This is a genomic window from Salinispora fenicalii (assembly GCF_000514815.1).
Taxonomy (GTDB): domain Bacteria; phylum Actinomycetota; class Actinomycetes; order Mycobacteriales; family Micromonosporaceae; genus Micromonospora; species Micromonospora fenicalii.
Map to the genome: position 1 here is coordinate 57,672 of NZ_AZWQ01000016.1, position 57,671 is coordinate 115,342.

Consider the following 57,671-nt stretch of genomic DNA (forward strand, 5'->3'; position numbering starts at 1 on the left):
CCGTCGCCGAGGCAGGTCCGCACCGCACTAGCGACCAGACGCGCCGGCACCGAACCACCCCCTGACGATGGCGGCGGCGGTGCCGCCGTCCGGGCTGCGCGCGGTCAACAGCGTCAGCGTCGGGGCGGCCTCGGCCGGGGCGGCGGCAAGGAAGGTGGCCAGGGCCAGGCCGCCGGTGGCGGCATCGCAGCGGCCAAAGAGGCGGCTGACCCGCAGCCGGGTCGGCTGGTGGCCGAGAGCCGCACAGGCCGGGACGTACTCGTCGGTGTCGTCCGGCTCCGTCTCCCCGGTCAACACGGCGGTGATCTCGATCGGGTCGACCCCGGCCCGCCGTACCGCGCGCCGGACACAGCCGGTCAGGGCCCGGTCCGCCGCCGCGCCGCCGCCCGGCCCGTACGCAGTGGTGAGGGCGAGGATCTCGGCCTCCGGGTACGGGCCGGTCCAGTCTGGACGAACAGTCCGGGCCAGCAGGAACACCGTGGCTGCCTCCCCGGTCGGCACTTGCTGCCCCGGGCGCCCGGTCAACGAGGTCACCCAGGCCCGGTGTGGGCTGAACTCCTCGACCGCTCCCACCAGCATCGCGTCGACGTATCCGCAGGTGATGGCGTTGCTGCCGTAGCGCAGGGCGTCGAGGAAGGCCAGCGGGCCGGTGGCCACCGTGGCGTTCACCCCCCGCAACCCGTACCGGATGGCGGCCTGGCCCGCGGCACAGTTCATCACCGTGTTCGGGAACAGCACCGGGTTGACCTGGTACGGCTTTTCCTGGACCAGGGTGTCCCGGGTGTAACCGCTGGTGGACCGGAAGCTGCCCAGCGAGGTTCCGAGCACCACCCCCAGCCGGGCCCGGTTGGTGTCGTTCACGTCGGCCTGCGCGTCCCGCAGGGCGTCGCCGCAGGCCACCACCGCCAGCGCGGTGGCCCGGTCGTAGAAGCTGGTGCCCTTGCGCCCGAGATGGGCGCGGACGTCGAAGTCGACCCGGGCGTGCCCGGTCAGGGTGGGCAGCGGCTCGTCGACCAGCGTGGTCACCTCCACCGGGGTAGCCGGTGCCGGCTCCGCCAGCACCGTGCGGCCGTCGGTCGTGGGCACCGCGACCTGCGCACCGGCCAGCCGGTCGGCCAGCGCGGCACGCCCCACACCGGCCGGGCCGACCGCGCTCCACCCGGTGACCACGACGCCCGTCATTCCACGGCTCCGATCAGGACGATGGCGTTGTTACCGCCGAAGGCGAACCCGTTGTTCTGCACCACCCGGACGGCGGCTGTCCGGGCGGTGTTCGGCACCGGATCCAGCCGGTCCAACGCCGGGTCGGGATTCGACCAATTGATCGTGGGCGGCAGGAACCCGTGTGCGATGGCGAGGGTCCCGGCGATCGCACCGAACCCGCTGGCCGCCCCCATGGTGTGGCCAATCATCGACTTGATCGAGCTGACCGGAGGCACCCGGTCACCGAACACGTCGAGGATGGCGTGCGCCTCCACCGAGTCGTTGGCCGGCGTCCCGGTGCCGTGGGCACTGATGTAGTCCACATCCTCGGGTTTGATCGAGGCGTTGCGGTGCGCCATCCGCATGCACTCGGCGATGCTGGTCCGGTCCGGCGCGACCGGGTGGTTGGCGTCACAGTTGAGCCCGTACCCAAGCACCTCGGCATAGATCCGTGCGCCCCGGTCCCGGGCCTGGTCGAGGTTCTCCAGCATCAGGATCGCTCCACCCTCGCCGGTGAGGATGCCGGAGCGGTCCCGATCGAACGGTGAGCAGGCGTCCGCGGTGAGCGCGCCCAGTCGGTAGAAGCCGGCATGCGCCCAGCGGCACACCGAGTCGGCACCGCCGGCGAACATCACGTCGGCCTCGCCGGTGGCCAGCATGTCGTAGGCGTAACCGATCGCGTAGTTGCTCGCCGAGCAGGCGGTGGCCAGGGTAAGGGACTCCCCGGTCAGTTCCAGTTCGGTGTTCACCGCGTGGGCGAGCCGGCCGGCTGTGATCTGACCGAGCAGGTCGGGGTCCATCTGATCGAAGCCGCCCTCCACCTGCTGTGCGGTGACCGCCTCAACCACGACCGACTCCCCGCTCGTGGTCCCCACGACCGCCCCGACCCGGTCGGCCTCGACCGCGGCCGGGTCGAGGCCGGAGTCGGTCAGGGCCAGTCGCGCGGCCGCGGCCGCAAACTGGCTGGACCGACCCCACCGTGCCGCGTCGATCCGACGCAGCAGCCGTTCCGGCTGGAAGTCGGGCACCTCGCCGGCGTTGCGGTGCGGAAAACCACTCGCGTCGAAGCTGCTGATCGGGGAGATGCCCGACCGACCCGTGCGCAGGCCGTCGGTGAACGCGGACACCCCGATGCCGATGCTGGACACCGGGCCGAGCCCGGTCACCACGACCCGGTTCACCGGCTCAAGCCCCGCCAGCTGAGTGCCGCACCACCGCGTCGTAGACCGCTTTGAGGTTGTTCAGCTGCGGCAGTTCCGACTGCGGGATCTCGATCTTGAATTTTTTGTCGATCCGGGCCAGGATCTCGATGGCGCGCAGCGAGTCGGCCTCGTAGTCCGCCACGAAGTCGCCGGTTTCGGTGAGCTCCTCAGACTCGAGCTCCAGCACCTCCGCCACGATGTCGCGAAGTTCGGCCATACGGGGGTCGGTCTGCGTCATGACAGGTCAGCCTTTCCAGCGGAGGGATGACGGAGCCGGGAACTCCCCGCACCGGGACGGCTCCCGAGCTGCGGGGGCATCGGTGGCCCCGGGGCGGCGGCCCTGGCCGGCGCCACGAGCGCCGTTCGCGAACGTCGGGCGGCCATGAGAGTGCCAACGTGCGCGACGCGTCGGTCACCGACGTACGTCTCGCCGGTGGCGAAGGCGGTGTCGGCGATCACCCGTTCGAGGCGGACGGTGTGCCGAAGCACATCGCCCGGGAAGACGGTGCCGTCGAAACGCATGTCCCGCGCGCCGACGAACATCAGCACCGAGTCATCGTCAACCGGCGAGCCGGCGTCGGCGAGCCAGAGCAGCGCCGCCGTCTGCCCGAGCGACTCCACCAGGAGCGAGGCGGGATAGGCGTAGTCACCGGGCGGGGCGGCGTCGGTCAGATCGCGGTAGCAGGGCTCATTTCCGGTGACCGCCTTGACCGCCTCGATGCGGGTACCCGGAGTCATGCTGAGCACCCGGTCGACCAGCAGCAGGGGGTAGCGCTGCGGTAGCAGCGCACGGATCTGATGGTGGTCAAGCATCGCTGTCTCCGAAGCGGGCTCGGATGGTCACCGCCGTGATCTCGTCGGCGCGGCACCCCGAGGCCCGGACCGACCAGCCATGGGGCCCCTCGGCGGTCGCGACGACGTGGAGGGTCAGCCGGTCCGGCGGCAGCAGCGGGGCGAGAAACCGCACCGCGTCGACGGAGACCAGCCGCAGGCGGGGCCGCCCGGGAGTCCGCAGCGCCACGTCCACGGCCTGCGCCAGCGCCTCGATGACGAACACCCCGGGGAACACCGGGAAGCCGGGGAAATGCCCACACAGGTTTGGGTCATCAGCGTGGATCGGCACCCCCACCACCACGTCGACCTGCGGTCCGTCGGCGCCGACCTGGAGGTCGTCGAAAGCGGCCAACGGTGCGGCCCCCGGTGGGCAGGGTCGGGTCGTGGTCGGGGCACTCACAGGGTGATCCCCCCGTCGACCTGAAAGACCTGACCGGTGACGTAACCGGCGCGATCCGAGCAGAGGAAGGCAACGAGCTCCGCGACCTCCTCCGGGCGGCCGAAGCGACCCAGCGGGATCTGGCTGAGCGCCTGGTCACGCAGCTTCCCCGCCAGAGCGTCGGTCATGTCCGTCTCAATGAAGCCGGGGGCTACCACGTTCACCCGGACGCCGTACCCGGCGACCTCCTTGGCCAGCGAACGGCTCAGGCCGACAATGCCAGCCTTGCTGGCCGCGTACGCGGTCTGTCCGGCGTTGCCGTAGACGCCCGCCACCGAGGACATGTTGACCACCACGCCGGCGCGGCGCTTCATGAAACGGAACGTCATCGCCCGGCAGAGGTTCCAGGTGCCGGTCAGGTTGGTCGACAGCACCGCCTGCCAGTCCTGTTCGGTGGCCAACACCAACGGGCTGTCCCGGGTGATCCCGGCGTTGTTCACCAGGCAGCTGATCGGGCCGAGTCGTTCCTCGGCGGCGCCGACGAACTCGTCGACCGCGGCCGGGTCGGCCACGTCACACGCGGCGGCGTACACCGGCACCCCGAACGCCGCCACCTCCGCCTGGGTCTTGGCCGCCGCCTCGCTGTCGCTGCTGTAGCAACCGGCGACCGCGTAGCCCTGCGCAGCGAGGCGTAGGGCGATCGCCCGGCCGATGCCACGCGAGACACCGGTCACCAGTGCTCGGAGCTGAGTGGACATGCCCAACCTCCCCTGTCGGGACGCCTGCCGGACGTACCCGACACAACGTGCGGCATGACGGGTGTGTTGTATTTACCCCCGGATCAACATACTGAACCATCGGCACACCCGTCAGCAAGCGGTGTCGTATGTTTGCTTTGGTGTCCGGTGTCGGGCGCGGGGAGTTCGGCGAGTACCTGCGCGGTGTCCGCGCCGGGCTCGGGTGCCCCCCGGCGGACCCGGGTCGGGGTACGGGAGAACTTCGCCGCCGGCCCCACGATCGGAGCGGTACTGCCGTCGCAGAGCGAGGTGGGCTGCAACATCGCCCGCTCGGCCAAGTACGGGTCGGCAGCCACCTCAGCGACGGTACGTACCCTCGAGGCCGTCAGGCCCCGCCGCACCAGGGCGGCGACCACCTCGTCGGTGGGCCGGGTGGCGCACCACCGGGCGAGGACCGCGTCCACCTCGACCCGGTTGACTAACCGATCGGCGGCCCGGGCGAAACCCTCCGCCCGGGCCAACTCCGGCCGGCTCACCACCTCGGCCAGTTCCCGCCAGTGCCGGTCCAACGCGACAGCCAGGTAGACCTGCCCGTCAACGCAGGGGTAGACGTTCGCCGGCACCACGAAGTCGGTCTGGTTGCCCCAGCGCCGCGGCGGCCGGCCCGCGGCGGCGAGGGTGTGCAGGCCCGCGCTCCCGGCGACCATCGTGTCGAACATCGCCACGTCGACGTGTTGTCCCTCACCGGTCCGCTGCCGGTGCCACAGTGCCGCGAGCGCGCCGAGCGCACCGTGTAGACCGGCCAGTTCGTCGGCGAGGAACGTCGGTGCGCGCACCGGGCCCCCGTCTGGGGTGCCGTTGAGCGCCATCCAGCCGGAGGCCGCCTGGATGACCGGGTCGTACGCGGCCTCCGCCCGGCGGGACCCGAACTGCCCCCATCCGGAGATCGAGACGAGGACCAGGTCGGGCCGGACCGCCCGGCACTGTGCCCAGCCCACCCCCCAGCCATCCAGCGTCCCGGGCTTGTAGTTCTCCACCACCACGTCGGCGGTGGCGACCAGCCGCAGGAAGCTCTCCCGCCCCTCGGTCCGGCGTAGGTCAAGCCCGACGCTGCGCTTGTTGCGGTTGACAGTCTGCCGAAACCAGGACAGACCCGTACCTGGGATCCGGGGTGGTACCTCCCCGTCACGGCCGTGCGGTAGCTCGACCCGGACGACATCGGCACCGAGGTCGGCCAGGACAGCACCGGCCAGCGGTCCCGACCACACCTTGGTCACGTCGAGCACCCGGACCCCGTCCAGGGGCCCGACCAGGTCGTCCCGGGCGTCCCGGTAGAAGTCGGCGGCATCTCGATAGAGTTCGGCGGCCATCGGGCTCACATCCGTTGCAGGATCGAGGCGGTGCCGAGCGCGCCGCCGCAGCACATCGTCACCAAGGCCAGCTCCCGGTCGGCGCGTTCGAGTTCGTGCAGGGCACTGACCAGCAGCCGGGTCCCGGAGGCGCCCAGCGGGTGGCCGAGGGCGATCGCGCCGCCGTTGACGTTGACCCGCTCGGCGTCGGTGCCGTTCGCCGCCGTCCAGGCGAGCACGACGGCGGCGAAGGCCTCGTTGACCTCGACGACGTCGAGGTCAACGAGGTCCAGCCCGGACCGGTCGAGGATCTTGCGCGTCGCCACGACCGGCCCCTCCAGCAACAGGTACGGGTCGGACCCGGTGACCACCTGGTGCCGCAGCCGCGCCTGGGGGCGCAGCCCGAGCGCCGCGGCACGCTCCGCCGACATCCACAGGATCGCCGCCGCGCCGTCGGAGACCTGTGACGTCGTACCGGCGGTGTGCACCCCGCCGTCGACCGTCGGCCGCAGCCCGGCCAGGCCCTCCGGCGTCGTGTCCCGCAGCCCCTGGTCCCGGGTCACCGCCCGGAGTCCGCCCTCGCCGTCGGGGGCGTGGACCGCGACGATCTCCCGATCGAAGTGCCCCTGCGCCCAGGCCTGTGCCGCACGGCGCTGGGACAGCACGCCGTAGGCGTCGGCGGCGGCGCGGTCCACGCCGTACTTCGCGGCGATCCGCTCCGCCCCGCCGAACTGCGCCCTGGGTGGGTCGTCCCACGGGTAGTCATCGGTCTTGTAGTGGCCGGGCCCCTGGTAGAGATTGGTGCCTACCGGCACCCGGGACATCGACTCCACCCCGCAGGCGATGCCCACGTCGATGACTCCGGCAGTGATCAACGCGGCAACCAGGTGGTTCGCCTGTTGCGCCGACCCGCAGGAGGTGTCGACCGTGGAGCAGGCCACCTGGGGGTCGAGGCCTGTGCTCAACCAGGCGTTGCGGGTGATGTTCAGGCTCTGCTCACCAACCTGGGTGACGCAGCCGCCGATAATCTGATCCACCTCGGACGGCGGCAGCCCGGCTCGGTCGAGCACCTCGCGCTGCACGGTACGCAGCAGCTCCACCGCCTTGAGGCCGCTGAGCCAACCGTTGCGTCGACCGATCGGGGTTCGCGCCGCGGCGACGATGACCGCCTCTGGCATGGGGTCACTTCTCCCGCAGCGACAGGGCGAGCTTGGGACAACCCCGGACCGCCATTTCCACCAGCGGATGTTGCTCCTCGGCGGGCCGCTCGACCAGCACGTACATCAGGTCGTCGTCCCGGATCTCGAACACCTCGGGGGCCTGGTCGGCGCAGACCCCGTGGCTGTCGCACCGGTCATAGTCCACGACTATCCGCATCATGTGTCTCCCACCGCTTGTGTTGCGTTGGCCTAGGGGCACGACCACGATAGATGAAGTATGTGGATTTCCCGACGCTAGAAGCAACAAGCACTTGTGCCGACCGAGACACGTCGCATAGCGTCGGCCAGGTCCGCCCCGGCGGACGCTCCCCCGCCTGGCACTCTGGAGGCTGACCATGCTGACCGGATGCGTCCCCTGGCCCGATGAGTTCGCGCAGCGCTACCGGCGCGACGGCATCTGGCGCGGCGAGGTACTGGGAGACCTGCTCCGCCCCGTGGCGGCCCACGACCCTGACCGGATCGCCGTGGTCACCCGCGCCGGTCGGCACAGCTACGCCGAACTCGACCGGCGCGCCGACCGGCTGGCGGCCGGACTGGTCGGACTGGGTATCCGGGCCGACGACCGGGTCGTCGTCCAGCTGCCGAACACGCCGGATTTCGTCGTGACGTGTGTGGCGCTTTTCCGGATCGGTGCCCTGCCGGTGCTCGCGCTACCCGCCCACCGCCGCTCCGAGCTGGTCTACCTCGCGGAGTACTCCGGTGCCGTCGCCCTGGTGGTGCCGGACCTGCTGGCGGGCACCGACCACCGGAAGTTGGCCCGCGCCGTGCGGGCGGCGGTGCCGAGCGTCGCACACGTCCTCGTCGCCGGCGAGGCACAGGAGCTGACCCCGCTGGCCGACGTTGCCGCCGGCCCGCTGGACCTGCCCACCCCCGACCCGTCCACGGTGGCGTTCTTCCTGCTCTCCGGCGGCACCACCGGCCTACCCAAGTTGATCCCACGGACCCACGACGACTACGCCTTCCAGCTACGGGCCACTGCCGAAGCGATGAGGTTCGACGAGAACAGCGCCTACCTGGCTGCCCTGCCGGTGGCGCACAACGCGGCGCTGGGCTGCCCCGGGGTGCTGGGGGCGCTGCGCGCGGGCGGGCGCGCCGTACTCGCCGGCAGCCCGGCCCCGGACGAGGTGTTCCCGCTCGTCTCGACCGAGTCGGTCACCCTGACCACGCTGATGCCGGCGCTGCTGCCGGTCTGGATGGAAACCGCCGGGATCTTCGGCGTCGACCTGTCCCAGCTGGTCATCGAGGTCGGCGGCGCCACGCTCAGCCCCGAGGTGGCCCGTCAGGTCCGCCCCACCACCGGCGCGACCCTGACCCAGTGGTTCGGCATGGCCGAGGGTGTCCTCTCCTTCACCCGCCCGGACGACGACGACGAGGTCACCGCGACCACTCAGGGCACCCCGCTCAGCCCCGCCGACGAGCTGCGGGTCGTCGACGACACCGACCGGGACGTCGCTGCCGGCGAGGTCGGCGAGCTACTGGCCCGCGGCCCGTGCACGCTGCGCGGCTACTACGCGGTGCCCGAACACAACCGAACGGTGTTCACCCCCGACGGCTTCCTCCGCACCGGCGACCTGGTCCGCCTCGACGCCGAGGGACGGCTGGTGGTGGTCGGCCGGATCAAGGACGTGATCAACCGAGGCGGGGAGAAGGTCTCCGTCGACGAGGTCGAGGCGCACCTGCTGGCCCATCCGGCGGTCCGGTCGGCGGCCGTCGTACCGGTGCCGGACTCCCGCCTGGGAGAAAAGACGTGCGCCGTGGTCGTCGCCCAGGACGACCCGCCCAGCCTCGCCGAGGTGCGCGCCTTCCTGAGCGACCGAGGGCTGGCCGAGTTCAAACTGCCGGACCGGTTGCACCTGACGGCGGCCCTGCCGTACACGCCGGTGGGCAAAATCGACCGTCGGGCGTTGGCCCGCGACCACGCCGGTGCGGCATGACCCGCCCGCCGCTGACCACGCCGGCCACCGACGAGCAGCAGGTGCTCTGGCTCGACCAGCTCCCCGTCGAGCAGCGCCTTCCCCGCCCACCGCTAGCCGGTGACGCCACCGCCGACGTCGCCGTCGTCGGCGCCGGCTACACCGGTCTGTGGACCGCGTACTACCTGACCACCTTCCGCCCCGAGCTGTCCGTGATCGTGATCGACGCCGGTCGGGCCGGCTTCGGCGCCTCCGGCCGCAACGGCGGCTGGTGCACCGCGGAGATGCCGGCGCTGCTGACGAGCCTGGTCCGCCGGCACGGGCCGATGGCCGCGGTGCGGCTGTACCGGGCCGGCCAGCGCTCCCTCGACGAGATCCACCGGGTGCTCACCGACGAGGGGATCGACGCGCACTGGCGGCACGACGGCTCGCTGTACGTGGCCCGCAGCGCCCCGCAGGTCGACCGGCTGCGGGGCTGGCACGAGATGCGGCAGAAGCTGGGCATCGGCGGACTAGTCCTGACGGAGGGACCGGAGGCTACCGAGCGGACGGGGCTGGCCGGCGTCCGGGCGACCGCCTTCACCCCGCACTGCGTCACCGTGCAGCCAGCCCGGATCGCACGCGGGTTGCTCGCGGCGGTCGAGCGCCGGGGGGTACGGGTCGCCGAACACACCCGGGCGCTGGCGATCCGGCCCGGCCAGGTCACGACCGACTCCGGCACCATCCGGGCCCGGTCCGTGCTCTGCGCCACCGAGGGCTACACCGGGCGGCTGGCCGGGCACGAACGTCGGGTCCTGCCGCTGCACTCGTACGTGCTGGCGACCGAACCGCTGGACGCCGCGACCTGGCGGCAGCTGGGCTGGACCGACTACCGGACCGTCGCGGAGGCCCGTTACCAGTTCGGCTATCTGCAACGCACCCAGGACGACCGGCTGGTGCTCGGTGGCCGAGGAGCCTACTACCGGTTCGGGTCCGGCATCACCCGCGGTGACGCCGGCCGCCGGAAGGCCCACGACCGGCTCCGCCGTACCCTGGCCGAGCTGCTCCCGGAGATAGCCGACGTACCGGTGTCGCACCACTGGAGCGGCGTCTACGGTCTGCACCGGCACACGGAGCCGGAGGTGGTCTTCGACCGGGGCACCGGGCTGGGCCACGCCGGCGGTTACGGTGGCGAGGGCATCGCCCTGAGCAACCTCGCCGCCCGCTCCCTCGCCGCGCTGGTCGCCGGAATCAACCGACCGGAGACCCGGCTGTGCTGGGTGGACAACACCGCACGCCGGTGGGAGCCGGAACCGCTGCGGTACCTCGGGGTGCGGGGCGTCAGCGCCGCGGCGACCGGAGCTGACCGCTACGAGCATCGCACCGACCGGGCCGCTCCGCTGGCCCGACTGGCCCTACGCGCCATCGTGTGATCCCACCCCGACAGCGACCAGGAGGCTGGCGTGGACGACCGGCAGCGGATGCGCAAGGTCTGGGAGTACATCTTCCAGCAGGCGGTCACCGACGACGCTGACTTCTTCATCGACCTCGACGGCGACTCGATGGCCGCCGCTGCCCTCGTGCACCACGTCGCGGAGGAGTTCGGTGTCTCGCTGCCGCTGTTCGAGGTCTTCGACCGCCCCACACCCGCGGAGTTGCTCGCCGCGGTGCGGGACCAGCTCGCCGTCGGCTGAGGCCGCGCGGCGGCCCCGCCCGGTGACCCACACCCGTCCGTCCGAGGAGCACGATGGACCAGCTCACCGCCGTTCGCGACAGCTTCGGCCTCAGCGATCTGCAACAGGCGTACCTGATCGGCGAGCTGGGCGACTTCCAGCTCGGTGGTCCGGCGCTGTTCTACGAGGAGTACGCCTGCCCACCGTTCGACACGGACACGTTCACGGCCGCGGTGCGGACCCTGGTCCGCCGGCACCCGATGCTGCGGTGCGCGGTGGACGACGCCGGCCGGGTACGAATCCTGGACGACCCGCCGTCGCCGGTGACGGTGCGCCCGCTGCGCGGCGAGGCGCCGCAGCGGTGCGCGCAGCTGCTGGCCGAGAGCCGGCACCAGCTGTGGTCCGCCGGCCCGCCGCTGTCCGGCCCGGCCGCCTTCACGATGGTGGTGTGGGAGCTCGACGGCGAGTTCCGGGTGCAGATGGCCGGCCGGCTGATGGTCTTCGACGGCCAGTCGGGCGAGGTCTTCGCCCAGGAGCTGCGGACCCTGCTGGCCGGCGGTACGCTGCCGCCGCTGGAATTCACCTACGCCGAGTACCGCCGGCAGCTCGAGGAGCGCCACGACAGCCCGGAGTACGCGCGGGCCCGGAGTTACTGGCTGGACCGGATCGACGACCTGCCCGACGCTCCCGAGCTGCCGCTGCGCCGCGGCGGGCGGCACGACGGCCCGCTGGTGCGGCGCACCTTCGCCCTGACGACCGAGCGGACCGCGGCGTTGAACACGGCGCTGCGGCGACGCCGGCTGACCCCGACGATGGCGGTGGCCGCCGCCTTCGCCCGGGTGCTGCGGCACTGGAGCCGACACGAGCGCTTCACCATCAACGTGATGTACGGCGAGCGGCAGGAGCTGCACCCGGATGTGTCCCACCTGATCGGCAGCTTCGCCAGCACTCTGTTGCTGGAGTGCTCTCCCGCCTCCGACCAGGCGGACTTCACGGCGGACGCGACGACGCTGCGCGGCCGGATGGCGCGGGACTTCACCCACGGCGCGTTCGGCGGAGTGGCGGTGATCCGCGAGCTGAACCGGCGCTCCGGCACGGTCAACGGCGCGCGGATGCCGGTGGTGTTCACCAGCATGCTCGGCATCGGCTCGGATACCGACCCGGTCTTTCTGGAACTGCTCGGCTGGCGGCGGCTGGAGTCCCTGGTACGGACCCCACAGGTCGCCTTCGACCACCAGGTCTACATGCGGGCCGGTGAGCTGGTGTTCAGCTGGGACACCGCCGACGGTCTCTACCCGCCGGGGCTGGTCGACGACATGTTCGCCGCGTACCAACGACTGCTGGTCGCGTTGGCCACCGATGACTCCGCGTGGGGCGAGACTCGTGGTGCCGGGCTGACCCCGGACGGACAGCTCGCCGTACGGGCTCGGGTCAACGACACCGCCGCCGAGGTCGCCCCGCACACCCTGCACGGGATGTTCCTGGCCCAGGCGCGGCGTGAGCCGGATGCCATCGCCGTCATCACCGGAAGCGGTCACACCACGTACGGTCAGCTGCGGGCCCACGCCGGCACCGTCGCCGCCGCGCTGCGCGCTGCCGGGCACGGCCGGGGCGACCTGGTGGCGGTGGTCGCGGAGCGGGGCGTCGACCAGATCGCCGCCCAGCTCGGCGTGCTGATGGCCGGCGCGGCGTACGTGCCGGTCTCTCCTGGTTGGCCGCCGCGGAGACGCGCACAGATCCTGACCGGGGCGACGGTCCGCGCGGTGCTGTCGGCCGCCGACGACGGCCTGGCCGGCGCTCCCGACCACGCCACCCGGCTGCGCCTGGACGAACTGCCGGCCGGCGATCTACCGGACGCCGAGGCGGTGGACGACCCGGAGGCGTTGGCGTACGTCATCTTCACCTCCGGCACCACCGGCCGGCCCAAGGGCGTGATGATCCGGCACCAGGGTGCCGCCAACACCATCGTGGACGTCAACGACCGGTTTGGTGTCACCGCCGCCGACCGGGTCCTGGCGGTCTCCGAGTTCACCTTCGACCTGTCGGTCTACGACGTGTTCGGTCTACTCGCCGTCGGCGGGGCGGTGGTCGTGCCGGACGCCGACCAGGCCCGGGAGGTCGTCCACCTACACGAGTTGGTCAGCCGGGCGAAGGTGACCGTGTGGAACTCCGTGCCCGCCTATCTGGCGATGTTCGTCGACTTCGTCCGGTCGGTGCCGGGCCGCGCACGGCCTACAGACCTGCGGCTGGCGATGGTCAGCGGGGACTGGGTGCCGCTACCGTTGGGCCGGGATCTCGCCGAGATCGCCCCCGCCGCGCGATGCGTCGCGTTGGGTGGTGCCACCGAGGCGTCGATCTGGTCCAACTGGTACGACGTGCCGACCCGGCCGCCGAGGGACTGGGCCAGTGTGCCGTACGGCTGGCCAATGCGGAACCAGTGCTTCCACGTTCTGGATCGGCGGCTGGCCGACCGCCCCGACTGGGTTCCCGGCGAGCTGTACATCGCCGGTCAGGGCTTGGCCGACGGCTATCTGGACGCCCCGGAGTTGACTGCCGCGTCGTTCGTCAACCATCCGGTCACCGGCGTTCGGCTCTACCGCACTGGTGACCTCGGTCGGTACTGGCCGGACGGGGTGATCGAGTTCCTCGGCCGGGACGACCCGCAGGTGAAGATCAACGGCTTCCGGGTGGAACTGGGTGAGATCGAGGCCGCCCTGGTCGACCAGCCCGGGGTCGACGACGCGGTGGTGGTCGCCCGCCGGGACGAACGCGGCGCGGCGCTGGTGGCCTTCGTCGTCTGCCCCGGGGCCGTCCCCGGCTTTGCTGACACGCTGCGCGACGGGCTCGGGGCGACACTGCCCGGCTACCTGGTTCCGCCGGCCATCGAGATCCGCGAGACGCTTCCGCTGACCGCCAACGGCAAGGTCAACCGGGCCGCGCTGACCGCCGCCGCCGCGGGTCTCGCCCCGGCCGCCGGGGCGTTCCAGGCCGCCCGCACGCCCACCGAGCACCAGCTGGTCGCCCTCTGGTCCAGCCTGCTCGACCAGCCCAGCATCGGCGTGGACGATGGATTCTTCGCCCTGGGCGGTAGTTCCTTGCAGGCCGCGCAGCTGATGAACCGGGTGGAACGGGAGTTCGGTTCCCGGCTGCCGTTAGCCGCCCTGTACCAGCACAGCACGGTGGCCGAGCTCGGCCGGCTGCTCGACGCCGGACGCCCGGCTTCGGGCGTCGTGCAGGAACTCGCGCCGGGCGACGGTCCGCCGGTGGTGCTGATTCATCCGGTCGGCGGTGACCTGCTCTGCTACCGGGGGTTGGTGGATCTGTTGCGCGCCGACTGGTCCCTGCTCGGTGTCGCCGCGCCGGCACTGGTCAGCGGCTCCCTGGCACCGCCGACCCTGACCGGGCTGGCCCGGCAGCACCTCGCGGACCTGCTACCGGTGCTGTCGGCAGCGGGCCCCGTGCGGTTGGTCGGCTGGTCCCTCGGTGCCGTACTCGCGTACGAGATGGGACGGCTGCTCACCGAGGAGGGTCGGAACTGCGTGGCAGTCCTCATCGATCCGTGGGTGGGGCCGGCCGCGGGCGGCGAACCCACGGCCGGCGAGTTGGTCCGGGCGTTCCTCACCGACGTCACCCATGGGGAGGTCACCCGGGACGTGTCGGTGGATCCGCGGGTGAGCGCCGAGGAGGCACTGCGCCAGGTCTGGCGCACGACGGTGGCCCCGCGGGCGGAGTTGGCCTCGCTCGACCTCGACACGGCCGTACGGCTGTTTGGCGTCTTCGCCGCGCACACCCGGGCCCTGGTGCGCTACGACGTGCCGGACGTCCCGGGACTCACCCTGCACCTACTGGAAGCCGACGGCGGGTTGGGCGGCGCTGCCGGGGGCTACCTGGTGCCCCTGCGGGACCGCCTGCCCGAGCGCCGGTGGGCCAGCCGTCGCGGCGTTCCGGGAGACCACTTCGCGGTGACCGATCCCGCCGGGGTGGGGGCGGTCGCCGCCGCCGTCGCCGGGGCGCTGACGGGTCACTGACCAACGGCCGCTCCGGCCGCGGCCCGTCGCGCGGCGGGGCGGCCACGCCGCGGGCGCGATGGTGCCGGGTCAGGACGCGTGCAGCCGGTCGAGCAGGTCCGCGCGGATGGCTGGCCGGCTACCGAAGACCAGCAGGAACAGCGCCTCCCGCATGAGCCGCTCGGCGGGCTGGTTCCACAGTACGGCCGCGCTACCCGTGGTGGTGGCGCAGAGTCCGGCAGCCCGCAGCGCGAGCGCCGACGCCGCAGCGCGGGCGGAGGGCAGCTGCTCGGGCCCGGCGTTGTCGAGGGTCGCCCGCACCGCATCGACGGCCGCGTCAAGCCGGCTGGTACCCATCAGCCGGGCGCAGCGGGTCGCCACGCCCAGCGGCAGCGATCCGTTGAAGCGCAGCGTCGCCGCGTCGTTTCGCAGGTAGACCTCGTGCGGAACGGTACCGGTGACCCGTTCTTCGGGGACGAAGTGCCCGGTGAAGGTGACCTGCACCGTCCGGCTCGCGGCCACTGCCACCATGTCGATCGGGGTAGCCGTCAGGGTGTCGCTTTCGGCGGCGTCGATCAGGGTCCAGACCAGCGTGTCCGACGCGTCCCGGGCAGCGGTCAGCAGGACGTCGACCAGGCCCCAGCCGGTCACCCAGGGAGCGACACCGTGCAGCACGTACCCCCCGTCGACCGCCTCGGCGCGGACCGCCGCCGGACCGGGCCGGGTAGCGGCGATGGCGAGGCCGGCCCGGCGCACGCCCCGGCACAGCGGCTCCAGCCACTTCTGCGTGATACCGGGCCGTTGGCTTCGGTTCGCCGCCATCACCGCGCTGTGGTGCTGGGCCCAGACGAAGGCGGTGGTGAGGCAGCCACTGGCGACGAGTTCGAGGGCCCGGGCGGCGGTGGCGGTGTCCTCAGCGGACACGACACTGAAGGCAGGCGGTCCGGCAAGCCCATAGAAGCCCTCCTCGGCGAGCAGGTCGAGGTGGGCGGTCGGGACCGTGTCGGCGGCGTCGACCATCTCCGCCGCCGGAAACAGCACCTCCTCGGCGATACGATCCGCTCGATCCAGCACCTTGGCAGAGTTGCTCATGGTCGGTACACCGTCCGTTCTGTCGTGGAGGTCGGTGTGGGGTTTGACTGACACCCTAACGAACAGTTCACCGACAACCTAGATACGCCACCACTAAACGGTGTTGTGTTTGTTGTGTTGCCGTTAGGCTGTGGGTAGACAGACCACGGCAGCGAGGAGCCCGAACGGTGAGCGAGGACCCGGCGGCGAGAGCACAGGCGGTCGGCACGTTCTACGACCTGATGGGCACCTTCCTGGAGGCCGTCTACGGCGACAACCTGCACTACGGGTTCTGGCCCGACGAGCACGACGAAACCCCGATGCCGCAGGCGCAGGAACGACTCAACGACGAACTCGCCCGCCGGCTGGCGGTGCACGCCGGTCACCGCGTTCTCGACATCGGCTGCGGCACCGGTGGCCCGGCACGCCGGATCGCCCAGGTCACCGGCGCCACCGTCACCGGGGTCACGGTGAGCGGGGCGCAGGTCACGCGCGCGACGGAGCTGGCGGCCAAGGAGGGGACTCACGAGCGGACCCGGTTCGCCCGGGCGGACGCCACCGCCCTGCCCTTCCCCGACGCCTATTTCGACGCGGCGCTGGCGCTGGAGGTGCTGGTGCACGTGCCCGACAAGGCCGCCGCCCTCGCCGCTGCCCATCGGGTAGTCAGACCGGGGGGCCGGCTGGTGCTGGCCGAGCTGACCCTCACCCGGCCGATGTCAGCCGAGCACGCACGCATCTGGTCAGCGATGCCGATGTCCACCCCACCGGCCGCCGCCGAGTACCTCGACCAGGTGCGTGCCGCTGGTTTCGCCCTCGAGGAGACCCTCGACGCCACCCCGTACATCCGCCGGTCGTTCCAGATCACCCGGGACGCCGTGGAGCGCGAACGCGAGCGGCTGGCCGGAACGTACGGGCCGCGGGTGCTGCGCCAGGTCAGCAACGCGGTACTGGACCTGCAGGCGGTCGCCGAGGGATGCCTGGGCTATCTGGTGCTCACCGCGCGTCGGCCCGGGTAGCCGTCCCCGGCCAACCCGGCGACTCGTCGTGCGGGACGGTCGCCGGCCTGCTCCGACTCGAGGAGGAAGCGTGTACCGACCCCGCGCCATTCATCGCGCCGTCGCCCGACTGTCCGGAGCGCCGGCCGGGCGAACCTGGCCCCAGACCTTCGCCGACCGGCTCACCCATCCGGTTCCCAGACCCGCCGCGGTGCTGCGGCTGATGCGTGAGCGGGGCAACCGGCCCAGCGGCGGGACCGCGCGGGTGCCGGTACGCGACGACGCCGACGTACCGGCGGTGGCATCGACGGAGACCGCGGTTACCTGGATCGGCCACGCCACCTGTCTGGTGCAGCTCGGCGGCCGGACGGTACTCACCGACCCGGTGTGGTCGGACCGGATCCCCGGCACCCCCCGCCGGTTCACCCCACCGGGGCTGCCGTGGGCCGCCCTGCCGCGCATCGACGCGGTGGTGATCAGCCACAACCACTTCGACCATCTGGACGAACCGACCATCCGCCGGCTACCTCGGGACACACCGGTACTCGTACCGGCCGGGCTCGGCTGGTGGTTCCAGGCCCGGCGGTTCCGGGCCGTGACCGAGTTGGACTGGTGGGAGTCGGCGACCGTGGGCGGCCTACGTTTCGACTTCACTCCGGCGCACCACTGGAGCCGGCGGGGAATCTTCGACACCTGCCAGAGCCTGTGGGGCGGCTGGCTGATGACCGCGTCCGGCGAGGCCACCCGCCGGGTGTTCTTCGCCGGGGACTCCGCCTACGGGTCGGTGTTCGCCGAGATCGGGACACGGTTCCCGGGCATCGACATCGCGCTGCTGCCGGTCGGCGCGTTTCATCCCCGATGGTTCATGAAGCCCTTACACATGAACCCGGCCGAAGCGGTGCGGGCCTGCGGCGACCTGGGCGCCCAGTGGATGGTGACCATCCACTGGGGCACCTTCGCCCTCTCCGCCGAGCCGGTGCTGGCCCCGGTTGAGCTGGCCCGTGAGGCCTGGGCCGACGCAGGCCGCCCCACCGCCACGTTGTGGGACCTCGCGATCGGCGAGAGTCGGGTGCTGGCCGCCGCAGCCACACCGCAGTGACCCACCCACGCCCGGTTGATGGCCCTACCTGTCAGCGACCGGTGTCCGCGCCTTGCGCGCCGCCCGCGCCTTGCGCGCCGCCCGGCCCGCGAAGAACGCCCGCGGTGCCAGCGCCGCCTGGTGCGGCAGCATCAGCGGCAGCCGGTCACCGGTCTCCTGACGCCAGACGAACAGGTGCGCACCCGTGTCGCCGATCGCCCCCTTGGCGAACTTCGGCTGGTTGACCGTGACGAAGGCCAGCTCGGTGTACTCGGTCTCGCGACGCAGCACCAGGTCGCGCAGGATCTTGCCGCCGGTGTGGCTCGGGGCGAGCCCGTTGCCGGTGTATCCGTGCCCGTAGACCACACCGTCGGCCACACGGCCGAACTGGGGGATGAAGGTACGGCTCCAACCGATCGGCCCGCCGAAAGCATGGCTGAACCGAACATCATCCCAGGCCGGAAAGAACCGGGCGAAGGACTCCCGCAGGTCACGGAAGGCGGCAGCATTGCGAATGTGTCCCCGCCCGGTGTCCCGGCCGGCGAAGTAGTACCACCGCCCACCAGACCAGACCACGCGGTTGTCGGCGGTCAGCCGGGCCGCGTGGGCGAAGGACAGCGAGTTGCTGACGCCCTCCCGACCCGGCCAGTTCACCCGCTCCAGCTGAGCATCGGTCAGCGGCTCGGTCACCATCAGGTAGTTCCACACCGGCATCACCTTGGTGTGCGTCTGGCCGAAGCTGTGCTGCCAGGCATTGGTGGCCAGCACCACCTCGTTCGCGGTGACGGTTCCGGTCGGGGTGCTCACCCGGTATCCGTTGCCCACCCGGCGTACGTCGACGGCCGGGGTGTGCTCGTGGATCTCGACGCCCTGGCCCCGCACCACCCGCGCCAGTCCCTGCACCAGGCGGTGCGGGTTGACCAGGGCACCGGTGGTGCGCAGCGCGCCGAGCACCTGCGGGGAGCCGATCCGCTCCTGCGCCTCGGCACGGCCCATCAGCGTGAACGAGCCGCGCAGGCCGGTGCGTTCGCTGCGCTTGACCTGGAGTTCGAGCCGGGCCAGCTGCTTGCGGTCGGTCACCACCTGGAGCATGCCGTTCATCGCGAAGTCGGCGTCGATGTCGTACCGCCGGCAGAACCGGCCGATGTCGATAATCGAACGGGCACCGGTGCGGTAGACCCCGGCGGCCTTTTCGCGGCCGTAGTACCACAGCAGCCGCCGCAGCACCTTGCCAGCGGTGAGCCCGACGAAGCCGCCGTTGGCGGTGGACGCGCCGCTGCCCACCGTGTGGCTCTCCAGCACCCGGATACGTGCTGAGGGTTCGGCCTCGGCGAGGAAGTGCGCCGCCCAGAGGCCGGTGTAGCCTCCGCCGACGATGCAGATGTCACAGCTCGCGTCGCCGTCGAGGGGCTCACCCACCTCGACCGGCTCGGTGTCGTACCAGTAGACGCTGTTCTGGATCTCTTCCACGTCAGTCTCCAGGTCGTCGGGGCCGGCGTCCGCCTGGTACGGCGGTCGGCGGACCGCGCCACGGTCCGCGGCGGCGAACCGCATCCACCACCAGTACGGTATGTCGTATCTATCGAAACCCTACAGTCAACACTATCCGCGCACCGGTTTCGCCCGGTCGGCGGCGGCCCGCTCGGCCCGGCGCCGCTGGCGCAGACGGTCCATGAAGTAGTCCGCGTTCAGCCAGTAGAACTCCAGCCAGATGTTGTCCGGATCGCGCAACCAGATGCCGTAGCCGGCCTCCAGGAACAGCTCGCGGACACCGGAGTGGGCGGCCCCGACGGCATCAAGGTGCGCTGCCCACCGGTCGAGATCGATCCGCTCGGGCACGTGGTAGCCGAGGTGGTGCAGGCCAACCCGGCGCTCATCGAAGGGCTCCGGATCAGCCTCGGCGGCCTGTCCGAGGACGATGGCGGCCAGCGACTGCCGGTGCACCAGCGTCCGGAAGGTGAACCCGGACTCGGCTGGCGTGGCGTCTCGAACGACGGTGAAGTCCATGACCCGGCAGTACCACTCGGTGCTGCGGTCCAGATCGCGCACGGTCAGATTGACGTGGGTGCTGCCGTTGAGTTTGGGCACAGGAAGCATCATAGGCGCTTGAGTCGTATCTTGGGTGTAGCGTGTTGTCATTAGGACCGGTAGCGTGTCCTCACCTGGCAGCGTGGCCGCCGGTACCGGCCGGAACGGATGTGAGGAACCGGGCATGCATCTGAACGTGTTCACCCAGTGCTCTCCGGCACCCCAGTTCAAAGGCATGTGGAAGGTCCCGGGCGACCGGACGGCGACCGGATACCGTTCGCTGGAGTACTGGATGGCGCGGGCCCGACAGCTGGAAGCGGCCTGCGTCGACGCGCTCTTCTTCGCGGACATCCACGGCGTCTACGACGTGTACCGAGGGTCCTGGGCCCCAGCGGTACGGCACGCGGTGCAGATTCCCTCGATCGACCCGGCCCTGCTGCTGCCCGCGCTCGCAGCCACCACGCGGCACCTCGGCTTCGCAGTCACCTACTCCACCACCTACCACCCCCCGTTCGAGTGCGCCCGGCTCTTCTCCTCACTGGACCACCTGACCGGCGGCCGGGTCGGCTGGAACATCGTCACCTCCTACCTGCGCTCGGCCACCGCCAACGGCCTCGGCGACTACCTGGACCATGACGAGCGCTACGACCGCGCCGACGAGTACGTCCGGGTGACGCGGGCCCTCTGGGAGGAGAGCTGGGATGCCGATGCGGTGGTGCGGGACGCCGAGCGCGACACCTTCACCGACCCGACCCGGGTCCACGAGATCGACCATCACGGCCGGTGGTTCTCGGTACGTGGTCCGCACCAGTGCGAACCATCACCCCAACGCACCCCGGTGCTCTACCAGGCCGGCTCGTCACCGCGAGGGGTCGAGTTCGCCGCCCGGCACGCCGAGGTGGTCTTCCTGACCCTGGCCGACCCCACGACGGGCGCCGAGCCGGTGGCCGACCTGCGCGCCACCGCCGCCCGGCATGGCCGGGACCCACGCGCGGTGAAGGCGTTGCAGGGAACCATGGTGATGGTCGGCCGGGACCGCGCGGAGGCGAAAGCTCGGGCCGAGGCGTACAACACGCTGTGGAGCAGCGAGGGGCAGCTGGCCAAGTGGTGCGGCTGGATGGACATCGACCTCTCCGCCTTCCCCGACGACAGCCCGGTCGACGAGATCCGCAGCCAGGCCAGCCACTCCTTCCTCGGCTTCCTTCGCAGACTGACCCCGGACCGAAACTGGACGGTGCGCGACGTGAAGTACCTCGTCTCCCGACCCCGTCGGCCCCGGGTCGATGCCCCGGTGACCCTGTTCGGCACTCCTGAGCAGGTCGCCGACCGGATGGAACAGTGGCTCGAGGTCGCCGACGTGGACGGGTTCAACCTCATCCCGTGCCCCCCGTCGAGCGGGGTGGACGACATCTGCGACCTGCTGATCCCCGAGCTGCAACGACGGGGCCTGTTCCGCACCGCCTACGACCCGCTGGAGAGCACCCTGCGGGAACGGTACTTCGGCCCCGGTAGCCGCACCTACTCCGACCCGGCCCGCGCCGAGGCCACCCGGGAAGGCTGAGCAGATGGACCTGCGTGACACCGAAGATCAGGCCGCCTTCCGCACCGAGCTACGGGCCTGGCTCGCCGTCCAGGTGCCCCGATTCGCCGTGGACGGCTCCGGAACAACACCCGGCTGGACGAAGGCGCTGCACACCGCCGGCTACACCGGACTGACCTGGCCCACGCGGTACGGCGGACGCGGCCTGTCCCCCACCTACCAGGGCATCTACGCCGAGGAGAGTGCCCTCGCCGAGGCGCCGGACCACATCAACGTCATCGGCCTCGGGATGGTCGGACCGACCATCGTCGAGCACGGCACGCCGCAGCAGCAGATCCGCTTCCTGGAACCCATCCTCTCCGGCGAGATGGTCTTCTGCCAAGGGTTCTCCGAGCCAGACGCCGGCTCCGACCTCGCCGCCGTTCGCACCCGGGCGGTGGCCACCACCGGTGGCTGGCGGGTCACCGGCGAGAAGGTCTGGTCGTCCTATGCCCACCAGGCCGACTGGTGTCTGCTGCTGGCCCGTACCCAACCGGGCTCCGAACGACACCCGGGGCTGACCTGCCTGCTGGTCGACATGCGCTCACCCGGCGTCCAGGTACTACCGCTGCGGCAGAACACCGGCGACAGCGACTTCAACCAGATCGTACTCACCGACGCGTTCGTGCCGACCGACTGCGTCCTCGGCCCGGTCGGCGAGGGCTGGCAAATCGCGATGACCACACTCGCACACGAACGGGGCACGTTCGGCATCACGCTGACCGCCCGGCTCAGCGTCGAGTTCGGCCGGCTGGTGCGGACCGTACGCGAGCTCGGGCTCACCGGCGATCCGACGGTCCGAGCCGAGATCGCCGACCTGCACGTGCACCTTCAGGGCCTGCGTTGGACCGGCTACCGGGCGATGAGCATGCTGAACCGCACCGGCAGGCCCGGGCCGGAGAGTTCGATTCTCAAACTGCACTGGTCGGTGACCAACCAGCGGCTGGCGGCGTTCGCGCTGCGGCTGCTGGGCCCGGCCGGCATCCTGGACAGCCCGGACAGCTCCGCCGCCGGCCACTGGCAACACCTGCGGCTGCGCAGTCGGGCCAATTCAATCGAGGGCGGCACCTCGGAGATCCTGCGCGGCATCATCGCCGAGCGTGTCCTCGGCCTTCCCCGAACCCGGTGACCCTGCGGCGGAAAGGACTCTCGGATGGACTTCGCCCTCACCGACGAGCAGCGTGACCTGCAGGTTGCTGCCGCGCGCTACCTCGCGGACCGGTACCCACCGGACCGGATCGCGGCGCTCGCCGACGCCGCCGTCGGGGATCCCGACGCCTGGCCGGAGCTGCGCCGGCAGGGCTGGTGTGACCCCGAGTTGGGCATGGTGGAGAAGGGACTGTTGGCCCAGGAGAACGGCTACGCCCTCCACCCGACCGCGTGGTGGAGCACGGTGGGGCTGGCCCAACCCGTGCACCGCGCGGCCGGCGCCGCCATGCCACCCGGACCGCTCACTCTGGCCTGGCAGGACGAGGCCGGGACCGACGGCGGGTGCCGGGCGGCTCCCGCCTACGGCGGCGGTTGGCGACTAACCGGCACCCGGTGTCTGGTCACCGACGTAGCCGAGGTGTCCGGTGTGCTGGTCGCCGCGGACACTCCCGACGGCCTGGCACTGTTCGCGGTAACGATGCCCGCCGACGGCATGACCGTCACCCCGCAGCCCACCCTCGACCGGCTGCGCCGCACCGCTCGGCTGCGATTCGCCGACACACCGGCCGAGCTGTTGGTGACCGCGGACACCGGGCGCCAGGTGCTGGCCGCCGCCCGCCGACACGGCGGTACCCTGCTGGCCTGCGAGGCGGTCGGGGTGGCCCGGCGGGCCCTGGACCTGGCCCGACGGCACGCCGGGCAGCGGGTGCAGTTCGGTCGCCCGATCGGTGCGTACCAGGCGGTGGCGCACCAACTCGCCGACAGCTATGTCGCGGTCGAGCTGGCCACCTCGCTGTCGCTGCGGGCTGCGTGGTTGGTCGGTGCCGCCGACCGCGGTGCCGCCGACGAGGCGGAGGTGGGCCCGGCGTACGCCGAGGCCGTGGTCGCGGCCCGCGAGGCGGCGGTGCGGGCCTGCGAGACCGCCCTCCAAGTCACCGGAGGGCTCGGCGCGACCTGGGAGTATCCGCTGCACTGGTGGTACCGCCGCGCGCTCTGGCTGGACTGCTTCGACCTTCCCACCGCCGCGCACCTCGCCACGCTCGCCCGTCAGGTGCTGGCCGCACCCGCCTGACCCACCGACAAGGAGCCGTGATGCTGACGAGACGACGCCCCAGGATCGACGTACCGGCCATCCTGCGGCTCATGGAGGTCGGCGACTACCTGCTGCCGTACACGATCCGGGCGGTCTGCCTGCTGGGGGTGGCCGACCACCTGACGCAGGGGCCGCGCCCCGTCGCCGAGCTGGCCCGGGCCGTCGGGGCGGACGAGCCCGCACTGACCAAGGCGCTGCGCTACCTGGCCACCCGCGACCTGTTCGCCGAGGTGGCCCCGGGGGAGTTCGGCTTGACCCCGATGGCCGACCTGCTGCGGGCTGACCACCCGTACTCCGCCCGGGACATCTTCCTCTCCCCCGTGGCCTGTACCCGGGCCATGGAGGGTCTGGACCACACGCTGCGCACCGGCGAGGGCGCGTTCGATGCCGTGCACGGCATCGGGATGTGGGAGCACTTCCGCGGCAACCCGACCGACGGCGCGGCCTTCGACAAAGTGATGAGTGGGGTCACCGGGATGGAGCTACAGGCCATCCTGCGCGCCACGACCTGGTCGCGGTTCGGCACGGTGGTGGACGTCGGTGGCGGGAACGGCCGCTTCCTCGGCGACCTGCTGGCGCGCTACCCGACGATGCGTGGGGTGCTGTTCGACCTGCCTACGGTGGTCGCGAACGCGCCCACGACGTTCGCCGGGGCCGGGGTGGCCGACCGCGTCCGGATCGTTGCCGGCAGCTTCCTCAGCGACAACATTCCGCCGGGCGGCGACGCGTACGTGCTCAAGCGGATCCTCTACAGCTGGCACGACGACGTCGCCACCGACGTACTCAGACGCATCCGGGCCGCCATGGCCGACGACGGTCGGGTGTTCATCCTCGAAGCCGGCCGGCCGACCGAGGAGGAGACCAGCCCGTTAGCCCGCCGGATGGACATGCTGATGTTGACCCTGAGCGCCGGCGGCGCACGCGGCCTCGACGAGCAGCGGGCCCTGCTGGCCGGCGCCGGTCTGGAGCTGGTCAGCGCCACGCCCACGGTGATGTTCCCGGTTATCGAGGCCCGTCCGGTATGACCCACCTACTGTCCTGGCTAGCTGAGCCGAGGTCCGACCGGGGCATCCGGTTCGCCCGCCCGGACGGCGACTGGGACCGGTGGTCGTACGACGAGTTGGCCGGACTGGCCCACGCGTACGCCGCCGGCCTCATCGCCCGCGGGGTTCGCCCGGGCGACGTGGTCACGGTGGTGCTGCCGAGCGGACCGGCGTTCGTCGGCGCACTGTTCGGAACGCTGCTGGCCGGAGCGACGGCGGCACCGCTGGCACCGGCCGCCACCTTCGGCGACCCGGACCGGTACGCCGAACACGTCACCTCCGCGCTGGCCGCGGCCCGTCCCCGGCTGGTCGTGGTTGACGCTGCGGCCGGTACGGCGGTGACGCCGCTGGCCCGCCGGGCGGGGGTGCCCACAGTCGAGGCGGAGGATGTTCGCGCCGAGTCGCTGGGAGCGCACCGGCGCGCACCGGCACGGTTGGCGCTGGTGCAGTTCACCTCTGGGACCACCGGCAACGTCCACGGTGTGCGGGTTCCGTATGCGGCGTTGGAGGAGAACATCGGCGCGATCCGGCGCTGGTTGGAGATGACCCCGGAGGACGCCACCGCCTCCTGGCTTCCGGTGCACCACGACATGGGGCTGGTCGGCTGTCTGCTGGCGCCGGTCGTCACGGGCGCCGACCTGTGGCTGCTGTCACCGGCGGACTTCGTCCGGCAGCCCACCCGGTACCTGGCATGCTTCGGCCGGCTCGGCGCCCGGTTGTCCGCGATGCCGGGCTTCGGGCTGGCCCACGTGCTCCGCCGGGTACGCCCCGAGCAGCTGGCCGGGATGGACTTCCACCGCTGGCGGGCGGTGATCGTGGGCGCCGAGCGGGTCCTGCCCGACGTACTGGACCGGTTCGCCGCGCTACTCGCCCCGCAGGGTCTACGGCGGGACGCGCTCCTGCCGGCGTACGGCTTGGCCGAGGCGACGCTGGCGGTGACCGGGGTGCCGCTGCGCACCGGCTGGCGCCAGTCCACAGGTCCGGAGGGGGTGCCGGTGGTCGGGTGTGGTGTGCCGTTGGCCGGTTCCCGGGTGACGATCGTCGACGACGACGGGCAGCGGACCGACGAGGGTGTACCGGGTGAGATCGTGGTCGACGGAACGGGGGTCGCCGACGGCTATGTGGGGGCCGCCGGATTCCGGGCGACGACCTTCGCCGGCGGCGCTCTTCGCACCGGCGACGCCGGCTTCGTTCGGGGCGGGGAACTGTTCGTCCTGGGTCGGATGGGTGACAGCCTGAAGATCCGCGGTCGCGCCATCCTCGCCGAGGACCTGGACGCTGTGCTTTGCGGGGCGCTGGCGGTGCCGCCCAGCCGGTTGGCCACCGTACTCGGGCTGCGAGCCGGTACGCCCACCGCGGTGGTGTATCTGGAACATCCGCGGCAGGAGTGGCTGCCCCGGATCCCCGCGCTGCTGCGCCCGCTGGTCGGCGACGCGACGGTGGTCACGGTGCCGGTGCCCGCCGGTGGGGTGCCTCGGACCACCAGTGGCAAGCCGAAGCGCCGCCTGCTGTGGCACCGACACACCGGTTCCAACGCGGCAGGAGTGACGTCGGCCGGGGATCAGGCCCCGCCAGTAGGGCCAATCAGGAGTGGCGGAGGATGCGGCTGATGCCGGCCAGCACCTTGCCACGCTGCGGCACCAGATAGAAGTGATTGCCGTCGAAGACGGTGAGGTCGAAGGCGCTCTGGGTGTAGTCCGCCCAGGCCGCCACCTCGTTGACCGGAGCCTCGGGATCGGCGTCGCCGACCAGGGCGGAGATCGGTGTCCGCAGTACTCCCTCGGAGGGACGGTAGCTCTCAATCAGCTGGTAGTCCGCCCGTAGCGTCGGCATCAGCGCCGACCGCAGCTGCGGGTTGTCCAGGGCCTCCCGATCGGTGCCGCCGAGCCGGCGCAGCTCCGCCCAGAGAACGTCGTCCGGGCCGAGGTGCTTGCTGCCCGGCCGGTGGTAGCGCGGTGCGGGACGGCCGGAGACGAACAGGTGCGCCAGGGGCAGCTCCAGTCGGTGGGCGACCTCGTAGGCCACGGCGGCGCCCATGCTGTGGCCGAACAGGGCAAGCGGCAGGTCGCGGCGGGGGGCGAGCACCGCGGCGACCAGGTCGGCCAGGACGCCCATGGACACCACCAAAGGCTCGGCGACCCGGTCGAGCCGACCCGGGTACTGCACCGCGAGCAGCTCGATGTCGTCCGGAAGCTCGGCCGGCCAGGCACGGTAGAACGGCGCGCTGCCGGTGGCGTGTGGGAAGCAGACCAACCGAATCCGCGCCGTTGGACGCGGCCGGTAGCAGCGCAGCCACCGCCGGGGGGTCACGTCGACCGCGCCCATCAACTCACCGCCGCGTCGCCGGCGGCCGCGAGCGCCTTCAGGTCATCGACGCCGAGCATCCGGGGCGCGTCCGCCGTCAGCAAGTCAGGCGGGCCCAGGATCACCGTCAGCTCCTGCCAGAGCTGGCAGAGGGTGAGGTGGTACTGGCCCTGCCGCAGCGGGTCCTCACCGCGCTCGACGGTGTCCCGTAGCACCCGCAGTGCCCGTCGTACGCCCTCCGGCCAGGTGGTGCCGAAGACAGTGTCGTAGTGCGGCACCTCGGTCGGGCCGAATACGATCGCGCTGGGGGTGCTGGTGTCGCGCATCCCGGCGAAATGCGGGTCGGCGCCGATCCCCGCGACTTCCCGCGGGAAGTCGGGACGCGCCGTCCACACCGTCGGACCGTGGGTACCGACCAGGGACAGGTTGCCGGCTTCGGTGCCGATGGTGACCCGGTGCATGAGGTGCGCGTAGTTGTCCGGGTCGGCCGGATCCATCTGGTTCTGTACCCGGAGAGTGATCGGCACACCGGCCAGCACCCCGTCGAGGCCACGGAACGGCAGGTCCAGGCCGGTCGCGCCGGTCACCGCCGCCGGCAGCGGGGGCAGATCGGTGAACCGCCAGGGCCGCACCCCACCGAGGGCCTGGCCAAGCAGGTCCAGCAGCGAGTACGCCAGCTGAAAGCCGCATGCCGCGTCGATGTATCGGGCCGGCTGTCGGCGCAGCAGTTCACGGGCCGCGCCCAGGAAACGGCGTACCGGCGTGATGTGCCGGTAGAACGGGTTGAGTTGGTAGACCACCGCGTGCTTGCGGGCGTGCCGGAGGCAGCGGGCCAACTCGTCGTGGTGCAGTGGGTGCTCCTGGAGCACGTGGATGCCCCGTGCCATCAGCTCCATCGCCAGCTCGGAACCCCGCCCGCCGAGCAGCCCTCCACGGATCACCACGCAGGCGATGTCGATGTCGTCCGGCAGCTGGTCGACGCCGGTGTACAGCGGCACTCCGTAGTGCTCGGCGCAGACCCGGGACCGGTTGCTGCCGCTGGCGAGGACACCAGCGAGGTGGAAACCCGGATCGGCCTGACGGAACGATTCCAGATAGACCTGACCGAACCGCGTGCCGCAGACGACCACGCGGGTGGGGCGGTTCATATCGCGTCCTCCTCGTAGGCGGCGTCGACGACCTCCGCGACCACGGACGCCAGCGACACCGCGGGCGCCGTTGCCAGCTCGGCGAAGGTGGCGGTCGGGTCGAGCGTCTCGGCGGCGTGGTGGATTCCCGGAGGAACCGCGCCGGTGAGCACCGCCCGTGCCGTCAGCGCCGCCATCGTGCCGGTGAGTTCACTGGCACCGGTACCGCAGACCGCGGCGGTTCGACCGCCATCGGGACCGGCCAACGTGACCACCACGTTCTGGTAGGGACGGTGCCCGAACACGTCGAGTTCGGCTGCCCGGCAGAGCAGGTCGGCGGCTTCCCGGAGACCGGCGTTCCCCGGGCCCGCTGCGGTCCGCAGCGCCGCCAGCACCCGGTCCCCGGCGAAGACCGAGTACCAGTCGAGCTGCCGCAGCCCCAGTGCGGAGGCGGCCCGGGCCGCCTCCGCACTGAGATACGGCTGACCGGTGACCAGTTCGGGGAAGAACGGCACAGTGATGTCGCCGACCGGAGCCAGCGCGCCCGGCACCACCCGGTCGTCCCGCCACGCCGCTGACGGCCAGCCAAAGCTCCCGGTCGCCGCGACGTAGTCGATCGCCGCGGTGCGGGTGAACCGATCCCGACCGCCGATGTAGCCGGCCAACCGGTCGCCCTGCGGCAGTTGCGCGGCGAGGAGCCGGGGCAGCAGCCCGGTCAGGCCAGGCATCATGCCCGCCGACACCACCGCAACCCGGGTCCCGTCACCGGTGGTGAGCACGTGCGCCACGGCGTCGTACAGCGTGTCATCGCCGGCGGCATCGACGTAGTCCGCCCCGGCGCCGACGGCGGCCCGGGCGACGGTGTCGGTCAGGTCAGTCGCAGGGCCGGCGCAGTTGAGCACCACCCGGGCGGCGGAGCAGAATCGGGCCAGGGCGGCCGGATCCCGAGCATCGACGGCCAGGCTCTCGACCCCGGCGACCGCCACCGGCCGCCGGGCGCCGGCCCGAAGCGGGCCGACATCCCAGGACCGCAGCAGGTCCAGGGCGGCTCGGCCGACCGCGCCGGAAGCACCGAGGACGGCGACGGCGGTCACCGGGCCGACCCCGGATCGGCGGCCGCGATGGCCGCCACGGACTTCTCCCCCAGCACCGCCCGGTGGTCACCGTCGACGTCGAGCTCCCGCACCTCGCCGAGGCACAGGTCAGACCAGAACTCCAGTTCGTCGGTGGAGTAGGGCACCTCACCGGTCGGCCGCAGCACGGTGATGTCACCGGCGTAGAGGTTCGGCTCGTAGCCGACGGTCGCGGCGAGCCGTGCGGCGAACCCCTCGCCGATCGCTGCGTCGCCGTTCTCCGCCCGATGCGCCTCGGCGGCGTCGGGCAGCGTCACCGGACGCCACGGGGAGATCAGTACCAGCTCCGCAACCTGCTCGCCGGCCTCGGTCAGCGCCCGGGCCACCTCCAGTGCGAGGGTCGCGCCGAGGCCGTGCCCGACCAGCCGGACCGCGGCGCAGCCGGCCCCAGTGATCGACCGGGCCTGTTCGGCCGCGACCCGGGGCAGGTCGTCGAGGAGACCCGCGGTCAGCCCGAACACCGGGCCGGTGGCCGCGAGGTGCGGCACCAGTGCGGTGTACCCGTCGACGCTGCCGTCGCAGCTCGGCACCAGCACCCACGGGATACCCGGGTTGGTGTCGTCCAGTATCGCCAGCCCCCCGTCGGAGGTCGTCGCCCCGGCGCCCACCCCGTCGGTCGCGGTGGTAGCCGCTGACTCAGCCTCAATGTGCCCGGCGAGCGCAGCGACGGTTGGCTGTTCCAGGACCTGACGCAGCACCTGGTCGAAGAAGAGGTCGGCGGCCTGTGGGATCTCGTTCAGGACCCGGCCGGTGATCTGCGCGGCGACCAGGGAGTCGCCCCCGAGTTCGAACAGGTTCTCGTCCCGGCCGATCCGCGGCACTCGCAGCGCCTCGGCCCACACCGCCGCCAGCCCGCGCTCCAGATCGCTGCCGGGTGCGCTGGACACTGTGGTCGGCATCGACTCTCGACGGGGCAGGCGCCGCCGCAGCGCGGCCCGGTCGACCTTGCCGTTGGCGGTGAGCGGGAACGTGTCAACGATCTGAATCACCGCCGGGACCATGTACTCCGGCACCCGCTCGGCCAGGTGTGTGGCGACGTCGTCGCGTGCGATCCGTTCCCGATCGGTCTTGAACTGGGCCGCCAGCACACACATTCCCAGCTCGGCGATGAAGCCGTTCGGCTCGGGCAGACACAGCGGCTGGCTGGCACCGGCCGCACCGAGCACATCGAGCCACGTCTCCCGGCCCAGGAAGACCTGCTCGGTGCCCTGCCGCAGATCGGTGAAGTCCGCGGTGGCCTCGTCCACCCGGACCAACAACTCCAGCGACGTCATGATCTGGTGGTGGTCCCGGGTCATCTCGCAGGCCACCAGCCACCCCTGCGGAGCGAGGACCGCACGTAGCCGTGCCAACGCCCGAACCACGTCGGTGCTGGCATGCAACACGTCGCCGGCGACGACCACGTCGAAGGAGTTCGGGGCCAGCCCCTGCCCCACCAGATCCTGGTCGATGTCGAGCGGTTGCAGATGCAGGCCGGGGCGCTCACCGAAGCGGGTGCGCAGCTCGTTGACGAAGAACGGGGACAGGTCGGTGGCGAGGTAGTCGACCGCGTTGCCGTCGAGCGCGGCGAGCACCGCGGCGGTGGTGCCGCCCGCACCGGCACCGATCTCCAGTACCCGCAGGGCACCCGGCTCGACTCGCTGTTCGGCGACACGCCGAACCAACGAGGCGGCCGCCTCGTTGGCCCACCGGTTGAACAGGGTCCGTTCGTACAGACCCTGGGAAACATCTACTTTGCCCTGCGGGAACAACAACGTCAGCGGGTCGTCCTCGCCCCGCAGCAACGCGGGCAGCTGGCCGGTGCTGGCGCGGAAGTACGCCAGCAGCTCCACGTCCTCGGCGGTGGCGATCTTGTCGACGGACCGCCACGCGGCGCCGGTGTCCGCCGCCGCTCCGGTCTCGGTCAACCCGTACCGGTCGTCGGTGTCGACGTCGAGCAGACCCGCGCCCGTGAGGGCGCGCAGCCACCGGCGGACCAGTCGGTGGTGGCGCGGCGCGACGCCAGCGGTGTGCAGGAGTTCGGCTCGGGTGTGTCGCCGGCCGGCGACGAACAGACCCGCCGCGCGGAACGCGTCAAGCATGGCGGGTAGGGCGACCGCGTCCAGCCGGTGCGCGTACGTCAGGTAGCGCGCGCGGTCAACGCCGTCGAGCGTACCGTCGGCGTCGGCGCACGCCTGCACACCGAGCTGCTGCGCGGCGGCGGCCTCGGAGGTAGCCCGGGCGGTGGTCACCGACCGGCTGGCCGGCTCGACGAACGCGGCGAGGCGCCGCTCCAGCGGGCTGTCCCCGTCCACCACCACCGCCGCGGCGGCGACGCCGGGATGTGACCCGAGCGCGGACTCGATCTCGGCCAGCTCGATCCGGTAGCCACGGATCTTGACCTGCAGGTCCTCCCGACCAAGGAACTCAATGGTCCCGTCGGGCAGGTAGCGGCCCAGATCCCCGGTTCGGTACAGCGTCTCGCCAGTCTCGGGATGGGTAACGAACCGGTCGGCGGAGCGGGCTGGGTCGTTGAGGTAGCCCAACGCCAGCCCGACCCCGCCGATGTACAGCTCACCGGTGACCAACTCGGGGCGGGGGCACAACGCGGAGTCCAACACGTGGAAGGTCTGGTTGGTCAACGGGCGGCCGTACGGGATGCTGCGCCACTCCGGCTCGACCTGCTCGATCGGGTACCAGATCGACCAGATCGACGCCTCCGTCGCCCCGCCGAGGCTGACCACCCGCAGGCCCGGCACCCGCTGCCGGATCTGGTCAGGCAGGGCGACCGGGATCCAGTCGCCGGAGAGCATCGCCAGTCGCAGATCGGGGGCCGTGGCCGCCGGTGCGGCCTCCAGGTAGTCGTACATCATCTGGAGCTGGGCGGGGACGGAGTTCCAGATGGTCACCGTGTGCGCCGCCACCAGCTCCGACCAGTGCGACGGGTCCCCACGCCGCGAGGAGTCCGGCAGCACCACCGCGCCGCCGACCGACAACGGGCCGAAGATGTCGTACACCGACAGGTCGAAGCCGAGGTTGGACAGACCGAGCACCCGATCGTCCGGGCCGACGTCGAAGCGGGCGTTGATATCGAGCACGGTGTTGAGCGCGCCACGATGGTTGATCATGACGCCCTTGGGTGTTCCGGTGGAACCGGAGGTGTGGATGACATAGGCCAGTTCCTCCGGGTCACCGGAGCCGTCCACCGGGCCGGGTTCACCCACCGGCAGCGTGTCGACCGCGAGCAGCCGGATCCCGTCGGCCCAGCCGCTCGGCTCGACCCAGGACTGGGCCAGGGCGCAGCGGACCCCGGCGGCCTCGAGGATGGTCCGTCGTCGGGCGGCCGGCTGCGACGTGTCCACCGGGACGTAGACACAGCCGGCCAGTAACGCGCCGAGTACCGCGACGACCTGCTCCCAGCCCCGGTCGGTGACGATCCCGACGAGCTCCTGGCGGCGGCATCCGGCAGCGGTCAACGCCTCGGCCACCCCGGTCGCCCGGCCGAGCAGCTCGGCGTAGCTCAGCGCACCGTCGCCGGTCACGACCGCCGGCCGGTCCGGAGTACGCAACGCCTGCCGGACCACCCGGTCGTGCAGCATCCCCGCGGGCGGCGGCGCGGTGGTGCGGTTGACCTCGGCCCGACGGTCCAGCTGCGCGCGGGGTGGTTCGGGGTAGCCGGTTCCCGTCCACGCCGCATCATCGATGGCGAGGCGGTGCAGCAGCCGCTCGTACGCGGCGAACATGTCCGCAACCAGTCCGGGTGGGAAAACCTCCTCCCGGACGTCCCAGTTGGACACCAGACCGCCGTCCCGCTCGATGTTCTGGCAGTCGATCCAGACCTGCGGAGTCTGGCTGATCCCGTAGCCCAGCTCGCCCAAGGGGGCGTCGCCGGCGGCCGACCCGGCGTCGGAGATGCCGATGGCGCTGGTGAACACGATCGGGAACAGCGCCGCTTCCGGGCCCTGCCGACGAGCGATCTCGCGCATCAACTCGATGCCACTGAAGCTGCGGTGGTCCAGATCCTCCCACAGCTGTGCCTGTAGGTCGCGGGCACGCTCGTGGAACGGCCGGGTCGGTTCGGCATCGACCACCAACAGATCTACCGACGTGAAGTCACCGACCAGGGCGTTGACCTGGGGATGTAGCGGCATCCGGTTGAGCAGGGTGAGGTCCAGGGTGAAGCGGGACCGGCGACTCCACGCGGCGATCGTGTCGGCGTAGGCGGCCAGCACCGCCCCGGACGGGCTGATCCCGTGACGCCCGGCGCGCTGGCGCAGTAGCGCCCAGGCATCCGGCGGTATCCGGGTCTCCCAGCGACGGAACCGGCCGTCGCTGTCGGCGGGGCGGGCCACCGTGGGCAGTTCCGGTGCAGCGGGCAGGTCGTCGACCCGGGCCAGCCACCACCGCTTGTCCCGTTCGTGGCCCGGACCGCTTCGGGCCGCCCGTTCGGCCAGCTGGTAGTCCCGGAAGGTGATCTCCAACGGCGGCAGCGGCTCGTTCGGCCGGTGGTACAGCCGATGCAACTCATCGAGAATGACCTGGACGCTGATGAAGTCGGCGATCAGGAAGTCGATCGACACGTGTAGAACAGCCCGGTCGTCGGCCGTGGTGATCCGGGCGGCGAACAACGGCCACTGATCCGGGGTGTGTACGAGGTGGTCCATTTCGGCGCGGACGGCATGCAGCGCCGCCTCCGCCACCGCCGGGGGCCGACCCGTCAGGTCGATCACCGGCACCTCGAAGGGGGGCACCTCGGGCAGCACCCGCTGTGCGCCGTCGGCCTCGACCACCGCGCGCAGCATGTCGTGCCGGTCGATCAGGGCGCGCCAGGCGGCGGTCATCCGCTCCGGGTCGAGCTCCGGATAGCTCAGTTCGCCGTAGCCGTGGCAGGCCACCCGGCCGTAGGCGAAGGTCTCCCCCCGACCGAGCAGGTACGCGGCCTGGACGTCGGTGACCGGGAACGGATCGTGGCGATGCTCCGGGTCAGGCACCAGGGCGGCTGGGTCGGGCGCCGTGTCAAGGTACGCAAGGATCTCGTCCCGCCGGGCGCGCAGCGCGTCCCGGCGCTCCACGGTCAGCACACCCCGGGGGGCCCGAAACCTCAGCTGGCCGGCCTCGGACCACACCCGGACCCCCGCGCTCTCCAGCTCCGCGAGCAGGTCACCGGCGGACGACTGACTCATAGGATGCCCTCCTCGAGGTCACCGGATTCCACCGCTGCGCGGTGGGCGTCGAAGACGTCGGCCAGTTGCGCCACCGTCGGCGCCAGGAACAGCTCCCGCAGGGACAGCTCCACACCGTGCCGCTGCCGCAGTAGCTCCACCAGCCGGGTGGCCAGCAGGCTGTCACCGCCGAGGGCGAAGAAGCTCTGCTGCCGGCCGAGCTGGTCGCAGTCGAGCACCTCGACCCAAAGCTCGGCGATCAGCTTTTCGCGGTCACCACGCGGGGGTTCCTCCCATTCCTCGACCGCGTCCGGGCCGAGGAGTGCGGTGAGCGCCCGCCGGTCCACCTTGCCGTTGGCCGTGAGCGGCAGGGTGGGTACCGCATGCACCTGTTCCGGGACCATGTAGGACGGGACCCGCTGGGCCAGAAGCCCGACCAGCGCGGTGGTGTCGACCGCGGTACCAGCGGAGGGGACGACGGTCAGCGCCAGCCGGCGGTGTCTTCCCTCGCCGACAGTTAGGGCGACGGCGCGGGCCACAGCGGGGTGCGCCTCGGCCGCCGCCTCGATCTCGCCCAGCTCGATCCGATGGCCGCGGATCTTCACCTGGAAGTCGACCCGGCCGAGGAACTCGAGAGTTCCGTCCGGCCAGTAGCGGCCCAGGTCTCCAGTTCGATACCAGCGGCCGTCGTCGGTGTTGACGAACTGCCGGGCGGTGGTCTCCGGGTCGCCCCGGTAGCCGTGGGCCACGCCGGCACCGCCGATCCACAGTTCGCCGGCCACCCAGTCGGGGCAGTCCCGACCGCGCGGGTCGACCACTCGGTAGCGCTGGTTACGCAGCGGCCGCCCGTACGGCACCGAACGCCAGTGCGCAGGCACCTCGCCGACCTCGCAGGCGTTGGACCAGATCGCCGCCTCAGTGGCACCACCGAGGGCCACGAACCGCGCCTCGGGCTGGTGCCGGCGCAGCCGGCCCGGCAGATCCAGCCCCACCCAGTCGCCGGAGAGCAGCACCAGCCGCAGACCAGGAGGCAGCCCGTCGGCGTCCGCCGCGACCAGCAGCATGTCCAGCAGAGCCGGCACCGAGTTCCACAGGGTGACGCCGGCCTCGCGGCCCTGGGCAGCCCAGCTACGGGCCTCCCGGCGGTCCTCGTCGGCCACCAGGACCACCGCCCCACCAGCGGTGAGCAACCCGAAGATGTCGTAGACGGACAGGTCGAAGTCGAGCGAGGAGACGGCCAGGACTCGGTCTGCGGGGCCGACGTCGTACCGCTGGTTGATGTCGTCGACCGTGTTCAGGGCGGCCCGGTGGGTGATCTCGACGCCCTTCGGCTCACCGGTCGAACCCGAGGTGAAGATGGCGTATGCGAGTCGGTCGGGGTCCATCGCGACCGGCGCCGGCAGGGGCGAGGCCGGTGTGTCCGGCGCGAGCACCGGGTGGGTGGTACCAGGGTCGGCATCCGCGATCACCACCCGAGCATCGGCCCGAGCGTAGATCCGGTCCCGCCGGTCGGCCGGCTGGTCGAGGCCGACCGGCACGTACAACGCGCCGGCAGCCAGTACGCCGAGCACCGCGGTGACCTGGTCGACACCGCGCGGCAGGGTAACCGCGACCGCGTCACCGGGCCGCACGTCGTGGTCCCGCAGCGCCCCGGCGAGGCGTAGCGCCCGACCGGCGAGGTCTCCGTACGAGACTTCCGTTCCGTCGGCGGCGACCACGGCGACCGCCGTGGGGGCCTCGGCGGCACGGGTGAAGAAGCCGGTGTGCAACAGACCGTCCGGCAGCGGCCCGGCCGTGTCGTTGGCCTCGGCGCGGGCCCGCCGCTGGGCTACCGGCAACAACGGTGGTCCAGCGGTCTCCCAGTCCGCCGTGGATAGCCAGCACAGCAGGTCCCGGTACGCGTCGAACATCGCGTCGAGCAGCCCCGCGGGGAACAGTTCCTCCACCGAGTCCCAGTTGTAGGTGAGGCCACCGTCGCGCTCCATCACCTGGTTGTCCAGCCACACCTGCGGGGTCTGGGAGATGCCCCAGACCAACTCGCCGAAGGGGAACGACATGTCGCTCATTCCGCCGGTCACACCGAGCGCGCTGGTGAACACCACCGGCATACTCACCGCGCCGCCCTCGCGGCGGGCCATCTCCCGCAGCACCCACAGCGCGGAGACGGTGTCGTGGGCCATGCCCTCCCAGACCTGCTCCTGCATCCGCCGGACCACGTCGAGCCAACGCTCTCCCGCTCCGGCGCGGTATCCGACCAGTAGCAGCGAGGTGAAGTCGCCGAGGATGTGACCGACGTCGGGGTGCACGTCTCGCCGGTTGAACAAAGTGAAGTTGACCGTCAACTCGGTGCGGCCGCTCCAGGCCGACAGCACCTCCGCGTACGCCGCCGCGAGGACGCTGGCGGGAGTCACCCCGTGGCGGCGGGCCCGCTCGGTCAGCCGCCGCCACTGCTGCGGGTCGAGGCGGTCCTCCCGGCGACGGAAACGCGGTGCGACCACAGTGTCCGGGTCCACGGCCAGCGGCAGCGGTGGGGCCGGCGGCAGACCGTCGAGACGGTCCCGCCAGTACCGTTGGTCGGCGGCCACGGCCTCCGCAGCGGGGGCGGCCAGAACGTAGTCGCGGAAGCCCACCCCGACCGGGCGCAGCTCGGCTTCCAGGTCACGGTAGAGCGTCGTCAACTCATCGAAAAAGATCACGATGCTGAGCGCGTCGAGCACGATGTAGTCGAAACTGAAGCCGAGACGGACTCGCCCGTCGCCGTACCGCACCCCACCGATCTTCAGCAGCGGCCAACGCCCCGGATCGGGAACCCGGTGTGCCAACTCCGCCCGCAGGCCACTCAGCGCCTCGTCGCCACCGTCGCGGACGTCGATATGGAACCGGCCGACCTCCGGCAGTACCCGCTGGTCGCCGTCTTCGTCGAAGATCGCACGGAGCATGTCGTGCCGCCGCACAAGGAGGTTGACGGCTCTCTCCAGTCGGTCGAGGTCGACATCCGCGCCGTCGAACTCCCAGTACCAGTGCGAGCCGACCCCACCAAGGGCGAAGTCGCTGCTGCGTCCCAGCCAGTACGCCCGCTGCACGTCGGTCGGTGGGAACGGCTCATGTCGGTGCGCCGGGTCCGGGCGCACCGCCGCCGGGGCGGGGCGGTCGGGCCGACCTCGACGGAGGGTGGCCGCGAAGTCGCACAACGCCGGTGTGGCGAAGAGCTGCCGTAGGTTGGCGCCGACCAGACCTGCCGTGGCGAGCAGCGACATCGACCGGATGGCGACGAGGCTGTCCCCACCGGCGGCGAAGAAGGTCTGCCGGCGACCGACCGCGGGCACGCCGAGCAACTCGGCCCAGATCCGGGCGACGTCGCGCTCGATGTCGCCGACCGGTTCCTCAAGCGTCTCCGGCTCAGCCCGAGCGGCCTCGATGATCCGAGCAACCGCCCGCCGGTCGATCTTGGCGTTGGCCGACAGCGGCAGTTGACCCGTCGGCACCACCTGTTCGGGCACCATGTACGCGGGCACCTGGCTGGCCAGGAAGTCCCGTAGGTCAGGCGGGTCGACGTCGACGGTGACGGCGGCGGCCAGCCGCCGTGGCGTGCCGAGGGCCACCACGACCGCCCGGCGCACGGCCGGGTGCCGCTCCAGCGCCACCTCGATCTCACCGAGTTCGATCCGGTGCCCGCGAATTTTCACCTGGGCGTCGGCGCGGCCGAGGAACTCCACCGTGCCGTCGGGGTGGTATCGGGCCAGGTCGCCGGTCCGATACCAGCGCACCCCGTCGAGTTCGACGAACGTGCGAGCGGTGCGTTCCGGGTCGCCCCGGTAGCCGTGGGCCACCGACCGTCCACCGATCCACAGCTCGCCGGTGACCCAGTCGGGCCGGTCTCGGCCGGCCCGGTCGGCCACCCGCAGGTGTTGGTTGGCGAGCGGCAGTCCGTACGGCACCGACCGCCAGGTCGGTGGTATCGGTACCGGTACCACCTGGACGGTGGAGTGGATGGCGGTCTCCGTGGCGCCGCCGAGCGCCACCAGGGTGGCGGCCGGAGCTTGCGTGGTCAGCCGGCCCGCGAGGTCGAGACCGACCCAGTCGCCGCCGAGCAGTGCCAGCCGCAGCGGGAGGCGGGTCTGCTCCGCCGGGGGCGCGGCGGACAGCAACATGTCGAGCAACGCGGGAACGGATTGCCAGACGGTGACCCCGTGCCGCAGTACCAGCTCCCGCCAGTGCTGCGCGTCGCGTCGGTCCTCCTCGCCGACACAGACCACCGCGCCGCCGACGGACAGCAGGGCGAAGATGTCGTAGACCGACAGGTCAAAGTCGAGCGAGGAGACGGCGAGCACCCGGTCCGCGGCACCGACCTGGAATCGCTGATTGATGTCATCGATGGTGTTGACGGCCGCCCGGTGAGTCACCTGCACGCCCTTCGGCTCGCCGGTCGAGCCGGAGGTGAACAGCAGGTAGGCCAGGTCGTCCTCGCGGCCCGTCACGGGTGCGACCGGCGGGGTCGACCGGTCGTCGACGTCGACGACGCGGATGTCGGCCGGCAGTCCGGGCGGACGCACAGCCGCCACCACATGGCGCACTCCGGCAACCGTGTGGATCCGGTTGCGTCGGGCGGTGGGCTGGTCGACGCCGACCGGCACGTACGCCCCGCCGGCGCGCAGGACCGCCAGCACCGCCACGACCTGTCGTGGACCCTTCTCGACGGTGACCGCCACCGAGTCGCCGCGGCGCACACCGTGAGTGACGAGGGCGGCGGCGACCCGGTCGGACCATTCGGCGAGCTCGCCGTAGGTGAGCAGCCCGTCGGTGTCCCAGAGCAAGGCGGGCCGGTCCGGCTCCGCAGCGGCCCGGGAGAAGACGTCCTCGTGCAGCCGCCGACGGCGTACCGCGCGGGCGGTGTCGTTGACCGTCGCGCGTACCTCGCGGGTCTGCGCGGGCAGCAGTTCCGGAGGGTCTCCGGTCCAGTCCGCGTCGTCGCGCAACCAGCCGAGCATCGTTAGGTACGCCTGGAACATGTGGCCGACCAGGCCACGCGGGAAGAGCCCGTCCACCACGTCCCAGTTCAGATACAGGCCGTGCTCCCGTTCGGTGACCTGTACGTCGAGCCAGACCTGCGGGGTCTGCGACATTGTCCACCCGGGGGCGCCGAAGCTCTCCCGGACCTGGCCTTCGAAGAGTTCGCCGAGACTGAGCGCGCTGGTGAAGACGACCGGGGCGCCGACCGGTTCTTCGCCGCGCCGACGGGTAAGGTCGCGCAGCACGTCCACGCCGGTGTAGCCGGGGTGTGCCGCGTCGGCGCGCATCCGGTCCTGCACCGCTCGGGCGAAGTCCACGAACGAGTCGCCCGCCGCGGTGTCCACCTCCAGCAACAGCAGGTTGGTGAAGTCACCGACCAGGTGCGCGACGTCCGGATGCACCGGCTGACGGTCGTAGAGCGGTAGGTTGAGCAGGAAGCGCTCGGTGGCGCTCCACCGGCCCAGCACGTGGCCGAACGCGGCCAGGAAGAGCACCGGCAGGGTCAGCCCGTACGAACGGGCCCGCCGGCTGAGCTGCTCGACCAGCGCCGGCTCTACCCAGTGGTGGTGTCGGACGACGCGCTGGCCGCTGACCTGCCGCGGGTCGACGGCCAGCGGCAGCTCGGGCGGTCCGGGCAGCTCGGGGAGCCGGGAGCCCCAGTATTCCCGGTCGCGCTCCCGTTCGGCGCGACGGCGTTGGTGCAGGGTCGCCAGGTACTCAGGGTAGGTGATTCCGATCGCGGGCAGGGCCGCTTCGGGGTCCCGGTAGAGCCGGGCCAGGTCGGACATCAGGATACGGAAGCTGTGTGCGTCGGCCACCAGCATCTCGATGTGCACATGGCAGCGGGTAGCGCCGTCGGGTAGCAGGGAGAGTTGGACGTCGAAGACCTCACCACGGGCGACGTCGAGCCGCCGGTGGGACATCCGGTCCCGCAGACCGAGCAGGTACCGTTCGGCGGAACCGGCGTCATACCCGCGTAGGTCGTGCACGGTGAGGCCGGTCCAGGGGCTCTCGCCGTGGATCTGCTGCTGTCCGTCATCGTCGAACCGGGCACGCAGCATGTCATGCCGGCGCACCAACGCGCGGACGGCGTCCCGCAATCGGGTCGGATCCACGTCACGGCCGTCGAACTCGTTGTAGAAGTGCGCGCCGACGCCGCCGAGGGCCTGCCCGTCACCCCGACCGACCCAGTACGCGTGCTGCATCGGCGCCAGGTCGAACGGAGCATCGCCGTCGACGACGGCGATGCTGTCCGCCTCCGATCCGCTGATGTCGGGAGCACGCTCAGCGATGATCTGCCACCAGTCGTCGAGCGTGCGGCCCTCGATCAGTTCCGCGAAACCCACCGACACACCACGCTGGTGCCACTGCCCGACCAGTCTCATCACACCGATCGAGTCGAGGCCGAGGTGGAGAAGATCGGCACCGTCGGCGATGGCGTCGGGCGGTTCACCGAGGACCGCCGCGATGTCCTGACGCATGCTGTCACGGCTGAAGGGTCGGGTGTGTTCGGCCTCAACGCCCAATCTGGGTCTCCCATGTCCGACGGAGCTTTGCTTTGCTCCCGCACGAGTGTGCCGACGTCAAAATAACAGTGGCGCAGAACCGAGTCCAGGCACGTAGAGTAGAAAGAACAATCTACTTACTATAAGCGTCACACACGCCACTAGTGTGAGCGGCGATGTGGGCGGCCGGTCGGCCGACGGAAAGGTGGCACCACCATGGCGACCGGACTCCCGGCAGAGGGCACCGGCGTGGTCTGGTGGGCACCGATCGCCGGCCCCAGTGACGCCACACGCTTCTCCGTCTCGCATTCCGAGAGAGGGATCTGATGTCCGACGACACCCGAACACCATCCAGTGCCGAGACCGGCACGGTGCAGGCGCCCGCGCCGGCACCGCACGACGAATTCGTCCCCCCAGTCACCGGACGTAAGCGCACCCTCGCGCTCGTCGTGGTGCTCACCGGATTCGTGCTGGACCTGCTCGACATCACCATCGTCAACATCGCGCTGCCGTCGATCCGCGACGGCATCGACGCGACGGCTGCCACGATGCAGTGGCTGGTGGCCGGCTACGCCCTCGCATTCGCCTCGATGCTGATCATTTCCGGTCGGCTCGGCGACATCGTCGGCGTCCGTCGGATGTTCCTCATCGGCGTCGCCGGGTTCACCCTCACCTCGCTGCTGGCCGGCCTCGCCCAGACCCCCGAACAACTGATCGTCCTACGGTTCGTGCAGGGCGCGATGGGCGCGATCATGGTCCCTCAGGTCTACACCCTCATCCAGCTCCTCTACGCGCCCAAGGAGCGCGGCCGGGCGTTCGCCGCGATGAGCGCCGCGCTCGCCTTCGGCACGGTGGGCGGCCCGTTGGTCGGCGCGTTGCTGACCACCGCCGACATCGCCGGGCTCGGCTGGCGGGCGATCTTCTTGGTCAACGTGCCGATCGGGATCGCCGCGTTCATCGCCGCGCGGGTGCTGCTGCCGGAATCGGAAGCCAATCGCAGGGAACGGCTCGACCTGGTCGGAGCCGTTCTGATCACGCTGGCGGTGCTGCTGCTCGTCTACCCGCTGGTGCAGGGCCGAGAGCAAAACTGGCCGGTGTGGACATACGCCAGCATGGTCAGCGGCCTGCTGGTCTTCGCGGTGTTCGTCCAGCACCAACGAACCCGTACCGACTCACCGCTGGTGCCGATGTCGCTGTTCCGACACCGCTCGTTCAACGCGGGTCTGGTGGTGGTCTTCCTCTTCCAGGGCGCGGTGATGTCGTTCTTCCTGGTCATCACCATCTACCTACAAATCGGGGTGGGATACAGCATCCTCCGGGCCGGTCTGTCCGGCCTCCCCTGGGACATCGCCGTGCCGTTGCTCGGTTGGCTGTCCGCCCGGGCGATCACGCCCAGAATCGGCCGGACGGGCCTTCAGCTCGGCTTGGTGCTGCTGATCGCAAGCATGTTCTGGTTCATGTGGGTGATCGCCAGCACCCCGCAGGTGAGCATCTGGCAGCTACTGGTGCCGATGTTCATCGGTGGCGCCGGCATGGGTATGACGTTCCCGCCGCTGATGGGCTACTCGCTCGCCGACGTCCCGGGCAACCAGGCCGGATCCGCCTCCGGAGTGGTCAACGCCAATTACCAGATCGGCGTGACCCTCGGCATCGCCGCCTGTGGCACGCTGTTCTTCAGCCTGCTGGCCGCGCAAACGCCCCACGCCACCGCCACCGTTGTGCCGGAGCTCCGCGCGGACCTGGTGGCCGTGGGCGTCGCCGACACGCAGGCGGTAGAGATCGGTGACCGGTTCCGCGACTGCCTCGAAAGCCAGCTCGGCGGGGCCGATCCGACCCTGCCGCCAGCGGGCTGCGACAGCGCTGGGCTGGCCGCGGGCAGCGGTACCACCGCGGTGATCGAGCAGCGGTCGGTCGAGGCGAGCCAGATCGGCTTCCAACGGGCCATGGTGGGCACGCTCTGGTACAGCGTGATCAGCTTCGTGCTGGCGCTGGTGGGCAGCTTCCTGCTACCCCGCCGTTGAATCCGTCCCGGAACGCCGCACGGTCTCGGTCCCGCTCTGGTGGGACCGAGACCGCAATCGGAACGAGTGGACGTCAGCCGAGGCTGGTCCGGTAGGTCGCGAAGGTCCACACGTGCCCCTGCGGGTCACGGCAGGTGAACTCGTACGAGTCGTGCGGCTTCGCCTCCGGTTCGAGCAGGATCTCCGCGCCGGCGGCCACCGCCTTACGATGAAGTTCGTTCACCTCCGTGTCGGTTTCCCGACGGACGAAGGTGCCAGCCGACGCGGCGCCGAGCGCCAACGGCTCGCCGATACGCAGGGTCGAATTGGCGCCATTGATCATAATCAGACTGTGCTCGCCGACCTGAAGCTCAGCATGGTAGACGTTGCCCTGACCGTCGTCGAAGACGGCCAGCTTGGTGAAACCGAACGTGCCGGTCAGCCACTCGATGGCCTCCGCCGGGTTTTCGTAGGCGAGGTACGGGGCGACGGTGGGCGCGACGGAGGCATCGGCCATGGGACTCTCCTCGGACTCGGTACTACGGATTGACGTAGGACGAAACTACTCTATGCGTCCGTCGTGGCCTCTCCGACACGATGCAAGAAACAAATCACCGCTGTCAGGTCTTCGGGCCGTCCGGCCGACGCCCTGGTGGCGCACCGTCTCAGACTGGTTTTCGCCGGACACTTGCCACAAGCGACACCACATCCTACCGGGATACCGCACGATCCCGGTGAATGCGGCATCAGCGTGCCGCCACCACGAGAGGCAGATGGTCGTACGACCGGAGGCTGGCGTGCCGACGCCGAACCGCCGGCGCGGCGGGCCCGAGCACGGCGACCCGGCCGACCAGACGCTCGAAGACGACCACCGCCATCAGCCGAGCCAGGGCGGTGCCGACGCAGTGGTGCAGCCCGCCGCCGAACCCGAGGTGTGGGTTGGGATCGCGACCGACGTCCAGCCGCTCCGCGTCGGCGAAGACCTTCTCGTCCCGGTTGGCAGCCCCGAGCAGCAGCAGCACTGTCCGGCCCGCGCGGATCTTCTGCCCCGCCACCTCGACCGGCTTCCGAGCCACCCGGATGACGTTCTGGATCGGCGCGTCGTACCGCAGAAACTCCTCCACGGCTGAGGGCACCAGCGCGGGGTCGGCCCGCAGCCGACCAAGTTGCTCCGGGTGGTTGAGCAGGGCGGCGACACCGTTGGACACCAAGCCCATGGTGGTCTCGAAGCCGGCGTGGAACAGAAAGAGCATGTTGTCCACGAAGTCGGCCACCGCCAGCCGGTCCGACGCGGACTCCTCCCAGTACATCTCGGCCAGGGTAGGGCCACCCGGGCTGACACGGCGGGTGGCGAGCAGGTCCCCGAAGTAGTCGTGTAGCCAGGGCAGCGCGGTGTTGATGTCGGCCAGATCCGCCGGGCTGAGATTGGCCGCGTCGAACACCTTCGCCAGGGCGGTGACCCGGGTCAGCACCGCGGGACGGTCGCCGGTCGGGATGCCGATCAGGTCACACACCACACCGACCGGCAACGGCACAGCCAACTCGGTCACCACATCGAGCCGCCCCCGGTCGAGGGCGGGCTCAAGCAACGCATCCGTCGCAGCGGCGATACGGTCGTGTAGCCGACGCACCACCGGTGTGCCCAGGGCCTGACCGATGAACCGGCGGAGCCGAGTGTGCTCCGGCGGGGTCCGGGTGAGCACGATCCGGTGGAGAAAGTCGACGCCCGGGCTGTCGCCCAGGGTCAGTCGGGTGTACTCCGCCGGCATCCGGCTCTCCAGCCGACCGTCACGCAGCAGGGCCGACACCGCGCCGTGGCCGGTGACCAGCCACTGGCCGAGCTCCGCACGGGTCAGGGGCCCTCGCGCACGCAGTTCGGCGTAGGCCGGATACGGGTCGTCCTTGGTCGCCAGGAACGCCGCGGACAGATGGGGGCGCGCGGTGTTGGCTCGCATGAGAAGACTATCCGCGAGTCAAACCCGAACAGCAAGACCCTACATACGGTCACACGCAACACGCTCAAGGGAGAATGTCGACACCCGTCGGGTCCCGCTATAGGCTCGCCCTGTGCGCGAGGAACCCGCTTCCGTCGGTCAACGCCTCCTGGCTCTCATGGATCACTATCGGGGCCAGGAGAGTGCTCTCAACGAGCAAGTCCTGTGGCACCTACACGGCCCGTACGACCACGACGCCATGACCCGTGCGGTAGTCGCGCTGTCGGCGCGACACGAGGCGCTGCGGACCACCTACCCGCGGGGGCGTCGGCTGCGTCAGCTCGTCCACGAGCCACGATCACTTGTGGTGCCGCTGACCGATGTCTCCGGCGAACCGGACGCCGCGGCCGCCGCGCAGCGGGTGATCGCCGCCGAGGTCGCCGCGCCGGTCGAGGCGTCGGTGTGGCCGCTGCGCCCGCTCGTGCTGCGGATTGCACCCGAGCATCACCTGGCGCTGCTAACCCTGCATCACTACTGCTCGGACGACTATTCCAACGCGCTACTCGCGCGAGATCTACGGGCCCTGTACGCGCGCGAGGTCGGCGAGGTGATCGACCTGCCCGCCCCGCAGTGGCAGTACGCGCAGTGGGCCACCTGGCAACACGAGCAGCTTTCCGGAAAGAACCTGGACCGGCTCACCGGATACTGGAAGGAAAAGCTCACCGGCGCGCGGCTGGTGGAGCTGCCAGCGCGACGGCGGCGACCGGTGCCCGAGGGTGAACCACCATGGATTTCCATCGAGCACTATGTTGACGCGGACACCACGGCTGGTCTCCGACAGCTCGCACGCCGGCAACGCACCACGCTGTTCCCGGTCACCCTGGCGGTGTTCTACGCCCTGCTTCACCAGGAGACCGGGGCGTCCGACCTCACCGTCGCCTCGCTGTTCGCGAACCGGAGCCGACCCGAGGTCCGCGAGACGGTGGGCTTCTTCGCCAGCATGGTGCTGCTACGCGAGCGACTTGGCGCGGACACCACCCTCGGAGAGCTGATCGCCCAGACCCGCACCACCGTGATGGAAGCTATGCGCCATCAGGATCTGCCGCACCAGCTCCTTCCCCCGGACACCGTCGTCGGCGGGACCGGCCGTACCGACGACGTGTTGTTCCAGCTGCTGGGAAGTCTGCTGCCCCGGGCCGACATGGCCGGCGAGGAACTTGACGACATGGCGGCCCAGCTGGAACGGCGGCGCTTCGCACTGGAGTTCGTCGTCGTACCGCAGGGTGACGTGCTCTCGGTGTTGCTGCTCTGCTCCCGGGCGGAGTTCGACCCGGAATGGGCGGACGCCTTCGTCCGGAGCTATGTCGCGTTGATCCGGGCCACCGTCGCGACCACCGACGTCCCCCTGGCCGAATTGCGCGATGCCCTGGTCGCCTGAGGGACCAGTGAACCGAAGTGAACTGTCACCCCGGCGAACCGAGGAAGACAATGATTAGCGAAGACGACGTACGGCAGCGAGCCCTGACCCTCCCGGAGGCGCACGCGAGCTCCCACTTCGACAACGCCGACCTAAGGGTACGCAACAAGATCTTCGCGTCCTTCCCCGCCGGCGCCGGCACGGTCATGCTGCGGCTGAGCCCGCAGGATCAGGCAGAGCTGCTGGCCGAGGACCCGGCGACCTTCTCCGCGCCCGACAACCACTGGGGACGGCAGGGCTGGACGAGCGCGCGGTTGGACCGGGTCGACTCGGTCCAACTCGGCGAACTACTCACCGAGGCGTGGCGGCTGCGCGCGCCTCGACGACTGGTGACCGCCTTCGACGCGCGACACGGCGACACGGCGGAATAGACCGGCCTCCGCGCCGGCGACCAATCACTGGAAGCACACCAGGCGAGCACTCGAACCTGCGGAGTGTAGCTGTAGTGTCGCTTCAGGTGGTTCACCGTGCCGAACGCGGAGGAGGGTCCGGCCATCGCGACGGTACCGCACCCGACACCCGACACCTGTAACCGGTAGGTGCGGTTCTGCATATGACAACCCGTCGTCATGTCTGAGATGACACGTTGCTACCCCACCCCTTCAGGTTATCGATCTCGAAATTACCAAGATACGAACCCCGCTCCGCCCGTGCCGTGCCATTCCTTTCAAGATCACCGCGTGGCATCGATCGGATCCAACGTGAATACTCAATAGATTGAGCCGATCGGATATTCCCACACCGTGTTCGTCCGCTCTAGGGTGTAGCACCAACAGGAGGGGGAATTATGTTGCCGATGGTCAAGGCCCGAAGAGTAAGCACCACCGACGTCGCGATTTCGGTCAGCGGTAGCTGCACCCTAAGAACCGCTGGCTACGTAACCCGGGTCGCGGACTACATGCTCGGCCACGTCGAATCACGGCTGGAGCGGGTCGAGCTCGACCTGACCGAGGTGACCACGGTCGACGAGGACGGCTTCGCCTCCCTGGTCCAAGTCGCCGCGGCGGCGACCGAGGGCGGGGCCGCCGTGGTCGTACGGTACGGCGCCGAACGGACAACGCTGGAACGGCACCACACCGGGCGACTGATGGCGTCCGAGCAGATCGGACGCATGTTGCGGACGCACCTGCGGCCGGTGGCCCGTCGCCGTCGGATACACCTGGTCGTTGCGGACGACCGCATCGTCCGCGACTGCTCCGTTTCGCTGGCCGGACGACACCGAGGTTGACCCCGGCCGGACAGCGGCATGGCCCCGGTGACATCGGGGCGTGGCTGTCGAACGACGGGGCGTGGTTGCCCGCCACCAGGCCAAGCGGGCCAGCGCCCGCAACCCCCGGTCGTCGTCGGTCGCGACCGGGCCCTGCGCGACGATCCGGCCACGACCGGACCAATTGAAAGCAGTCATTCGTACCCGACCAACCACTGCGCCACGTAGCCACCCGGACCCACGGTTAACCGGCCCGTAAACCAAAGACAACGTTATCGCCGCCCCTCCCTCTTGCGTCGAACTGGGCCGAACCAGAGGAACCAGCGGGAATCCCGAAGCCGCAGACCACTGCCTGGCAAACTCATTGTCACCACTTCCGAGACACATGGTAACCGAATCCGGGCGCAGATTCGGTTCCACAACGAGAGACTGGATTTCGATCGAAGCGACAAATGCCGGTCCGCCGGGCCGGAGCCACGGCCAATCCCGTTGATCATTACTGGCTGCGAGACCCCGGCCCCCTGGGCTCGGCCAGTGCGCCCGGCGCGCGTGACGGTTGGCGTCACACCGTCAGTGTCCCGGCGTCCACCCTGGCGCAGTGTCACGGGCCGTTGGGCTTGCCCAGAACAGCAGACACAACACACACTAGACACCATGACCACATCGGCCCTGGCACCACGCTTCGACGCCTTGGACCCGAACGTCGTCGAGAACCCCTACCCGGAGTACGCCCGCCTGCGTGCCGCCGGTCCGCTGTGCCGGCTCGGACCGGGCAGTTGGGGGGTCACCCGATTCGCCGACGTCACCAGCCTGCAACACGACCCCCGCCTCGGCAGCGAGTTCCCGGCGGGCTACCACGAAGTCTCCGTCGGCGACGGCCCGGCGAGCGCATTCTTCCAGCGGGTCATGCTCTACCGCGACCCGCCGGACCACATCCGGCTACGCCGGCTGGTGAGCGGAGCGTTCACCCCTGCGGTGGTCCGGCGGTTGCGCGCCCACATCGAGGACCTGGTCGACGAACTACTCGCACCGGCCCTGGCTGCCGGCCGGATGGACCTGGTTTCCGAGCTGGCCTATCCGCTACCGGTACGGGTGATCTGCCGGCTGATGGGGATCCCACTGGAGTCCGCGGAGGACGTGCGCCACCACGCGACGAACATTGGCCGGGCGTTCACCGCGGTCGTCCCGGAACAAACTCGGGTCGACGCCGACGAGGCCGTCAGCTGGCTGCGTGAACACCTCGGTGCCCTCCTGGAAAAACGCCGGTCACGCCCGGGCGACGACCTGCTCTCCCGACTGCTGGACGCCGAGGAGTCGGGGGACAACCTCAGCGCCGACGAGATCGTGGACAACACCGTCTTCTCGTTTTTCGCCGGCTTCGAGACGACCGTACATATGATCACCACCGGAACCGCGGCGCTGCTGGCCCATCCCGACCAGCTCGCCCGGCTGCGTGCTGACCCCTCGCTGGTGACGACCGCCGTCGACGAGTTCCTCCGCTGGGACGCGCCAATCCAGGGCACCGCTCGCTACGTCCGCGAACCGATCGAGATCGGAGGCCGGACCATCCGCAGAGGTCGGGTCCTAGTGCTGATGATCGGCTCGGCTAATCATGACGAGCGACGGTTCGCCCGGCCTGACCGCCTCGACGTGGGCCGACAGGACAACCCGCACGTCGCCTTCGGCGGCGGCTCCCATCTGTGCCTCGGCGCCTACCTGGCCCGGATGGAGGGTGCGGTGGTCTTCGACCGGCTGGCCCGACTCGCGGTGCTGGAGCCCGACGGCCCCACGGTCCGGGAGCCGAACACTCCCTTCCGGGCGTACGCCTCGGTGCCGGTGCGAATCGGCGACGGGTGAGCCGCCCCTCGTGACCCCGGCGCACGTATCGACGGCCTCAATCGGTGGTCGGCAGCGCCTCCAGCACAGTCAGCGTGGGCGTCGCGATGACCTGACCCAGCCGTAGCCCGACCCGCTCCAGCAGCGCGCCGGTCTGCGCACTGCTGCGGTGTGCCCCACCGGTGAGCACCATCGCGTGGACGTCGAACAGCTTCGCCACGTCGAAGGTATCCCCGGGTGGCAGCACCGCTTCCAAGAGCACCAACCGGGAGTCGGGTCGCATCGCGGCGCGGATGACGCCGAGGATCCGGACCGCGTCGTCGTCGTCGAATCCGGGCAGCACCGTCTTGAGTAGGTACCCGTCGCGGTCGGCCGGTACCGCGTCGAAGGCGCTGCCGGACACCACATCGCAGCGATCGGCGACCCCGGCACCCGTGAGCACCGCCGGGGCACCTGCCACGACGTGCGGAAGGTCGAACAGCACGCCGCGGACCGCCGGGAACCGGGCCAGCAGCCCCGCCAGGAAGCCGCCGGTGCCACCGCCGACGTCGACCAACGTGCCGAAGCGCCGCCACGGGTAGGCGCCGAGAAGCGTCCGCAGGTGCAGCCGGTTGATGCTCCGCATCCAGTCGTCGACCCGGGCGCTCTCGGCCGGGTTCGCCGCCAGATGGTCCCAGTAGCTTCGGCCGTGCACCCGGTCGAAGGCCGGCCTGCCGGTCCGGAGGGTGTGTCCTATCTGCGCCCAGGAGCGCACATCAGAGTCGAGCACCGTGAAGCTGTCCCGCAGCGACATCGGGTGATCCCCGCGGAGCGGCTCGGCCAACGGAGTGAGAGCGAACTCCGCCGCACCCACCTCGGCGAAGACCCCCCGGGCCGCTAGTGCCCGCAGCAGCCGCAGCAGGGCGCCCGGATCAGCCCCGGCGGCCTCCGCCAGATCGGTCACCGTCCGCGGACCGTCCGCGAGCAGGTCGGCGATGCGGAGGTCACAGGCGGCCCGCAGGGCGAACGGGGTGATCTGGTCACCGAGTTCGCCGAGGCGGACCACGGCGTCCAGGTCGAGCCGCGGCCGTCCGGCCATCTCAACGCCCCTCTCGTACGCGCAGCCGCTCACCGGCGAACCGCAGCAGCTCCAGCTTTTCCAGGCCCACACGGACCCGGTGGGTCATCAGCCCGATCTGGCTGAGCGCGGCCGTGACCCGCGAGAACACCGCCTGCCGATACATGATCATGAGCTCGTGTGACGCGGCGAACGAGACTCCCTCGGCCCGGTCGACCTCCAAACGTTGCCAGATGTCGCCGAGCAAAAAGCGCTGGCGGATCAACGATGCCGCGTCGAGGACCAGCTCCTCCCGTTCGGCCCGCTCCGCCGTAGTCAACTGGCCGTAGAGGCCGCGTAGTGAGAGCACGCCGAAGGTGACGTGCCGAGCCTCGTCCCGGGCGACGAGGCGGGTCAGGTTCTTGATCAGCGGATCATGGAAGCTGCTGTTGGACAGTCGGAACGAGGCCATCGCGATCGCCTCGACCATGATCTGCATGCCGAGTGCGGTCACGTCCCACCGCGGGTCCGAGAGAATGTCGGTGAGCAACTCCCGCAACGGCGGCGATACCTCGTATGGCTCGGGAATCTTTTCTCGCAGATACCGCGCGAAGACCTCCACGTGACGTGCCTCGTCCACGGCCTGGGTGGCTGCGCAGAACTTGCTGTCGAGGTCGGGTACCGCCGCCACCAGGCGGGCGGCGACCACCATGGCCGCCTGCTCACCGTGGAGGAACTGGCTGACCATCCAGGACTGGAACTCCCAGCGGAAGTCGTCCCAGGCGGCCCGGCCGCGTACCGCGAGCGGAGAATCCGCGAACGCGGCCATCGCGAACGCGGAGTCGTCAGGCAGCGGTTCACCGAACGGCACGTCCACCGTCCAGTCGACGTCGGACACCTTCCACTGGGCCGACTTGGCCCGCTCATAGAGGGCCATCAGCCGAGGATCCGTGGCTTCGTAGTCCCAGTTGAGTGTGGTGTCGACCTGGGTCGGCACAACAAGGCTCATACGACACAACGTACCGATCGGGCCGGCCGATGCCAATCCACTGACGCTATCGTCGCTTTCGTGAACACACGACAAACGCCAGCATCGGTGTCCCAGCGTCTGCTCTGGATGATCAAACACTACCGCGCCGACTTCGGCGCGTTGAGCTGTCCGCTACTGTGCCGGCTGACCGGCGACCTGGACGCGAACGCGCTGGACGTCGCGTTGACCCGGCTCGCCGCCCGGCACGAATCGCTGCGGACCACCTTCACCGGACGCGGAGCCCGGCTGGCCCAGATCGTTCACCCACCGGCCCCGGTGCCGACCCGGCGGATCTACCTGTCCGACCATCCGGACCCGGACGGTGCGGTCGACGAGGCGGTACGCGCCGAGCTGCGCACCGCGATCGATCCCACCGAGTGGCCGGCCCGGACGACACTGTGGCGACTCGGGGCCCGCACACACCTGCTCTGCCTGAACCTGCACCACCTGGTGACCGACGCCTGGTCCACCGGGATACTCTTCCGCGACCTCGGCGCACTGTACGCCCAGGCGACCGGAGCGAGTTCACCGCTGCCCGACACCGGCTGGCCGTACACCCGGTTCGTCGAGTGGCAGCAGGAACTCCTCGACGGCGACGGGCTACAACGACACCGTGACTACTGGCGCCGGCAGCTGGCTGGCAGTCAGCTACCGGCGCTGCCCGCCGCGGCGGACGACCGGCCGACCAACGACGACCGGTCGGCCACCGCGGACGTGGCGATCGACCTCGACCGCGAGACCGTCACCCGGCTGCGCGCTCTGGCCCGAACCCGTCACACCACGCTCTTCGCGGTGTTGCTGGCGGTCTTCTACCACCACCTGCACCAGGTCACCGGACAGGACGACCTCGCGGTGGCGTCGATGTTCGCCAACCGGTCCCGCCCCGAACTGCGGGAGACCGTAGGTCTGCTGGCCAACATGGTGCTACTGCGAGCCCGGGTCGGACAGGCAGCCACCTTCGCCGACCTCGTCGGGCAGGCGCACTCCGCAGCCATCGGCGCCTTCACCTACCAGGACCTGCCGTACCAGATGCTGCCGGCGGACGTGGTGCGCGCCGGTGGGCGCCGCGCCGACGACGTGCTGTTCAACGTGATGGCCGAGGCGCAGCACCGCACGGTCGCGGCGGGTGTCGGCTTCGAACTGCTGGTGCCTCGAGGCCTGGGCAGCCGGTTCCGGTTCGAGCTGGCCATCGCCCCAATGGGACCAGCGGATCTGCGGGTCGTCTTCTACCACCCCACCGCCGCATACACCCCGGCCCAGGCGCACAGATTCCTCTCCGGGTACGCCGACCTGGCCACCACCCTGACCGCGGCACCCACCGCCCCGCTGGGCACCGCCCGGCCGGTCTGATCCGGCGGCGGACCGGGACTGTCACCCACTGGCCCACAGGTGGCGTTGGTTAAAAACGAGAAGCGACACAGCACTAACACCACATACTCTTGACACCGCATGCCGCTACTGAGAGGCTTCGACCAGTCCTACCTGGCAAACGCGCAGGAGGCGGACGACTCCTCGGGCCGTACCGCGGGGCACCGCTCACCCGGTCGATGCTGTGACAGGAAGGTCCACATGTCACTTCACCTGCATTGGTTTCTCCCGTCCCACGGGGACGGACGTGAGGTGGCGAAGACTCCGGACGGCACCCCGGTGCAGGCCGTTCGGCGCGCACCGGAGATCGACTACCTCGGCCAGGTAGCCAGCGCCGCCGACCGGTTCGGCTTCGACAGCGTCCTCGTCCCGACCGGGCTGTTCTGCGAAGATCCCTGGCTGGTCTCGACGGCGCTGGCCGGCCGCACCCGCCGACTCAGATTCATGGTCGCCGTCCGTCCCGGATTCCTGGCCCCGACCGTCGCCGCGCAGATGGCCGCAACCCTGCAACGACTCTCGGGCGGCCGGCTGCTGCTCAACGTCGTGGCCGGGGGCGACCGAGACGAGCAGTTGCGCTACGGCGACTGGCTCGACCACGACGCACGCTACACCCGCGCCGACGAGTTCCTCGATGTCCTGTCCCGGGCCTGGACGGGTGACCCGTACGACTTCGAGGGGGTCCACTACCGGATTCGCGCTGGCCGGCTCACCCGAAAGCCCCCGGTCCGGCCGACGGTGTTCCTCGGCGGCTCCTCGTCCGCCGCGCACCAGGTGGCCGCCCGCCACGCCGACGTCTACCTCGCCTGGGGCGAGCCACCGGAGCCGTTGGCAGCGCTGGTCAAGAAGGTTCGCGACCGGGCCGACACGCAGGGCCGCGAACTGTCCTACGGATCCCGGTTCCACGTGATCAGTCGCGACACCGCCGACGAGGCGTGGCAGGTGGCCCGGCGCCTGGTGGATCGGATGCACCCGGACACCATCGCCGCCGCACAGCAGCGATTCCGAAGGACCGAATCCGAGGGGCAACGCCGGATGGCCGCTCTACATCGGGGACAGACCGACGACCTGGAGGTGTACCCGAACGTCTGGGCCGGCTACGGACTGGTCCGGCCGGGGGCCGGGATGGCCCTGGTCGGCAGCCACACCGACGTGGCCGACCGGATCGAGGAGTACCACTCGTTAGGTCTGGATCACCTGATCCTCTCCGGCCAGCCGCACCTGGAGGAGGCGTACACCTTCGGTGAGGGTGTCCTGCCGATCCTGCGGCACCGAGGGCTGCTGGCCGATCCGGAAGGAGACCGGTGACCGATCTGCGACAACCTGCATCCCGACGTGCCGTCCTACCGACCGATTCACTGGCCGTCCCGACGACCGTGCTGGTCGGCAACCCCCGACGGGAGTCCCGCACCCTCACCGTGGCCCGGCACCTAACCGGGGCCCTACGTACCGGGCTCGCCGACTTCGGCGTCCACCTCGCCGACCCACACCTGGTGGATCTGGCGGAGCTGGGACCGGACCTGCCGTCCAGGCTGATCGCCGGTACTGCCGGGAACACACCACTGGAACAGGTGCTGGCCCGGGTCCGTAGCCCCGGTCTGCTGGTGGTGGTCAGCCCGACCTTCAAGGGCTCCTACACCGGGCTGCTGAAACTCTTCCTCGACATGCTCCCCCGCGAGGGGCTGCGGCCGGGCACGGTCGCGGTACCGGTCATGACGGCTGGGTGGGCACAACACCGCTTCGTCCCGGACGCTCAGCTTCGACCACTCCTGGTCGAACTGGGGGCTGTGGTGCCAGTACGAGGCCTGGCGGTACTCGAGGAGGAGTTCGGCGATCTCGAATCCGCGGTCGCCGGCTGGACCGAAGCCGCGGTGCCGGTGCTCGCCGCCGTGCTGCACAGCTGCCGGCCCCCGGCACCGCTCTCGCCGCACCTCGCCGAACCCGCACCTGTCCCCTGACCTGTGTTTCAGCCCCGCTCAGCCAGGCGATCCGGAAGGAACAAGCGACCATGAGTGAGCAGACCCCGACGCTCGCAGGGCCGACAATGTCGGACGAGCACATCCGTACCAAGGTCAAGGCCATCGTGCTCGACCTGGCACCCAGCCCGGAAGGTCTCCACGGCACGGAGACGGCTTTGGTCCAGGATCTCGGCTTCCACTCGCTGGCCCTGATGGAGCTGGCCTTCGCGCTGGAAGACGAGTTCGACCTGGATCCGATCGACGAGAAAACCGCGCGGTCGATCACCACTCTGCACGCGGTACAGGAGCATGTTCTGCGCCGGATCCGAGAGCGGGCAGCGGAGTCCTGACTCCCCACCCGTCGCGGGGCCGGCCGCCACGAAGGTGGTGGCCGGCCCAGTCGTGCTCCGTCGAGGCGACCGGTATCCGGCTGCCGTCGATTCGAACCCCACATCCGCCGGTGGACGGTGCGCACCGGGGGAACTGCCGGCGGCACCGGTCCCCAGTCAGCCGATCAGGCGGTAGAGCCGGTGGAACCGGTCATCGATCGGTATCTGGGTGACGGCGGCGAAGCCCGCCTCGGCCGCCAGTCGCCGCATCTGGTCGGGACGGAGTGCGGTGCCGGTACCAGCGGAGGGCTGCTGGCTCAGGCAGGCCGGCAGGCAGTGCAGCACGCTGGTAGCGTACTGAAAGCGTTCGATTTCATCGGCTGGGGCGGTGAACCGCTCCGCCACTCGGGCGTCGAGCACCAGCACAGTGCCACCCTCCACGCACAGCCGCCGGCAGGTGCCCAGCACCTCCACCGGCCGAGCGATCTCATGCAGGGCGTCGAAGAGGCAGACCAGATCGTAACGGTCGGCGAGATCCGGGGTCGCCGCATCGTGGGCGACGAAGGAGACCCGGTCGGTCAAACCGGCGTCAGCGGCGTGCCCACGGGCGTCCGCGATCACCTCGGCATCGATGTCGAAGCCGTCGACGGTGATCGACGGGTAGGAACGGGCCAGGCCGATGCCGGCCCACCCGGCGCCACACGCGACATCCGCCACCCGCGCCGGCCCGGCGGTGAGCCGGGTGTGCACGTCCGGGGCGAAACGACGCAGCCAGCCCGCCAGTTGGTGGGTGAACATCGCCCGGTTGGCGCCGGCGTGTCCCTGGCGCCAGTCGACACCGTAGACCGCATCCGGTACGCCGGCACCGCTGCGATACGCCGCCAGCAGCGCCGGCAGCGCCGCCGCGACCCCGCCCAACGGCAGCACGGCCAGGGCCGCCATCGACACCGGATTGTCCGTCACGGTCAGCACCTCGGCGTGTGCGGCGGGCAGGGTAAAGACCCGCCGCGCGGCCGGGCGGTTCGGGTCGTCGACTGTGAGCACGCCGGCTACCGCCTGCTGCTCCAGCCACTCGCGGGCGTACCGCGGGTCGACTCCGGCTCGCACGGCGATCTCACTCGCTGTGCCGGGGCCCCTGGTCGCCAGGTCGTCGTAGAGCCCCAGGCGAACCCCGAGGTACATGGACAGAAGTTCCTGGGTTGCCAGCAGGGAACTCCACATCCGGACCGCGAGGACCCGGGCCTGGGTGTCGGTGGGGGCGGTCATCGGCATCCTCCGGGCGAGATGCGTATGGCATGTGCTGTCTCGTCACACGCTAACCCGTCGAAGTCGACATGGACAGCACCAGACAGCGGGAGATACGGTCCGCACACCCGACACACTACATTGAGGAGAAGGACGTGAGCCCAACGCTGGTACGGGTACGCGAGCTGGCGACCCAAGTGACGAAGCGGGCGGAGGAGATCGAGCAGCAGCGCGGGTTGCCGGACGACCTCGTCGACGACCTCCGCGACGCGGGGTGCTTCCGGATGTTCGCACCGGCCAGCCACGGCGGTGACCAGTTGGAGCTGCCGGACGTGCTGGCCGTGTTGGAGGAACTGGCCCGGGCCGACGCCGCCACCGCCTGGACCGTCGGCCAGGTGGCGTTGTCGCACCTGATCGTCCGGTGTGGTCCGAGCGAGGCAGTGGAGGACGTGTTCGCCGACGGCCCCGACACGCTGGTCGCCGGGGCCGTGGCGCCGAAGGGCCGAGCCCGCCAGACCGACACCGGGTGGCGGGTCACCGGTCAGTGGCCGTTCGTCACCGGTTGCCCACGGGCGTCCTGGTTCTACCTGAGCTGCGTGGTGGTCACCGGACGAAGCGTGTCGGTCGGGGAGGACGGGGTACCGGCCACTCGCATCCTGTACGTGCCCGCGCGGGACATCCGAGTGATGGACACCTGGCGGGTGCTGGGTCTACGTGGGACCGCCAGCCACGACGTAGCCGTCGAGAAGGCCCGGGTGCCCGCGCACCGCGCCGTCGTCGCGGAGAGCGAGCAGGGCGGTGAGGCGGTACACCGGATCGCCGAGTCGAGCCTGATCATCGGTTCGGTCGCCGTCGGGTTGGCCGACGGCGCACTGGCAGATCTCGTCCAGGTGGCAGCCGGTGGCAAACGACCGGCACTGAGCGCCCGGCGGCTCGCCTCCGCACCGGTCTTTCAGGATCGGCTCGGTGAGGCGCAGACCGTGCTGCGCGCGGCCCGGGCTCTGCTGTACGCCGAGGCGGCCGAGGCACAGGCGTCGGCGGGAACCTCGACAGCGCTCCACCGGGCTCGCCTACGGGCGACCGCCGCCCAGGTGACCAGCCTGGCCGGCCAGGTGGTCGATACCGCGCACAAGCTGGCCGGTGGCACCGCCATCTACGAGGCCTCGCCGCTGCAACGACGGCTACGCGACCTACACACGGCTACCCAGCACTTCGTGGCCGGTCGTGACTCGTACGCCACGCTCGGGGCACTGGCCGTCGGCGCGGAAGCCGGGCGCGATCCACGCGGCACCGCGCTCTCCGGGACGGGGTAGGCAGCAGCGTGTTCGGCATCGTACCGTGTGAAGCATCTTGCCTCTGGAGGTTGTCATGAGTGAGCTGTTCTCGGTAGCGGGAAAGACCGCCCTCGTCACGGGCGGCACCCAGGGGATCGGGAGGATGATCGCGCAGGGTTTCGCCTCGGCTGGGGTCCGGGTCTACCTCACCGCCCGAACCAAATCCGA

45 protein-coding genes (2 of these 45 cut by a window edge) are annotated in these 57,671 nt (G+C 70.7%); 22 read left to right on the top strand and 23 right to left on the bottom strand.

From position 1 onward, the window contains the following. From B116_RS0106010 to B116_RS0106055, 10 genes are all read right to left on the bottom strand, one after another. Window positions 1–50 carry the 5' end (the start) of a beta-ketoacyl synthase N-terminal-like domain-containing protein gene (locus B116_RS0106010; protein WP_027659483.1) on the bottom strand. 1,066 nt of this gene lie to the left of the window's left edge, so 50 of the gene's 1,116 nt are visible here — the first part of the coding sequence; it begins with the start codon at window positions 48–50; its stop codon lies off the left edge, out of view. Then, window positions 28–1,182 carry a beta-ketoacyl synthase N-terminal-like domain-containing protein gene (locus B116_RS0106015; protein WP_027659484.1) on the bottom strand — a complete coding sequence of 385 codons (1,155 nt, stop codon included), beginning with the start codon at window positions 1,180–1,182 and terminating at the stop codon, window positions 28–30. Before B116_RS0106015 ends, B116_RS0106010 begins: the two co-directional genes overlap by 23 nt. Further along, window positions 1,179–2,384, bottom strand: coding sequence for a beta-ketoacyl-[acyl-carrier-protein] synthase family protein (locus B116_RS0106020; RefSeq protein WP_018719850.1), 1,206 nt, complete (start codon window positions 2,382–2,384; stop codon window positions 1,179–1,181). Before B116_RS0106020 ends, B116_RS0106015 begins: the two co-directional genes overlap by 4 nt. A gap of 4 nt (window positions 2,385–2,388) precedes the next feature. Then, window positions 2,389–2,643 carry an acyl carrier protein gene (locus tag B116_RS0106025; protein ID WP_018719849.1) on the bottom strand — a complete coding sequence of 85 codons (255 nt, stop codon included), beginning with the start codon at window positions 2,641–2,643 and terminating at the stop codon, window positions 2,389–2,391. Further along, the gene (locus tag B116_RS0106030) at window positions 2,640–3,218 is read right to left on the bottom strand and encodes a 3-hydroxyacyl-ACP dehydratase FabZ family protein (RefSeq protein WP_018719848.1); all 579 of its coding nucleotides are present in this window, start codon (window positions 3,216–3,218) and stop codon (window positions 2,640–2,642) included. The genes B116_RS0106025 and B116_RS0106030 overlap by 4 nt, the downstream gene beginning before the upstream one ends. Beyond that, window positions 3,211–3,639, bottom strand: a complete 429-nt coding sequence (locus B116_RS0106035; protein WP_027659485.1) for a 3-hydroxyacyl-ACP dehydratase FabZ family protein — start codon at window positions 3,637–3,639, stop codon at window positions 3,211–3,213. The genes B116_RS0106030 and B116_RS0106035 overlap by 8 nt, the downstream gene beginning before the upstream one ends. After that, complete coding sequence (gene fabG / locus B116_RS0106040; protein ID WP_018719846.1) at window positions 3,636–4,376, bottom strand: 3-oxoacyl-[acyl-carrier-protein] reductase; 741 nt, start codon at window positions 4,374–4,376, stop codon at window positions 3,636–3,638. Before fabG ends, B116_RS0106035 begins: the two co-directional genes overlap by 4 nt. 83 nt (window positions 4,377–4,459) lie before the next feature. After that, the gene (locus B116_RS0106045) at window positions 4,460–5,725 is read right to left on the bottom strand and encodes a CaiB/BaiF CoA transferase family protein (RefSeq protein ID WP_027659486.1); all 1,266 of its coding nucleotides are present in this window, start codon (window positions 5,723–5,725) and stop codon (window positions 4,460–4,462) included. Between the two features lie 5 nt (window positions 5,726–5,730). Continuing rightward, window positions 5,731–6,882, bottom strand: coding sequence for a steroid 3-ketoacyl-CoA thiolase (locus tag B116_RS0106050; protein WP_027659487.1), 1,152 nt, complete (start codon window positions 6,880–6,882; stop codon window positions 5,731–5,733). Window positions 6,883–6,886: 4 nt separating this feature from the next. After that, a complete protein-coding gene (locus B116_RS0106055; protein ID WP_026321290.1) occupies window positions 6,887–7,081 on the bottom strand; it encodes a ferredoxin in 195 nt (64 codons plus the stop codon). Between the two features lie 178 nt (window positions 7,082–7,259). On the opposite strand from B116_RS0106055, the gene B116_RS0106060 reads away from it, so the two are divergent. From B116_RS0106060 to B116_RS0106075, 4 genes are read left to right on the top strand one after another with little or no spacing between them, the layout of a single operon-like run. Continuing rightward, on the top strand, window positions 7,260–8,858 hold the full coding sequence (locus tag B116_RS0106060; protein ID WP_027659488.1) for a (2,3-dihydroxybenzoyl)adenylate synthase: 1,599 nt from the start codon (window positions 7,260–7,262) through the stop codon (window positions 8,856–8,858). Further along, window positions 8,855–10,249, top strand: coding sequence for an NAD(P)/FAD-dependent oxidoreductase (locus B116_RS0106065; RefSeq protein WP_027659489.1), 1,395 nt, complete (start codon window positions 8,855–8,857; stop codon window positions 10,247–10,249). Before B116_RS0106060 ends, B116_RS0106065 begins: the two co-directional genes overlap by 4 nt. A gap of 30 nt (window positions 10,250–10,279) precedes the next feature. Next, a complete protein-coding gene (locus tag B116_RS0106070) occupies window positions 10,280–10,510 on the top strand; it encodes an acyl carrier protein (RefSeq protein WP_018719840.1) in 231 nt (76 codons plus the stop codon). A 53-nt stretch (window positions 10,511–10,563) separates the two neighbouring features. Then, entirely contained in the window at window positions 10,564–14,517 is a 3,954-nt protein-coding gene (locus B116_RS0106075) for a non-ribosomal peptide synthetase (RefSeq protein WP_027659490.1), read from the top strand. A 69-nt stretch (window positions 14,518–14,586) separates the two neighbouring features. Here the strand turns inward: B116_RS0106075 and B116_RS0106080 are convergent, their stop codons facing one another. Then, entirely contained in the window at window positions 14,587–15,588 is a 1,002-nt protein-coding gene (locus B116_RS0106080) for an acyl-CoA dehydrogenase family protein (RefSeq protein WP_027659491.1), read from the bottom strand. 167 nt (window positions 15,589–15,755) lie between these two features. On the opposite strand from B116_RS0106080, the gene B116_RS0106085 reads away from it, so the two are divergent. Then, on the top strand, window positions 15,756–16,583 hold the full coding sequence (locus B116_RS0106085) for a methyltransferase domain-containing protein (protein ID WP_027659492.1): 828 nt from the start codon (window positions 15,756–15,758) through the stop codon (window positions 16,581–16,583). A gap of 70 nt (window positions 16,584–16,653) precedes the next feature. Then, window positions 16,654–17,661 (top strand): MBL fold metallo-hydrolase, encoded by a 1,008-nt coding sequence (locus tag B116_RS0106090; protein ID WP_027659493.1) that lies wholly within the window; start codon window positions 16,654–16,656, stop codon window positions 17,659–17,661. 24 nt (window positions 17,662–17,685) lie between these two features. Here the strand turns inward: B116_RS0106090 and B116_RS0106095 are convergent, their stop codons facing one another. Further along, window positions 17,686–19,194: an NAD(P)/FAD-dependent oxidoreductase gene (locus B116_RS0106095; RefSeq protein ID WP_018719835.1), complete on the bottom strand. Its 1,509-nt coding sequence runs from the start codon at window positions 19,192–19,194 to the stop codon at window positions 17,686–17,688. Between the two features lie 48 nt (window positions 19,195–19,242). Then, window positions 19,243–19,737: a VOC family protein gene (locus tag B116_RS0106100; RefSeq protein ID WP_223874523.1), complete on the bottom strand. Its 495-nt coding sequence runs from the start codon at window positions 19,735–19,737 to the stop codon at window positions 19,243–19,245. 115 nt (window positions 19,738–19,852) lie between these two features. On the opposite strand from B116_RS0106100, the gene B116_RS0106105 reads away from it, so the two are divergent. From B116_RS0106105 to B116_RS0106125, 5 genes are read left to right on the top strand one after another with little or no spacing between them, the layout of a single operon-like run. Continuing rightward, on the top strand, window positions 19,853–21,229 hold the full coding sequence (locus B116_RS0106105; protein WP_027659494.1) for an LLM class flavin-dependent oxidoreductase: 1,377 nt from the start codon (window positions 19,853–19,855) through the stop codon (window positions 21,227–21,229). Window positions 21,230–21,233: 4 nt separating this feature from the next. Then, on the top strand, window positions 21,234–22,376 hold the full coding sequence (locus B116_RS0106110; protein WP_027659495.1) for an acyl-CoA dehydrogenase family protein: 1,143 nt from the start codon (window positions 21,234–21,236) through the stop codon (window positions 22,374–22,376). A 24-nt stretch (window positions 22,377–22,400) separates the two neighbouring features. Continuing rightward, window positions 22,401–23,468 carry an acyl-CoA dehydrogenase family protein gene (locus tag B116_RS0106115; protein ID WP_027659496.1) on the top strand — a complete coding sequence of 356 codons (1,068 nt, stop codon included), beginning with the start codon at window positions 22,401–22,403 and terminating at the stop codon, window positions 23,466–23,468. 20 nt (window positions 23,469–23,488) lie between these two features. Next, window positions 23,489–24,514 (top strand): methyltransferase, encoded by a 1,026-nt coding sequence (locus tag B116_RS0106120; RefSeq protein WP_027659497.1) that lies wholly within the window; start codon window positions 23,489–23,491, stop codon window positions 24,512–24,514. Beyond that, window positions 24,511–26,142 carry an AMP-binding protein gene (locus tag B116_RS0106125; RefSeq protein WP_027659498.1) on the top strand — a complete coding sequence of 544 codons (1,632 nt, stop codon included), beginning with the start codon at window positions 24,511–24,513 and terminating at the stop codon, window positions 26,140–26,142. The genes B116_RS0106120 and B116_RS0106125 overlap by 4 nt, the downstream gene beginning before the upstream one ends. Here B116_RS0106125 and B116_RS0106130 read toward each other — a convergent pair. From B116_RS0106130 to B116_RS0106150, 5 genes are read right to left on the bottom strand one after another with little or no spacing between them, the layout of a single operon-like run. Next, the gene (locus B116_RS0106130; protein WP_027659499.1) at window positions 26,117–26,857 is read right to left on the bottom strand and encodes a thioesterase II family protein; all 741 of its coding nucleotides are present in this window, start codon (window positions 26,855–26,857) and stop codon (window positions 26,117–26,119) included. The genes B116_RS0106125 and B116_RS0106130 overlap by 26 nt on opposite strands. Then, window positions 26,857–27,984, bottom strand: coding sequence for a Gfo/Idh/MocA family oxidoreductase (locus tag B116_RS0106135; protein ID WP_018719827.1), 1,128 nt, complete (start codon window positions 27,982–27,984; stop codon window positions 26,857–26,859). Before B116_RS0106135 ends, B116_RS0106130 begins: the two co-directional genes overlap by 1 nt. After that, on the bottom strand, window positions 27,981–29,057 hold the full coding sequence (locus B116_RS0106140; protein WP_018719826.1) for a saccharopine dehydrogenase NADP-binding domain-containing protein: 1,077 nt from the start codon (window positions 29,055–29,057) through the stop codon (window positions 27,981–27,983). Before B116_RS0106140 ends, B116_RS0106135 begins: the two co-directional genes overlap by 4 nt. Beyond that, entirely contained in the window at window positions 29,054–34,258 is a 5,205-nt protein-coding gene (locus B116_RS0106145; protein WP_027659500.1) for a non-ribosomal peptide synthetase, read from the bottom strand. Before B116_RS0106145 ends, B116_RS0106140 begins: the two co-directional genes overlap by 4 nt. Next, window positions 34,255–40,728, bottom strand: a complete 6,474-nt coding sequence (locus B116_RS0106150) for a non-ribosomal peptide synthetase (protein WP_188115995.1) — start codon at window positions 40,726–40,728, stop codon at window positions 34,255–34,257. Before B116_RS0106150 ends, B116_RS0106145 begins: the two co-directional genes overlap by 4 nt. Before the next feature lie 350 nt (window positions 40,729–41,078). Here B116_RS0106150 and B116_RS0106155 point away from each other — a divergent pair, with 350 nt between their 5' ends. Next, window positions 41,079–42,773: an MFS transporter gene (locus B116_RS0106155; RefSeq protein WP_027659502.1), complete on the top strand. Its 1,695-nt coding sequence runs from the start codon at window positions 41,079–41,081 to the stop codon at window positions 42,771–42,773. Window positions 42,774–42,846: 73 nt separating this feature from the next. On the opposite strand, the gene B116_RS0106160 is transcribed toward B116_RS0106155, so the two are convergent. Both B116_RS0106160 and B116_RS0106165 read right to left on the bottom strand, forming a co-directional pair. Next, window positions 42,847–43,269 carry a VOC family protein gene (locus B116_RS0106160; protein ID WP_018719822.1) on the bottom strand — a complete coding sequence of 141 codons (423 nt, stop codon included), beginning with the start codon at window positions 43,267–43,269 and terminating at the stop codon, window positions 42,847–42,849. Window positions 43,270–43,498: 229 nt separating this feature from the next. After that, window positions 43,499–44,707, bottom strand: coding sequence for a cytochrome P450 (locus tag B116_RS0106165; RefSeq protein ID WP_018719821.1), 1,209 nt, complete (start codon window positions 44,705–44,707; stop codon window positions 43,499–43,501). 157 nt (window positions 44,708–44,864) lie between these two features. Between B116_RS0106165 and B116_RS0106170 the strand changes: the two genes are divergently transcribed. From B116_RS0106170 to B116_RS0106185, 4 genes are all read left to right on the top strand, one after another. Beyond that, window positions 44,865–46,124 (top strand): condensation domain-containing protein, encoded by a 1,260-nt coding sequence (locus B116_RS0106170; protein WP_027659503.1) that lies wholly within the window; start codon window positions 44,865–44,867, stop codon window positions 46,122–46,124. 50 nt (window positions 46,125–46,174) lie between these two features. Beyond that, on the top strand, window positions 46,175–46,534 hold the full coding sequence (locus tag B116_RS0106175) for an MmcQ/YjbR family DNA-binding protein (RefSeq protein ID WP_027659504.1): 360 nt from the start codon (window positions 46,175–46,177) through the stop codon (window positions 46,532–46,534). A gap of 416 nt (window positions 46,535–46,950) precedes the next feature. After that, the gene (locus tag B116_RS0106180) at window positions 46,951–47,391 is read left to right on the top strand and encodes a hypothetical protein (RefSeq protein WP_027659505.1); all 441 of its coding nucleotides are present in this window, start codon (window positions 46,951–46,953) and stop codon (window positions 47,389–47,391) included. A 633-nt stretch (window positions 47,392–48,024) separates the two neighbouring features. Continuing rightward, window positions 48,025–49,227: a cytochrome P450 gene (locus B116_RS0106185; RefSeq protein ID WP_027659506.1), complete on the top strand. Its 1,203-nt coding sequence runs from the start codon at window positions 48,025–48,027 to the stop codon at window positions 49,225–49,227. Between the two features lie 37 nt (window positions 49,228–49,264). Here B116_RS0106185 and B116_RS0106190 read toward each other — a convergent pair whose 3' ends face one another. Together B116_RS0106190 and B116_RS0106195 are read right to left on the bottom strand one after the other, a co-directional pair. Beyond that, window positions 49,265–50,284: a methyltransferase gene (locus tag B116_RS0106190; RefSeq protein WP_027659507.1), complete on the bottom strand. Its 1,020-nt coding sequence runs from the start codon at window positions 50,282–50,284 to the stop codon at window positions 49,265–49,267. A gap of 1 nt (window position 50,285) precedes the next feature. Beyond that, entirely contained in the window at window positions 50,286–51,251 is a 966-nt protein-coding gene (locus tag B116_RS0106195; RefSeq protein ID WP_018719815.1) for a ferritin-like domain-containing protein, read from the bottom strand. 60 nt (window positions 51,252–51,311) lie between these two features. Here B116_RS0106195 and B116_RS0106200 point away from each other — a divergent pair, with 60 nt between their 5' ends. The 4 genes from B116_RS0106200 (at window position 51,312) to B116_RS0106215 (ending at window position 54,945) form a co-directional block, all read left to right on the top strand. Then, complete coding sequence (locus B116_RS0106200) at window positions 51,312–52,622, top strand: condensation domain-containing protein (RefSeq protein WP_223874511.1); 1,311 nt, start codon at window positions 51,312–51,314, stop codon at window positions 52,620–52,622. 219 nt (window positions 52,623–52,841) lie between these two features. After that, complete coding sequence (locus tag B116_RS0106205) at window positions 52,842–53,945, top strand: LLM class flavin-dependent oxidoreductase (RefSeq protein ID WP_020608226.1); 1,104 nt, start codon at window positions 52,842–52,844, stop codon at window positions 53,943–53,945. Beyond that, window positions 53,942–54,595: an NADPH-dependent FMN reductase gene (locus B116_RS0106210; protein WP_018719812.1), complete on the top strand. Its 654-nt coding sequence runs from the start codon at window positions 53,942–53,944 to the stop codon at window positions 54,593–54,595. The genes B116_RS0106205 and B116_RS0106210 overlap by 4 nt, the downstream gene beginning before the upstream one ends. Before the next feature lie 50 nt (window positions 54,596–54,645). Further along, entirely contained in the window at window positions 54,646–54,945 is a 300-nt protein-coding gene (locus tag B116_RS0106215; RefSeq protein ID WP_027659509.1) for an acyl carrier protein, read from the top strand. Window positions 54,946–55,101: 156 nt separating this feature from the next. Here B116_RS0106215 and B116_RS0106220 read toward each other — a convergent pair whose 3' ends face one another. Beyond that, on the bottom strand, window positions 55,102–56,190 hold the full coding sequence (locus tag B116_RS0106220) for a class I SAM-dependent methyltransferase (RefSeq protein WP_018719810.1): 1,089 nt from the start codon (window positions 56,188–56,190) through the stop codon (window positions 55,102–55,104). Window positions 56,191–56,258: 68 nt separating this feature from the next. Here B116_RS0106220 and B116_RS0106225 point away from each other — a divergent pair, with 68 nt between their 5' ends. Together B116_RS0106225 and B116_RS0106230 are read left to right on the top strand one after the other, a co-directional pair. Beyond that, on the top strand, window positions 56,259–57,482 hold the full coding sequence (locus B116_RS0106225; protein WP_027659510.1) for an acyl-CoA dehydrogenase family protein: 1,224 nt from the start codon (window positions 56,259–56,261) through the stop codon (window positions 57,480–57,482). Between the two features lie 55 nt (window positions 57,483–57,537). After that, window positions 57,538–57,671: the start of an SDR family oxidoreductase gene (locus B116_RS0106230; protein ID WP_027659511.1), read on the top strand. 676 nt of this gene lie beyond the right edge of the window; the window shows 134 of its 810 coding nt (coding positions 1–134); its start codon is at window positions 57,538–57,540; its stop codon lies off the right edge, out of view.

Bases quoted from the DNA above. Each gene is read 5' to 3' on its own strand.
- B116_RS0106100 (WP_223874523.1), bottom strand. From the start codon at position 19,737: ATGCTTCCTGTGCCCAAACTCAACGGCAGCACCCACGTCAATCTGACC.
- B116_RS0106150 (WP_188115995.1), bottom strand. From the start codon at position 40,728: ATGCGTCAGGACATCGCGGCGGTCCTCGGTGAACCGCCCGACGCCATC.
- B116_RS0106125 (WP_027659498.1), top strand. From the start codon at position 24,511: ATGACCCACCTACTGTCCTGGCTAGCTGAGCCGAGGTCCGACCGGGGC.
- B116_RS0106025 (WP_018719849.1), bottom strand. From the start codon at position 2,643: ATGACGCAGACCGACCCCCGTATGGCCGAACTTCGCGACATCGTGGCG.
- B116_RS0106195 (WP_018719815.1), bottom strand. From the start codon at position 51,251: ATGAGCCTTGTTGTGCCGACCCAGGTCGACACCACACTCAACTGGGAC.
- B116_RS0106060 (WP_027659488.1), top strand. From the start codon at position 7,260: ATGCTGACCGGATGCGTCCCCTGGCCCGATGAGTTCGCGCAGCGCTAC.
- B116_RS0106110 (WP_027659495.1), top strand. From the start codon at position 21,234: ATGGACCTGCGTGACACCGAAGATCAGGCCGCCTTCCGCACCGAGCTA.
- B116_RS0106170 (WP_027659503.1), top strand. From the start codon at position 44,865: ATGGATCACTATCGGGGCCAGGAGAGTGCTCTCAACGAGCAAGTCCTG.
- B116_RS0106155 (WP_027659502.1), top strand. From the start codon at position 41,079: ATGTCCGACGACACCCGAACACCATCCAGTGCCGAGACCGGCACGGTG.
- B116_RS0106115 (WP_027659496.1), top strand. From the start codon at position 22,401: ATGGACTTCGCCCTCACCGACGAGCAGCGTGACCTGCAGGTTGCTGCC.
- B116_RS0106015 (WP_027659484.1), bottom strand. From the start codon at position 1,182: ATGACGGGCGTCGTGGTCACCGGGTGGAGCGCGGTCGGCCCGGCCGGT.
- B116_RS0106185 (WP_027659506.1), top strand. From the start codon at position 48,025: ATGACCACATCGGCCCTGGCACCACGCTTCGACGCCTTGGACCCGAAC.
- B116_RS0106220 (WP_018719810.1), bottom strand. From the start codon at position 56,190: ATGACCGCCCCCACCGACACCCAGGCCCGGGTCCTCGCGGTCCGGATG.
- B116_RS0106120 (WP_027659497.1), top strand. From the start codon at position 23,489: ATGCTGACGAGACGACGCCCCAGGATCGACGTACCGGCCATCCTGCGG.
- B116_RS0106135 (WP_018719827.1), bottom strand. From the start codon at position 27,984: ATGAACCGCCCCACCCGCGTGGTCGTCTGCGGCACGCGGTTCGGTCAG.
- B116_RS0106095 (WP_018719835.1), bottom strand. From the start codon at position 19,194: ATGCGGTTCGCCGCCGCGGACCGTGGCGCGGTCCGCCGACCGCCGTAC.
- B116_RS0106165 (WP_018719821.1), bottom strand. From the start codon at position 44,707: ATGCGAGCCAACACCGCGCGCCCCCATCTGTCCGCGGCGTTCCTGGCG.
- B116_RS0106145 (WP_027659500.1), bottom strand. From the start codon at position 34,258: ATGAGTCAGTCGTCCGCCGGTGACCTGCTCGCGGAGCTGGAGAGCGCG.
- fabG (WP_018719846.1), bottom strand. From the start codon at position 4,376: ATGTCCACTCAGCTCCGAGCACTGGTGACCGGTGTCTCGCGTGGCATC.
- B116_RS0106175 (WP_027659504.1), top strand. From the start codon at position 46,175: ATGATTAGCGAAGACGACGTACGGCAGCGAGCCCTGACCCTCCCGGAG.
- B116_RS0106105 (WP_027659494.1), top strand. From the start codon at position 19,853: ATGCATCTGAACGTGTTCACCCAGTGCTCTCCGGCACCCCAGTTCAAA.
- B116_RS0106075 (WP_027659490.1), top strand. From the start codon at position 10,564: ATGGACCAGCTCACCGCCGTTCGCGACAGCTTCGGCCTCAGCGATCTG.
- B116_RS0106205 (WP_020608226.1), top strand. From the start codon at position 52,842: ATGTCACTTCACCTGCATTGGTTTCTCCCGTCCCACGGGGACGGACGT.
- B116_RS0106215 (WP_027659509.1), top strand. From the start codon at position 54,646: ATGAGTGAGCAGACCCCGACGCTCGCAGGGCCGACAATGTCGGACGAG.
- B116_RS0106225 (WP_027659510.1), top strand. From the start codon at position 56,259: ATGGACAGCACCAGACAGCGGGAGATACGGTCCGCACACCCGACACAC.
- B116_RS0106065 (WP_027659489.1), top strand. From the start codon at position 8,855: ATGACCCGCCCGCCGCTGACCACGCCGGCCACCGACGAGCAGCAGGTG.
- B116_RS0106045 (WP_027659486.1), bottom strand. From the start codon at position 5,725: ATGGCCGCCGAACTCTATCGAGATGCCGCCGACTTCTACCGGGACGCC.
- B116_RS0106030 (WP_018719848.1), bottom strand. From the start codon at position 3,218: ATGCTTGACCACCATCAGATCCGTGCGCTGCTACCGCAGCGCTACCCC.
- B116_RS0106055 (WP_026321290.1), bottom strand. From the start codon at position 7,081: ATGCGGATAGTCGTGGACTATGACCGGTGCGACAGCCACGGGGTCTGC.
- B116_RS0106180 (WP_027659505.1), top strand. From the start codon at position 46,951: ATGTTGCCGATGGTCAAGGCCCGAAGAGTAAGCACCACCGACGTCGCG.
- B116_RS0106050 (WP_027659487.1), bottom strand. From the start codon at position 6,882: ATGCCAGAGGCGGTCATCGTCGCCGCGGCGCGAACCCCGATCGGTCGA.
- B116_RS0106160 (WP_018719822.1), bottom strand. From the start codon at position 43,269: ATGGCCGATGCCTCCGTCGCGCCCACCGTCGCCCCGTACCTCGCCTAC.
- B116_RS0106130 (WP_027659499.1), bottom strand. From the start codon at position 26,857: ATGGGCGCGGTCGACGTGACCCCCCGGCGGTGGCTGCGCTGCTACCGG.
- B116_RS0106190 (WP_027659507.1), bottom strand. From the start codon at position 50,284: ATGGCCGGACGGCCGCGGCTCGACCTGGACGCCGTGGTCCGCCTCGGC.
- B116_RS0106080 (WP_027659491.1), bottom strand. From the start codon at position 15,588: ATGAGCAACTCTGCCAAGGTGCTGGATCGAGCGGATCGTATCGCCGAG.